The 57,671-nt window shown below is 66.8% G+C and carries 42 protein-coding genes, 1 tRNA gene and 1 riboswitch (1 of these 44 running past the window's edge); of the genes, 23 read left to right on the forward strand and 20 right to left on the reverse strand.

The genetic code is table 11. The features are described from left to right. The 3 genes in view from ABNK63_RS03240 to ABNK63_RS03250 are tightly spaced (at most 58 nt apart) and all read left to right on the forward strand, a layout consistent with a single transcriptional unit that may run on beyond the window. Window positions 1-676 carry the 3' portion of a hypothetical protein gene (locus tag ABNK63_RS03240; protein ID WP_350016676.1) on the forward strand. 656 nt of this gene lie to the left of the window's left edge, so the window shows 676 of its 1,332 coding nt (coding positions 657-1,332); its start codon lies off the left edge, out of view; its stop codon occupies window positions 674-676. Continuing rightward, the gene (locus ABNK63_RS03245) at window positions 673-1,206 is read left to right on the forward strand and encodes an acyltransferase (protein WP_350016677.1); all 534 of its coding nucleotides are present in this window, start codon (window positions 673-675) and stop codon (window positions 1,204-1,206) included. Before ABNK63_RS03240 ends, ABNK63_RS03245 begins: the two co-directional genes overlap by 4 nt. Before the next feature lie 58 nt (window positions 1,207-1,264). Beyond that, window positions 1,265-2,278, forward strand: coding sequence for a glycosyltransferase (locus tag ABNK63_RS03250; protein WP_350016678.1), 1,014 nt, complete (start codon window positions 1,265-1,267; stop codon window positions 2,276-2,278). Between the two features lie 20 nt (window positions 2,279-2,298). On the opposite strand, the gene ABNK63_RS03255 is transcribed toward ABNK63_RS03250, so the two are convergent. Further along, window positions 2,299-3,165 carry a YdcF family protein gene (locus ABNK63_RS03255; RefSeq protein ID WP_350016679.1) on the reverse strand — a complete coding sequence of 289 codons (867 nt, stop codon included), beginning with the start codon at window positions 3,163-3,165 and terminating at the stop codon, window positions 2,299-2,301. A gap of 97 nt (window positions 3,166-3,262) precedes the next feature. Between ABNK63_RS03255 and ABNK63_RS03260 the strand changes: the two genes are divergently transcribed. Continuing rightward, window positions 3,263-4,483: a hypothetical protein gene (locus tag ABNK63_RS03260; RefSeq protein WP_350016680.1), complete on the forward strand. Its 1,221-nt coding sequence runs from the start codon at window positions 3,263-3,265 to the stop codon at window positions 4,481-4,483. Between the two features lie 58 nt (window positions 4,484-4,541). Next, window positions 4,542-5,714 carry a glycosyltransferase family 4 protein gene (locus ABNK63_RS03265; protein ID WP_350016681.1) on the forward strand — a complete coding sequence of 391 codons (1,173 nt, stop codon included), beginning with the start codon at window positions 4,542-4,544 and terminating at the stop codon, window positions 5,712-5,714. Between the two features lie 206 nt (window positions 5,715-5,920). Here the strand turns inward: ABNK63_RS03265 and ABNK63_RS03270 are convergent, their stop codons facing one another. The 3 genes from ABNK63_RS03270 to ABNK63_RS03280 all read right to left on the reverse strand — a co-directional run bounded on the left by ABNK63_RS03270 (window position 5,921) and on the right by ABNK63_RS03280 (window position 10,521). Then, window positions 5,921-7,267, reverse strand: a complete 1,347-nt coding sequence (locus tag ABNK63_RS03270; protein WP_350016682.1) for a UDP-glucose/GDP-mannose dehydrogenase family protein — start codon at window positions 7,265-7,267, stop codon at window positions 5,921-5,923. Window positions 7,268-7,349: 82 nt separating this feature from the next. Continuing rightward, window positions 7,350-8,480: an undecaprenyl/decaprenyl-phosphate alpha-N-acetylglucosaminyl 1-phosphate transferase gene (locus ABNK63_RS03275; RefSeq protein WP_350016683.1), complete on the reverse strand. Its 1,131-nt coding sequence runs from the start codon at window positions 8,478-8,480 to the stop codon at window positions 7,350-7,352. A 688-nt stretch (window positions 8,481-9,168) separates the two neighbouring features. After that, window positions 9,169-10,521: a phosphomannomutase gene (locus tag ABNK63_RS03280; protein ID WP_350016684.1), complete on the reverse strand. Its 1,353-nt coding sequence runs from the start codon at window positions 10,519-10,521 to the stop codon at window positions 9,169-9,171. A 422-nt stretch (window positions 10,522-10,943) separates the two neighbouring features. On the opposite strand from ABNK63_RS03280, the gene cysD reads away from it, so the two are divergent. Both cysD and cysN read left to right on the forward strand, forming a co-directional pair. Continuing rightward, window positions 10,944-11,864, forward strand: coding sequence for a sulfate adenylyltransferase subunit CysD (gene cysD, locus ABNK63_RS03285; protein WP_007809323.1), 921 nt, complete (start codon window positions 10,944-10,946; stop codon window positions 11,862-11,864). Window positions 11,865-12,255: 391 nt separating this feature from the next. Beyond that, on the forward strand, window positions 12,256-14,136 hold the full coding sequence (cysN, locus tag ABNK63_RS03290; protein ID WP_350016685.1) for a sulfate adenylyltransferase subunit CysN: 1,881 nt from the start codon (window positions 12,256-12,258) through the stop codon (window positions 14,134-14,136). A 101-nt stretch (window positions 14,137-14,237) separates the two neighbouring features. On the opposite strand, the gene ABNK63_RS03295 is transcribed toward cysN, so the two are convergent. Further along, window positions 14,238-16,079 carry an SLC13 family permease gene (locus ABNK63_RS03295; RefSeq protein ID WP_350016686.1) on the reverse strand — a complete coding sequence of 614 codons (1,842 nt, stop codon included), beginning with the start codon at window positions 16,077-16,079 and terminating at the stop codon, window positions 14,238-14,240. A gap of 435 nt (window positions 16,080-16,514) precedes the next feature. On the opposite strand from ABNK63_RS03295, the gene ABNK63_RS03300 reads away from it, so the two are divergent. Further along, complete coding sequence (locus ABNK63_RS03300) at window positions 16,515-16,862, forward strand: DUF559 domain-containing protein (protein ID WP_350016687.1); 348 nt, start codon at window positions 16,515-16,517, stop codon at window positions 16,860-16,862. A 222-nt stretch (window positions 16,863-17,084) separates the two neighbouring features. Here ABNK63_RS03300 and trmB read toward each other — a convergent pair whose 3' ends face one another. Then, a complete protein-coding gene (gene trmB / locus ABNK63_RS03305; RefSeq protein WP_350016688.1) occupies window positions 17,085-17,789 on the reverse strand; it encodes a tRNA (guanosine(46)-N7)-methyltransferase TrmB in 705 nt (234 codons plus the stop codon). Window positions 17,790-17,964: 175 nt separating this feature from the next. Further along, window positions 17,965-20,160, reverse strand: coding sequence for a DUF6600 domain-containing protein (locus ABNK63_RS03310; protein ID WP_350016689.1), 2,196 nt, complete (start codon window positions 20,158-20,160; stop codon window positions 17,965-17,967). 239 nt (window positions 20,161-20,399) lie between these two features. Here ABNK63_RS03310 and ABNK63_RS03315 point away from each other — a divergent pair. From ABNK63_RS03315 to ABNK63_RS03335, 5 genes are all read left to right on the forward strand, one after another. Then, a tRNA-Gly gene (locus ABNK63_RS03315) sits at window positions 20,400-20,473 on the forward strand. Window positions 20,474-20,513: 40 nt separating this feature from the next. Beyond that, window positions 20,514-20,966: a RimK/LysX family protein gene (locus tag ABNK63_RS03320; protein ID WP_007809334.1), complete on the forward strand. Its 453-nt coding sequence runs from the start codon at window positions 20,514-20,516 to the stop codon at window positions 20,964-20,966. 10 nt (window positions 20,967-20,976) lie between these two features. Next, the gene (gene rimK, locus ABNK63_RS03325) at window positions 20,977-21,897 is read left to right on the forward strand and encodes a 30S ribosomal protein S6--L-glutamate ligase (RefSeq protein ID WP_350016690.1); all 921 of its coding nucleotides are present in this window, start codon (window positions 20,977-20,979) and stop codon (window positions 21,895-21,897) included. Window positions 21,898-22,217: 320 nt separating this feature from the next. Then, a complete protein-coding gene (locus ABNK63_RS03330; RefSeq protein WP_007809337.1) occupies window positions 22,218-22,904 on the forward strand; it encodes a response regulator transcription factor in 687 nt (228 codons plus the stop codon). Next, window positions 22,888-24,180, forward strand: coding sequence for a HAMP domain-containing sensor histidine kinase (locus ABNK63_RS03335; protein WP_007809339.1), 1,293 nt, complete (start codon window positions 22,888-22,890; stop codon window positions 24,178-24,180). Before ABNK63_RS03330 ends, ABNK63_RS03335 begins: the two co-directional genes overlap by 17 nt. Before the next feature lie 168 nt (window positions 24,181-24,348). Here ABNK63_RS03335 and ABNK63_RS03340 read toward each other — a convergent pair whose 3' ends face one another. The 4 genes from ABNK63_RS03340 to ahcY all read right to left on the reverse strand — a co-directional run bounded on the left by ABNK63_RS03340 (window position 24,349) and on the right by ahcY (window position 28,507). Further along, window positions 24,349-25,266, reverse strand: coding sequence for a branched-chain amino acid transaminase (locus ABNK63_RS03340; RefSeq protein WP_007809341.1), 918 nt, complete (start codon window positions 25,264-25,266; stop codon window positions 24,349-24,351). Window positions 25,267-25,332: 66 nt separating this feature from the next. After that, window positions 25,333-25,914: a DUF4124 domain-containing protein gene (locus ABNK63_RS03345; RefSeq protein WP_350016691.1), complete on the reverse strand. Its 582-nt coding sequence runs from the start codon at window positions 25,912-25,914 to the stop codon at window positions 25,333-25,335. 26 nt (window positions 25,915-25,940) lie between these two features. After that, window positions 25,941-26,765: a methylenetetrahydrofolate reductase [NAD(P)H] gene (gene metF, locus ABNK63_RS03350; protein ID WP_007809345.1), complete on the reverse strand. Its 825-nt coding sequence runs from the start codon at window positions 26,763-26,765 to the stop codon at window positions 25,941-25,943. A gap of 302 nt (window positions 26,766-27,067) precedes the next feature. Beyond that, a complete protein-coding gene (ahcY, locus tag ABNK63_RS03355) occupies window positions 27,068-28,507 on the reverse strand; it encodes an adenosylhomocysteinase (protein WP_350016692.1) in 1,440 nt (479 codons plus the stop codon). Between the two features lie 81 nt (window positions 28,508-28,588). Beyond that, window positions 28,589-28,718, reverse strand: a riboswitch (S-adenosyl-L-homocysteine riboswitch). Window positions 28,719-28,829: 111 nt separating this feature from the next. Between ahcY and ppc the strand changes: the two genes are divergently transcribed. From ppc to ABNK63_RS03400, 9 genes are all read left to right on the forward strand, one after another. Beyond that, on the forward strand, window positions 28,830-31,535 hold the full coding sequence (ppc, locus tag ABNK63_RS03360) for a phosphoenolpyruvate carboxylase (RefSeq protein WP_350016693.1): 2,706 nt from the start codon (window positions 28,830-28,832) through the stop codon (window positions 31,533-31,535). 100 nt (window positions 31,536-31,635) lie between these two features. Beyond that, window positions 31,636-33,267, forward strand: a complete 1,632-nt coding sequence (locus ABNK63_RS03365; RefSeq protein WP_350016694.1) for a HEAT repeat domain-containing protein — start codon at window positions 31,636-31,638, stop codon at window positions 33,265-33,267. Window positions 33,268-33,444: 177 nt separating this feature from the next. Continuing rightward, the gene (locus ABNK63_RS03370) at window positions 33,445-34,698 is read left to right on the forward strand and encodes an HlyD family efflux transporter periplasmic adaptor subunit (protein WP_350016695.1); all 1,254 of its coding nucleotides are present in this window, start codon (window positions 33,445-33,447) and stop codon (window positions 34,696-34,698) included. A 65-nt stretch (window positions 34,699-34,763) separates the two neighbouring features. Beyond that, a complete protein-coding gene (locus ABNK63_RS03375; RefSeq protein ID WP_350016696.1) occupies window positions 34,764-35,528 on the forward strand; it encodes an ABC transporter ATP-binding protein in 765 nt (254 codons plus the stop codon). Beyond that, entirely contained in the window at window positions 35,525-37,966 is a 2,442-nt protein-coding gene (locus ABNK63_RS03380) for an ADOP family duplicated permease (protein ID WP_350016697.1), read from the forward strand. The genes ABNK63_RS03375 and ABNK63_RS03380 overlap by 4 nt, the downstream gene beginning before the upstream one ends. 34 nt (window positions 37,967-38,000) lie before the next feature. Beyond that, on the forward strand, window positions 38,001-40,442 hold the full coding sequence (locus ABNK63_RS03385) for an ADOP family duplicated permease (RefSeq protein WP_350016698.1): 2,442 nt from the start codon (window positions 38,001-38,003) through the stop codon (window positions 40,440-40,442). After that, window positions 40,439-42,859 carry an ADOP family duplicated permease gene (locus ABNK63_RS03390; protein WP_350016699.1) on the forward strand — a complete coding sequence of 807 codons (2,421 nt, stop codon included), beginning with the start codon at window positions 40,439-40,441 and terminating at the stop codon, window positions 42,857-42,859. The genes ABNK63_RS03385 and ABNK63_RS03390 overlap by 4 nt, the downstream gene beginning before the upstream one ends. Before the next feature lie 55 nt (window positions 42,860-42,914). Continuing rightward, window positions 42,915-44,318, forward strand: a complete 1,404-nt coding sequence (locus ABNK63_RS03395; RefSeq protein ID WP_350016700.1) for a sigma-54 dependent transcriptional regulator — start codon at window positions 42,915-42,917, stop codon at window positions 44,316-44,318. A 37-nt stretch (window positions 44,319-44,355) separates the two neighbouring features. Next, window positions 44,356-45,672 (forward strand): ATP-binding protein, encoded by a 1,317-nt coding sequence (locus tag ABNK63_RS03400; RefSeq protein WP_007809364.1) that lies wholly within the window; start codon window positions 44,356-44,358, stop codon window positions 45,670-45,672. Here the strand turns inward: ABNK63_RS03400 and ABNK63_RS03405 are convergent. From ABNK63_RS03405 to ABNK63_RS03415, 3 genes are all read right to left on the reverse strand, one after another. Further along, the gene (locus ABNK63_RS03405; protein WP_007809365.1) at window positions 45,669-46,433 is read right to left on the reverse strand and encodes a TerC family protein; all 765 of its coding nucleotides are present in this window, start codon (window positions 46,431-46,433) and stop codon (window positions 45,669-45,671) included. The two genes, ABNK63_RS03400 and ABNK63_RS03405, sit on opposite strands and share 4 nt — an antisense overlap. 222 nt (window positions 46,434-46,655) lie before the next feature. Further along, on the reverse strand, window positions 46,656-46,931 hold the full coding sequence (locus ABNK63_RS03410) for a GIY-YIG nuclease family protein (protein WP_007809367.1): 276 nt from the start codon (window positions 46,929-46,931) through the stop codon (window positions 46,656-46,658). A gap of 4 nt (window positions 46,932-46,935) precedes the next feature. Next, the gene (locus ABNK63_RS03415) at window positions 46,936-47,565 is read right to left on the reverse strand and encodes a glutathione S-transferase (RefSeq protein WP_007809368.1); all 630 of its coding nucleotides are present in this window, start codon (window positions 47,563-47,565) and stop codon (window positions 46,936-46,938) included. Between the two features lie 279 nt (window positions 47,566-47,844). Between ABNK63_RS03415 and ABNK63_RS03420 the strand changes: the two genes are divergently transcribed. Then, window positions 47,845-49,779: a M20/M25/M40 family metallo-hydrolase gene (locus tag ABNK63_RS03420; RefSeq protein WP_350016701.1), complete on the forward strand. Its 1,935-nt coding sequence runs from the start codon at window positions 47,845-47,847 to the stop codon at window positions 49,777-49,779. A gap of 148 nt (window positions 49,780-49,927) precedes the next feature. Here ABNK63_RS03420 and ABNK63_RS03425 read toward each other — a convergent pair whose 3' ends face one another. From ABNK63_RS03425 to ABNK63_RS03450, 6 genes are all read right to left on the reverse strand, one after another. After that, complete coding sequence (locus ABNK63_RS03425) at window positions 49,928-51,784, reverse strand: ATP-binding cassette domain-containing protein (protein ID WP_007809373.1); 1,857 nt, start codon at window positions 51,782-51,784, stop codon at window positions 49,928-49,930. Window positions 51,785-51,886: 102 nt separating this feature from the next. Beyond that, window positions 51,887-53,086, reverse strand: coding sequence for a methionine adenosyltransferase (metK, locus tag ABNK63_RS03430; protein ID WP_007809375.1), 1,200 nt, complete (start codon window positions 53,084-53,086; stop codon window positions 51,887-51,889). A 140-nt stretch (window positions 53,087-53,226) separates the two neighbouring features. Beyond that, window positions 53,227-54,213: a tRNA dihydrouridine synthase DusB gene (gene dusB, locus ABNK63_RS03435; protein ID WP_350016702.1), complete on the reverse strand. Its 987-nt coding sequence runs from the start codon at window positions 54,211-54,213 to the stop codon at window positions 53,227-53,229. Between the two features lie 40 nt (window positions 54,214-54,253). After that, window positions 54,254-55,534 (reverse strand): nucleoside permease, encoded by a 1,281-nt coding sequence (locus tag ABNK63_RS03440; RefSeq protein ID WP_350016703.1) that lies wholly within the window; start codon window positions 55,532-55,534, stop codon window positions 54,254-54,256. Window positions 55,535-55,653: 119 nt separating this feature from the next. Further along, a complete protein-coding gene (locus tag ABNK63_RS03445; RefSeq protein WP_007809381.1) occupies window positions 55,654-56,283 on the reverse strand; it encodes a uracil-DNA glycosylase family protein in 630 nt (209 codons plus the stop codon). 16 nt (window positions 56,284-56,299) lie between these two features. Further along, window positions 56,300-57,670, reverse strand: coding sequence for an FAD-linked oxidase C-terminal domain-containing protein (locus tag ABNK63_RS03450; RefSeq protein ID WP_350016704.1), 1,371 nt, complete (start codon window positions 57,668-57,670; stop codon window positions 56,300-56,302). Window position 57,671 lies beyond the last annotated feature (1 nt).

Here is a 57,671-nt window from a genome sequence, read left to right on the forward strand (position 1 = left end):
GGCTCTTTTTATTCTTTATTTTGCCACGTTAGGGCCGAGGGCAAAATTCACACCCAAGCGAATGCTTATTATTATTGGCGCGATTTGCGTGGGATACTTTGTGCTCCTATATGGCAAGCAATTCTTTGCTTCGATGTCCGCTGATTCGGTGTCCCAGGCGTTCGAGCAGCGCGTGGCTAACGTTGGCGACGGCGACAACTTCAAGATATTGCAAAATTTTGAACATCATTACGCGTCAATCGGGGCGGCGGATGCTTACGTGTATGACCTCAGCGGTATGCGTTATTTCATCGACGTTGTTAATGCCCCCTTGTCTATCCTCCCAACGCGCTTGGTTGGTATGGAAAAGCCAGTCCCAATTAGTGTGTATAACACGTACATGATCACCGGCGTCTACGACAGCCGCATTCCACCGGGACTTGTCGCCTTTGGTGTGTATTCCTTAGGCTATCTGGGCGTGCTGTTGGTAATGGCCGTCTATGGCTATCTATTGGCGTTGCTGGACAGGGCACTTTTGCAACCAGGATTTAGGCGGATCATCGTGCCGTGGATCATCGTGACCCTGGTGGTCTCCGGTGGATCTGGCGATCCTCGCGTTCTGATGTATGCGTTGTTGCCGGCCTTCTTCGCCAGCGCGTTGGTACTGCCGTTAAGGAAGAGGTTCGTATTCCGATGAAAAAAATTATCTTGGTATTGCTCGCCAGGCTGCGCGGCGGGGTTTGGTTGGCGAGAAAGCTGGGTGTCAGCGTCGGTGAAGGTTGCCGGATCTATACGCGGCAGTTCGGCAGCGAGCCATTTCTAGTGACAATCGGAAAGCGAGTGACAGTGACGTCAGGTGTGCAATTCATCACCCACGATGGGTCGACTTGGCTGATTCGAGACGTCAAAGGTCGCCGTTTTCGTTTTGCCCCGATCTCGATCGGTGACGACGTATTCGTCGGCGTCAATTCAATCATCCTTCCTGGCGTCAGGATCGGGAGTCGTTGCATCATTGGTGCTGGCTCAGTTGTGACTCGATCGGTGCCCGAAGGTTCCGTGGCTGTCGGCGTACCTGCGAAGGTTATTGGAACTTTCGATCAGTTCGAAGCTAAGGCGCTCCGATTCTATGTTTCAGAGCGAGACGTGATACCACGTGACAGTGTCGATTATAGGACGTGGGTCCTATCCTGTCTGGAAGCGCAAAAAGAGTTTAACTATGCCGAGTGAGTTCGCTCTTCTACTTGTGCCTTCGGATCGCATGGGGGGCGCGGAACGTATTCTTCGAATGGTGGCTACCGAACTCCTTGAAAGGGGTTGGGCAGTAGACGTGGTTTGCCTTTCTCGCGGAACCGGCGCTCTGTTTTCGAACACTCTGAGCGCACATCCCAACTGCTGCGTGTACGTGCTGTCGGATACGCGTGAGATTTACGGTGTGATGCGTGCATTGCCTCTGTTCATGCGCCTACTGCGCCATAGGCGGTACACGCTAACCTTTTCCTCGTTGACGCATTGCAATGCGTTTACAGGTTTCTTGCGCAGAATCCGCCTTCTTCACACGCGCCGATTAGTGTGTCGCGAATCCACTATCATCTCACGTCGCTTTCGCGGCCTGCGGCGCGTCTATTACTGGGTGTGCTATCTTTTTTATGGTTCGGTAGATAAGGTTATCTGTCAGACCAACGAGATGGCGGCTGAGTTGCTAAAATTTACAGGGGCGGTGAAAGCACAAAGGGTCGCTGTGATGGCGAATCCTATTGCTCCTATTAACGATGCTCGTTGCATGCGCAGACTGGACGACGGTCCCCTCTATGTTTCGGTGGGACGGCTGATCCCTGAAAAGGGTTTCGACGTATTAGTCGAGGCCTTCGCAGTCTTATTGGAGCAACGGCCTGCAGCGCGACTGCACATATATGGCGAAGGACCAGAGCGACCAAAGCTGGAAGCGCTTATCGCGCGTTTAGAACTGGGCAGGAACGTCGCACTGAGCGGTGTCACCAATACGCCGCACGAAGTGATGCGTGCCGCGGACGTCTGCGTAGTTTCGTCAATTGCTGAGGGGTTCCCGAACGTGTTATTGGAGATGATGCGTGCGAATGATCGTGTAGTAGCAACTCATTGCGCGGATGGTGTGTCTGATATAGAAGGATTGATTACCTGTCCTGTTCGCGATGCCGGGGCGTTGGCAAGTGCATTACTCACAGCGCTCACTAAGCCGGTTGTAGGTGCTGGCGAGAAATTCGATGCCGAGTTGGCACGCCGCACGCCAGAAGCCTTCGTGGATCAGCTCTTGTCTTATTGAGTGTTGTCGCTCACGGCTCTTCATAGCCATCCACGCAAGCGGTAATAGAGCATGCCGCAGTATTCCTTCAAGCTCTGTCCGGTCAATAGAAGAACTGTGGCAGGGCGCCATCGTCGTTTGACGGAGCGATGCTCGCTGCGTCGATCTAATGCGGGTGCAGGGGTGACCTCCACGCCTTCCTTTTTAAAGCTGGCGACCGCACGTGGCATATGAATAGATGATGTCACTAGAAGAATGCGTCTTAGTTTCCGATCCTTCATAATTGCTGCGACGTATTTCGCGTTCTGATGGGTATTGAGGCTCCGAGTCTCAAGTATTAGGGCGGAGGGCTCAACTCCCCATGTTTCCAGTGCAGCTGCCATGGCGGCTGCGTCGCCGTTCCCACCAGAGAGCAGTACATACGGTGCCTTTGCGTGCTGGAAGAGCAGGAAACCGAAGCCCGTTCGCGATTCCGGAGATCGACTCTGGCCCTCGGGAGGCGTCGCCGAATCGTTGCTTACTCTGGCTCCACCCAAGATGACGATGGCATCGGCAACCGGGTAGGCGCTCGCTTCCCTTTGGGCATAGCGACTCTCCAAGCTGTTGCGCAGCCAGTCGGAGAATGTCGGCGTGCTGCACAGCGCCAACCATGCCATGCCAAACAGCATCAACGTGAGCGCGTATCTATATCGACGGCGCCAGACGCAAAGTATGCCGATGGCCCAGAAAACCGCGACTTGCGCAAGCGGTTGGCTGGGGTAGCTGAGCTGAGTGACGAGATCGAGGGGTTGGGTCATGGGCCGCGTATGTGTTCCGCCAAATAGCGAGTCATTGAATATTCTTCCACCACCGTAGTCGACCACCCGTACAGCATATAATTGCGCCTCCACAACGAAGGCCGCCAGCATCTTCATATTCTGTTGAAGTGGCTTGGTTGGCGCTACAGCATTTTCCGGGTGCCTAAGTGGTCGCGTACGGATTTCGCTCGAAGAGGTAACTTGTTCGATGAATCGACATATTGGAGTGCCGCAAATGGCTGGGTTGCTCCAGACATTCTGTAAGTACACTGTTCTAGGGGCCGCGGCGTTTGCTTTCTCGGTCTCCGCGACCACGCAGCCAAAGAAGTTGCTCGTCTTCGACTACAAGCTCGATGCCAGCTGGGTGGCGTCCCACGGCAGGGAATATGTATTTGTTTGGGGCGCGAGCACGGGTGCTACGCTGAAGACCTTCGCGGAACACGCACCCCAAACCGTGCTGAGCAAGTATTTCCCATACTCGCGCGATGCGAACGCAAAGCACGGCATTGGTTTCTGGAAGAAGTTCCATGCGGACTGGATTCAGTACGAGTGTGATGGCAGAACGCCAGCGACCATGTATGGGGGTGGCAACATCAGTCTGGACATCAATAATCCAAAAGTACGTCAGTGGCAATTGGGTAACTTCCTTAAGCTGCCGAATGACGTGCATGAGGTCGCGCTGGACAATTATCAGTTCAATACGCGCAGTCATGCGTGTGGCCACATGGAAGCACGTGGCTTCATTAAGCGCTATACGGGTGAACAGGACGATCGCATATTTGCCGAGGACGTAGTCAGTTGGCTCGAAGAGATTGCTAACGGGCTGCATGCAAAGAACATCCGTTTGATAGTCAATCATACTCCCGACTTGGCGCCGAACGGTGACGACCCTTCATCGCCATTGGTCCAGCGGATGGTTGCCTCTGTCGACGGCATACTTGATGAAGGTGCAGCAAAGGCCCTGAGTAGCGGGGAGTATGCAGCCACTTTAGCGCGGCTTGTCACCTATGCAACTGGTCATGGCAAGAGGTTCTATTTCGTCTATCGGCTGAGGCAATTCGATGATCACACTGTTGAGACGGCCATAGCTAACTATTTGACGATGGCCAGTCCGCTCACAGCGGTATACGTCAATTCTCTAAGCGACACCTACGGCAGCGAGCCGCCGAACTTCCTCGGCTATGACAGACCAATTGGTGAGCCATGCGGTCCGACCATTTTCCAGGGAGAAGTGGCGTTACGGAAGTACAGCCAAGGCATGGTGGCTTACATGCCAACTGGAGGGGTGGCGACAGAGGTCCCAATTTCTCGTGGATACCTGGATTTGCATGGTCTCAGCGCGGGAACCTCGCTAAGGTTGAGTGCCGGGCAGGGGCGGGTTCTTTATCGATCACAAAGTTTCGGATGCGGGCGCGGAGAAGTGCGGTGATTTACAACAAAACCTGTGGCGACGCCACGATTATAGTGCGCCGCGAGATTACGACACGATGAAAGTATTGCTATTCGCCAACACCGATTGGTACCTCTACAACTTTCGCCGCTCTCTCGCGCTTGCCATTCAGGCGAGCGGTTATGAAGTATTGTTGGTATCGCCCCCTGGCGAATATGGTCAGCGGTTGCGTGACCTCGGCCTGCGCTGGGAGCCTATACGGATGGACCGGCGAAGCCTAAATCCAATACGTGAGGCTGCGCTTTTGGTGCACTTGGCTTCACTTATGCGGAGGGAACGAATAGACCTTGTGCATGGGTTTACCATCAAGAGTGCTGTTTACGGCGCCCTCGCGGGACGTTTAGCTGGTACGCGGGCGCGCGTTAGCGCGGTTGCGGGCCTTGGGTATGTATTCACCAGTTTCAACTTGAAAGCGCGGCTCTTGCGACCGTTGGTCAAGGGGTTGCTTCGATTAACTTTGGGAGGCAATGGAGCACGTCTTATCCTCCAAAATCCCGATGACGTCGCTTTGTTCAAGCGTGCCGGTCTTATCGAGGCCTCGCGCATTCGCCTCATCCATGGGTCTGGCGTGGATTGTCGGCGCTTTACGCCTAGGGTTGCTCGGATCGATGCATCTGGTTCCGCCGCACCACGTGTGCTGCTCGCGGCGCGTTTGCTCTGGGATAAAGGGTTAGGGGAATACGCGCAGGCAGCGCGCATTTTGCGCGAGCAGGGGCGCGAGGTAATTTTCTTGCTCGCCGGGACGCCGGATATGGGCAATCCCGGTGCCGTGCCAGAGGGCACCGTGCGTGGTTGGATGGACGAAGGTTTGCTGCAGTGGCTGGGACACGTTGAAGATATGGGAGCGCTATTCGCCTCTGTCGATATCGTTACGCTCCCGAGCTATTACGGCGAGGGGCTACCTAAGTCTCTTATAGAGGCAGCTGCCTGTGCCCTGCCTTTGGTCACCACAGACATTCCGGGTTGCCGCGAAGTCGTGGCAAATGATGAAGTAGATGGCCTGCGCGTACCGCCCCGTGATGCCAATGCATTAGCCAAGGCAATTGGCCGACTGCTTGATGATCCAAACTTCGCCGCCAAGCTCGGCCAAGCTGCGCGTGCAAAGGCATTAGCGCAATTTGACGAGAGAATAGTGATTGAGCGGACGCTCGCAGTTTATGAAGAATTGTTGGGACCAAGTCCTGAGATTTCTCTGCGCTTTCATACTTAAGCATGAAGTTAATTTAGGAGCACCAAAGCTGGGTATCGCAACTGATCGATGAGTTCATTCAGCTGCCAGCACCGACAGAATCGCGGTGACCTTCATGAGTAATTACGGCATTTGGGTCGGATTTCACCCGCCAGTAGCGAACGGGCGGAAATCGGAAGGCTGTAATTTCAGGTCAGACTCACTGCGATCGCATGCGTTGGTCCGGCTCACGACGACTGCAGGCTGCGCCCGCGCCCGATGCCGTAATAGGCCAGACCGGCCTCCTCCACCACCGCCGGGTCGTACAGGTTGCGTCCGTCGAAGATCGCCGGTTCGGCCAGCGTCCCGCGGATGGCGGCGAAGTCCGGGCTGCGGAACGCCTTCCACTCGGTGACCACCGCCAGCACGTCGGCACCGCGAACGGCTTCCATGGCGTCGCCGCACAGCACCAGGTCCGCGCGATCGCCGTACAGGCGCTGCGTTTCCGCGCGCGCTTCCGGATCGAACGCACGCACGCTGGCGCCGGCTTCCCACAGCAACTCCATCAGTCGCCGGCTGGACGCCTCGCGCATGTCGTCGGTGTTGGGCTTGAACGCCAGCCCCCACAGCGCGATCGTGCGGCCCGCCAGCTGGCCGTCGAAGTGGCGCGAGATCAGCTCGAACAGCTTGCCCTTCTGCTGGCGATTGACCGCCTCGACCGCGCCCAGCAGACGGGCGTCATAACTGTACGCGTGCGCGGTGCGTTCCAGCGCCTGCACGTCCTTGGGAAAACACGAACCGCCGTAGCCGGCGCCCGGGTAGATGAAGCTGTAGCCGATGCGCGGGTCCGAACCGATGCCCTGGCGCACCAGTTCCACGTCGGCCCCCACCCGCTCGGCGATATTCGCGATCTCGTTCATGAAACTGATCTTGGTGGCCAGCATCGCGTTGGCCGCGTACTTGGTCAGCTCAGCCGAACGCTCGTCCATCACCACCATGCGATCGTGGTTGCGGTTGAACGGTGCGTACAGCTTGCGCAGCACAGCCACCGCACGCGCGCTGGAGGAACCGACCACGATGCGGTCCGGGCGCAGGCAGTCTTCCACCGCGGCGCCTTCCTTGAGGAACTCCGGATTGGAGACCACGTCGAATTCCACCGTCGCGTTGCGCGCCTTCAATTCGCCAGCCACCGCCTCGCGCACCCGATCGGCGGTGCCCACCGGCACGGTCGACTTGTTCACCACCACGGCGTAATGGTCGAGGTGGCGGCCGATGGTGCGGGCCACCGCCTGCACGTACTGCAGGTCGGCGCTGCCATCCTCGTCCGGTGGCGTGCCAACGGCGATGAAGATGATGTCGCTTTGGGAAATGGGGTTGGCTGGGTCGATCGAGAAAGCCAGTCGACCATTACCAGTATTACGCTTGACGATTGTTTCCAGGCCAGGTTCGAAGATTGGGATCTCACCATGATTGAGGCGGTCAACTTTCGACGCATCGATATCGACACAGACCACATGATTACCCATTTCTGCCAAGCACGCGCCGGTAACAAGGCCAACGTAGCCCGTACCGAAGATTGCGACTTTCGGATTCAAATTCTTACCTTTTGATTGGTCATACAAGCGCCTGCCGACAGGCGCTGATTGGATGTCAGTGGGGCGACTTGGAGTGGCCGCCCTACTCGGCCATGGTTTCGCGTGTCGAGTCGCGGTTATCCAATGCTCCACTGATTTTGCGAAGTGGTTTGCGGGCTATCCGTGTCACGTTGGAGTCGTTGGCCGCAACACGAAGAACGAATTTACGCTTTCTGCCTACTTGGCGAGCCCAAATTCTCGTGACCGTCACCGTATAGATCATGGAGAAAATGCAGAAGGTCGCCAGGTTGGTACCCGAGCCCAGGCCCAGCGATGTGGTGACGCTGCCGAGGAAGGCCATCGAGGCCGCCAGCGCCACCAGTGCGACCAGGCTGGCGCGCGGGCCGAGGCCCATGCCGAGCAGGATGTGGTGGATGTGGCCGCGATCGGGCTTGAACGGTGACATGCCCTGGCGCAGGCGGCGGTACATCACCGCCAGGGTGTCGAGCACCGGCAGGGCCACGCACCACAGCACGTCGACGGGCGAAAGTTGACTGTGAGGTTCCTGGCTGAGGCGGATCAGGGTCCAGGCCAGCAGGTAGCCAAGCACCATGCTGCCGGCGTCGCCCATGAAGATCTTGCGACCCATCAGGCCGAGGTTGGCGGCGAGGTACGGGAGGGCGGCGATCGCGAGCAGGGTGATCAGGGCCAGTGATCCGCGCAGCGCATTGGGGCCGGCGAACAGCACGATGGCGGCAATGCTGACCAGGCCAAGGCTGCCGGCCAGGCCGTCGATGCCATCCATCATGTTGAATGCATTGAGCAGGCCGATCACGGCGACCACGGTGACCGGGATGCCGACCCAGCCCAGCGTGAGTTCGTAACCGAAGATATGTCCCAGCGTGTGGATGTAGACACCGGTGCTGCCGATGACGGTCAGGATCAGGATGGTCTGCACCAGCAGTCGGGTGCGCACGCTGAGGTCGTGGCGATCATCCAGCGCGCCCAGCAGCACCAGCACGCACGAGGTGCCCAACAGCACCTGGCCGAAGAGCTGGAAACGACCCCAGACGCAGGCGCCCGCCAGCACGCCGAAGAAGATGGCCAGGCCACCGACCAGCGGCACGCTGCCGACGTGGTGCTTGCGTTCGTTGGGGTGGTCCACCAGGCCCAGGGTGCCCGCAAAGCGCCGCAGCACGATGACCGCGACGAGGGAGGTGATGGCCGTTGCCACGCAAGCAAGAATCATCCGTGTGTCCTGCATGAGTTGTGAGTCTCCAGTATCCCTGTGGACTATTTCAAAACAGCACGATCCGGGTGGGCGGAGAGTGTCGCCTTTTCATGAGTCCTCTACCTTGCCGGCAGTGGACATTTTGGTTAAGGCCGGTTCTCGCGGACACCAATCGGGCAACGTCGAAGCCTGGACCAGGCTGTCCGGAACTCTGTCGCCGCTCCGCCAACCTTGCTCGGGCCTACCGCAACCCGGCCCCCTGGTGTCAGAAAGAGCCGTGCTGATCCGTGACGAGGATCAAGGGTTTTGGATCTTATCAGGTATGGATGGGCTTGATCAGGGCCGGGAACGAGGGCATTCAGTCTGGGGTGTTGTAGGTGAACAAGGCGTGCGGGTCGATTCTGGACCGGTGGTTGGGTGCCCGTGCGTCGTTTCGTTGCAAGTTTTGCGGGGGTGAGCGTGTTTGCGCGGTGCTGCTTGCCCTTCTCGTCATGGAGGGGGCGTTGTTCGATCGCAGGAAGGTTTGGGGGTGAGGTGCAAAGTCAAAAGCGACCCCCTCCCCAGCCTCCCCCTGCTGCGCAGGGGGAGGAGCCAAGCCGAAACCAGCGCTTTGCTCCCTCCCCTGCGCAGCAGGGGAGGGCTGGGCGACCGCAGGGAGTGCTTTAGCTGGGGGTCGCTCTTCGCCCCGGCTCTACGCCCCCGCAATCAATGCCGAAATCTCCGCCGTGCGTGCCTGCATCAATGCCACGTCGCCACGCGACTCCACGTTGAGTCGCAGCAGCGGTTCGGTGTTGGAGCTGCGCAGGTTGAAGCGCCATGGGCCGAAGTCGGCGCTGATCCCGTCGGTGTGGTCGAGGGCGGGCGGCTGGCTGGTGTAGTGACTCATCACCCGTTCGGTGGCGGCGCGTGCGTCGGCGACCTTGAAGTTGATTTCGCCGCTGCAGGGGAACGCGCGCATGCGGTCTTCCACCAGTTCGGCCAGTGACAGGCCGCGGCTGCTGACCAGTTCGGCGATCAGCAGCCAGGGGATCATGCCGGAGTCGCAGTAGGCGAAGTCGCGGAAGTAGTGGTGGGCGCTCATCTCGCCGCCGTAGATGGCGTTCTCGGCGCGCATGCGCTCCTTGATGAAGGCGTGGCCGGTCTTGCTGAGCACGGGGACGCCGCCGGCTTGCTGCACCATCTCGATGGTGTTCCAGGTCAGTCGCGGGTCGTGGATGATCTTGCCGCCGGGGTGGCGCGTCAGCAGGGCGGTGGCCAGCAGGCCGACCAGGTAGTAGCCCTCGATGAAGCGGCCGTCGGCGTCGAAGAAGAAGCAGCGGTCGAAGTCGCCATCCCAGGCCACGCCGAAGTCGGCGCCGTGGGCGCGCACCGCGTCGGCGGTGGCGGCGCGGCATTCGGGCAGCAGCGGGTTGGGGATGCCGTTGGGGAAATGGCCGTCCGCTTCGTGCTGGATGCGGATGAACTCGAATGGCAGTTGCGGCGCGAGCTGGTCCACGACCAGGCCGGCGCCGCCGTTGCCGGCGTTGACCACGATCCTCAGCGGCTTCAGCCGTTCGCGCTGGATGTAGCCGAGCAGGTGTTGGATATAGGCGGATTTGTCGGTCATCGCCCGCGGCGTGGCGACGCCGGCCGGAATGGCTGCTTGGTGGCTGGCGGCGAAGTCGCGGATCGCGAACAGGCCGCTGTCGCCGCTGATCGGCCGCGAGCCTTCGCGCACCAGCTTCATGCCGTTGTAGTCCATCGGATTGTGGCTGGCGGTGACCATCACGCCGCCGGCGGCGCCCAGGTGCATGGTCTGGAAGTAGACCTCTTCGGTACCGCCCATGCCGATGTCGAGCACTTCGCGCCCGCCCGCGTGGAAACCGTCGGCCAGCGCCGCCTGCAATGCGGGGCTGCTCAAGCGCACGTCGCGCCCCAGCACCACCGGGCCCGGTCCCAACTGTGCGGCCATGGCCAGGCCGATACGGCGCGCCAGGTCTTCGTCCAGCTCGTCGGGCACGCGGCCGCGGATGTCGTAGGCCTTGAAGCAGGGGAGTGGGGTCACAAGCGGCTCGCTGAGGATGCTCAAACGCGCATTGTATCCATGGCGGTGCCTGTTCCCGGCGTCGAGGAAGAAGCGCGGGTCGGGTCAACATCGGTCATGGCCGGGCCGCCTGCCACAGTCGTGGGCTGCCGGTTTCGAACACGCGCGAGATGTGGATGCCGGCGTCGTCACCCGGGAGGAACGTGCGGAGCACGGCAGCCATGCGCTGTCGCAGCCCCGGAGCACCGGCCGGCCGCTCAGGCGGGGCCTGGCCATTTCGTTTGCGTCGATTCCAGGGTCCCGTGCGTCGAGGTGGGCGCCCGTCCCCGCAAGCGTGCTCCCCCTGCACGGCGTGGCAGCAACGGGCATATGTCCCGGTCAAACCGTCATAACCCGACAGCGGCGTTGCCATTAGTATTGTCGGGGAGATCACCGGAAACGACATGACGGACATCGAGACGCTTGCCCCGGCTTCGCATCTGAAGCGTCTGGAGGCGGAAAGCATTCACATCCTGCGCGAGGTGGCGGCGGAATTCGGCAATCCGGTGCTGTTGTATTCCATCGGCAAGGATTCTTCCGTGCTGCTGCATCTGCTGCAGAAGGCGTTCTACCCAGCCCCTCCGCCGATCCCCCTGTTGCACGTGGATACCACCTGGAAATTCCGCGAGATGATCGCCTTCCGCGACCGCCGGGCGGTGGAGACCGGTTGCCGGCTGCTGGTGCACATCAACCAGGAGGGCGTGGCTCAGGGCGTCGGGCCGTTCTCGCACGGCGCCACCGTGCACACCGACATCATGAAGACGCAGGCGCTGAAGCAGGCGCTGGACAAGTACAAGTTCGATGCCGCCATCGGCGGGGCGCGGCGCGACGAGGAGAAATCGCGTGCCAAGGAGCGGGTGTTCTCGTTCCGCAACGCGCAGCATCGCTGGGACCCGAAGAGCCAGCGTCCGGAACTCTGGAATCTGTACAACGCACGCATTCACAAGGGCGAGAGCGTGCGGGCCTTTCCGCTGTCCAACTGGACCGAGCTGGATATCTGGTTGTACATCTACCGCGAGAAGATCGAGGTGCCTTCGCTGTACCTGGCCGCCAGGCGGCCGGTGGTGGAGCGCGACGGCGCGTTGATCATGGTCGACGACGAACGCCTGCCACTGCTGCCGGGCGAGGTGCCGGAGATGCGCAAGGTGCGCTTCCGCACACTGGGCTGCTACCCGTTGACCGGCGCGATCGAATCCGATGCGGACACGCTGCCGGCGGTGATCCAGGAGATGCTGGTGGCGCGTACCTCCGAACGCCAGGGCCGGGTGATCGATCACGATCCGTCCGCATCGATGGAAAAGAAGAAGCGCGAGGGCTATTTCTGATGGGCGCGGTGGATTTGGTTTTCGGTCGTGGTGTTCGGGCTGTTTCGGGTTACGTGAAATCAAAAGCTTTACCCCCTCCCAACCTCCCCCTGCGAGCAGGGGGAGGAGCAAAGCGGGAAGCCGCCGCTTGTCTCCCTCCCCAGCGAGCAAGGGCAAGGCGCAGCGAGGCCGCTTGTCTCCCTCCCCAGCGAGCAAGCGCAAGGCGCAGCGTGGCCGCTTGTCTCCCTCTCCGGCGAGCAAGCGCAAGGCGCAGCGTGGCTGCTTGTCTCCCTCTCCGGCGAGCAAGCGCAAGGTGCAGCGTGGCTGCTTGTCTCCCTCCCCTGCTTGCAGGGGAGGGTTGGGGAGGGGTTGCTCTTCGCCCAAACACCCCCGCCCACCCGGAGGCCATCGCATGAATCGCCCGGATGCCGGCGCCAGCATCGACGCCTACCTGCAGCAGCACGAGAGCAAGAGCCTGCTGCGCCTGATCACCTGCGGCAGCGTGGACGATGGCAAGAGCACGCTGCTGGGGCGTCTGCTGTATGACACCAAACTGCTGTTCGACGACCAGCTGGCCACGCTGGAGGGCGACAGCCTGCGCCATGGCACGCAGAACGGCGAGCTGGATTTCGCCCTGCTGGTCGACGGGTTGTCGGCCGAGCGCGAGCAGGGCATCACCATCGATGTCGCCTACCGCTTCTTCAGTACCGATCGGCGCAAGTTCATCGTCGCCGACTGCCCCGGGCACGAGCAGTACACGCGCAACATGGCAACCGGTGCTTCCACGGCGGAATTGGCGGTGGTGCTGGTCGATGCGCGCAAGGGACTGCTGACGCAGACCCGCCGGCACACGTACATCTGCGGCCTGCTGGGCATTCGTCATGTGCTGCTGGCGGTGAACAAGATGGACCTGGTCGACTATGCCGAGGATGTGTTCCGGCCGATCGAGGCAGCCTACCGCGAGCTGGCCGGGCAGATGGGCATCGACCAGGTCACCGCGATACCGCTGTCGGCATTGCGCGGCGAGAACATCAGCAGCCGGTCAACGCTGATCGACTGGTACACCGGGCCGTGTCTGCTGGAGCAGCTCGAAACCGTGCAGATCGCCCACGCGGCCAGCGACCTCGGCTTCCGCATGCCGGTGCAGTGGGTGTGCCGCCCGGATCAGGGCTTCCGCGGTTACGCTGGCCAGGTGGCCGCGGGCACGTTGTCGCGTGGCGACGAGGTGGTGGTGCTGCCGGGTGGGGTGCGTTCGCATGTTGCGCGTATCGTGACTGCCGATGGCGATCTGGAGCGCGCGCGTACCGGCGATACGGTCACCTTGACGCTGGCCGACGAGCGCGACATCAGTCGTGGCGACATCATCGCCGCCGCGACGAAGCCGCCGCAGGTCGCCGACCAGTTCGCCGCCAACCTGCTCTGGATGGACGAGAGCCCGCTGCTGCCGGGGCGTCCGTACTGGCTGAAGATCGGCACGCGCACGGTCACCGCGCAGGTCACCGAGATCAAGCACAAGGTCGACGTCAACACGCAGGAACGGCAGGCGGCCAAACGACTGCTGCTCAACGAAGTGGCCTACTGCAACATCAGCATCGATCAGCCGATCGCCTTCGAGCCGTATGAGCGCTGCCACGAGCTGGGTGGCTTCATCCTGATCGATCGGCAGAGCAACGCCACCGTGGCGGCGGGCACGCTGGCGTTCGCGCTGCGTCGAGCCAGCAACATCCATTGGCAACACCTGGATGTTGACCGGGCCGCGCGTGCGTTGGTCAAGGGCCAGACGCCTGCCTGCCTGTGGTTTACCGGCCTTTCCGGCTCCGGCAAATCGACCATCGCCAACCTTGTCGAAAAGCGCCTGCATGCGATGGGTTACCACACCTACATGCTGGACGGCGACAACGTGCGCCATGGCCTCAATCGCGATCTCGGTTTCACCGACGAGGACCGCGTCGAGAACATCCGTCGCGTGGCCGAGGTCGCCCGCCTGATGACCGACGCGGGCTTGATCGTGCTGGTGTCCTTCATCAGCCCGTTCCGCAGCGAGCGGCGCATGGCGCGCGCATTGTTCGACGCGGGCGAATTCCGCGAGGTCTTCGTCGACACGCCGCTGGCAATCTGCGAACAGCGCGACGCCAAGGGCCTGTATGCCAAGGCCCGGGCCGGAAACATCAAGAACTTCACCGGCATCGACTCCCCGTATGAGCCGCCGGAAGCCCCGGAGCTGCACCTGCAAACCACCACCGCCAGCGCGGAAGCCCTGGCTCAACGTGTCGTCGACAGCCTGCTGGCCTGACCATTCGGGGTGTCGCCCGTCCCGCAAGGCAACGGCTTGCGCAGTGGCGAACACCGTGCTCCCTGTAGAACTTCAAGCCGGGTGCGCCGGCACCGCGTCGATCAGCGGAACAGCAGGTTGATCGCCACCAGCGTGACCACCAGCACCACCAGGGTCAGCGGCAAGCCGACGCGCAGGAAGTCCTTGCCCTTGTAGCCGCCGGGGCCGCTGACCATCATCAGGGCAGGGTGGCCGGAGCTGAGCAGGAAGGTGTTGGAGGAGGACACGGCGACGATCAGCGCATAGGCCGACGGGTTGCCGCCGGTGGCGACGGCGACGCTGATGGCGATGGGCACCATCATCACGGTGGCGCCCACGTTGGACATCACCTGGGAGAACAGCAAGGTGAGCACGGCCAGGCACAGTTGCAGCACCCAGGGCGCGGCGCCGCCCAGATGATCGAGCACCACCTGGGCGATCCACGAGGCGGTGCCGGTGGCGTCCATCGACCAGCCCAGCGGGATCAGGCAGGCGGTGACGAAGATGGTCTTCCAGTTGATCGCCTTGTAGCCCTCGTCCATGTTCAGCACGCCGGTGAGCAGCATGCCGATCGCGCCGGTCATCATCGCCACCGACAGGTCGAGGTTGGTGAACAGGGCCAGGCACTTGGCCAGCAGGAAGAAGCCCACCGCCTGCCAGATCTTGCCGGGACGCTGCTGTTCCTTGGGGATGTCGGTGACCACGACCAGGTCGCGGTCTTCGGCGGCCAGCGACAGGTCGCGCCAGTTGCTGTGCAGCACCACGGTGTCGCCGGCGCGCAGGCTGACGCCGCGCACGTCCTCGCGCAGCACCTTGTCGCCGCGGGTCACCGCCAGCACGGAAATGCCGAAGCGCTTGCGCAGGCGCAGCTCGCCCACGGTGTGCTTGATGAAGCGCGACACCGGCGGAATCACCACTTCGGAAATGCCGGCGCGGCTCGGATTGAACAGCTCGCCCAGCTGGCGCATGCGGGTGGACAGGCGGCACAGCTGGTTGTTGGCGAACTGGTTGAGTTGCTCGCGCGGGCCGAGCACGCCGAGCACCGAGCCGACCCAGATCACGTGGTCGGCCGGCGGCGCCATGCGCGCATCGTTGCCGCTCTTGATCGCCAGGATCAGCGGCGCCTCGTACAGCTGTTCCGCCTCGCCGATGCTCATGCCGACCAGTGGGCTCTCGGCGGTGACGGTGAGCTCGGCGGTCTCGCCCACGATGCCGTAGGTCTCGGCGAAGTAGCTCTCGGTGCGCCCGGGCGTCACCTTCAGCCGTTCGTCCTCGTGCCCCGGCAGCAGCTTGCGGCCGAAGAAATAGAAATAGGCGACGCCGACCACGGCCAGCGCCAGGCCCACCGGCGTCACGCTGAACAGGCCGAACTTCGGAATCGTGTGCGCGCCCGGCGGCAGGTTCACGTTGGCGCTGGCGATCAGGTCGTTCAGCACGATCAGCGGCGAGTTCGCGATCAGCGTGGTGTTGGTGGCGGTGAGGATGCAGAACGCCATCGGCAGCAGCAGCCGTGAAATCGGCACGCCGGTGCGCGCGGCGAGCCGGCTGCTGACCGGGATCATCAGGGCGGCCAGCGCCTGGCTGGGAATCACCGCGCTGAACAGGCTGGCCACCATGTTGATGACCAGGCCGAGCCGCGACTCCGCCCCGCGCGCCATGCGCATGACGAAGTTGGCGGTGAGGTTGAGTACGCCGGCGCGGTCGAGCCCTTCGCCCATGATCATGATCGCGATGATCGCGATCACCGCGTTGCCGGCGAAGCCGTTGAACACGCGGTCGGACGGAATCAGCCCGGTCAGGCCGATCACCACCACCACCAGCAGCGCCACCATGTCGGCGCGAATCCACTCGAGCACCAGCATCAGCATGGTGAAACCCACCAGCCCGAGCACCAGGATCATTTCGGGGGTGAGCGAGAGCGCCATCAGCTGACGTCCCTGCGGCGCAGCGGCTTGCGGTGGATACGGCGGGGCAGTGGAAACTTCACGCTGCTGTCGATTCGTCCCTGGGCGGATGTCCGTGAGTATAAGCGGGGTGGTGCGGTTGCTGGTGAACCGCGGGCGAAGAGTGCGATGGCGTGCGCGAAGAGCGACTACCTCAGAATCGATTCCTCCCGTGCTTGCCCCTCAAGGGACTTCCTTCGGTCGCAGGGGGAGGGCAGGAGGGGGTGCTTTTGATCTTGCTCGGGCGAAGAGCAACCCCACCCCGGCCCTCCCCTACTGCGCAGGGGAGGGAGAAGTGCGGCGGCGCTGAGTCAACTGATGCGGCGGGAGAGCACGCGCCTTTGCCCCTCCCCCTGCTGGCAGGGGGAGGCGGGGAGGGGGTAAAGCTCTTGCTCTCCTCAAGCGAAAGGACTCGCCGTGCACATCAAGTGGATCCGCGCCCGCCGCTTGCGCAATGAAGGCACCGACGCCGAACGTCGACTCTGGCACTACCTGCGCCAGCGCCAACTGGCCGGCCACAAGTTCCGTCGCCAATATCCACTGGCCGGCTACATCGTGGACTTCGTCTGCGTGCCGGCGCGGCTGGTGATCGAGCTGGATGGTGGGCAGCATCTGGATGCGATCGACTACGACCGGCGACGCACGGAAGTCCTGGGGCGCGAAGGCTACCGCGTGCTGCGCTTCTGGAATGACGACGTGCTGCTGCGCACGGCGGATGTGGTGGGGGAGATTTTTCGGGTGCTGGAGGAGAGGTCAAGAGCGTGACCCCACCCCAACCCTCCCCTACCTTGTAGGGGAGGGAGTAGTTCCGGCGAGCTCGCAGCTTTTCTCCCTCCCCTGCGAAGTAGGGGAGGGTTGGGGTGGGGTCGCTCTTGCCGCTTTGCTCCCTCCCCTGCAACGCAGGGGAGGGTTGGGGTGGGGTCGCTCTTGCCGCTTTGCTCCCTCCCCTGCAACGCAGGGGAGGGTTGGGGTGGGGTCCGCTCCTGCTCAGACTTTCCGGTAGAGCAGATCCCGAACCCCATGCCCCAGCTTCAGCCCGCGCCGCTCGAAGTGGGTCTCGATGCGCCACGCGGGCTTCTCGGCGTACTGGCCCGGGCCGAGCTGGTTGCGCCAGGCGGGGGCGGCCTCCATCACTTCGAGCATGTGTTCGGCGTAGGGCTGCCAGTCGGTGGCCAGGTGCAGCAGGCCGTCCGGGGCCATGCGCGAGGCGAGCAGGGCGACGAAGTCGGGCTGGATCAGGCGGCGCTTGTTGTGGCGCTTCTTGTGCCATGGATCGGGAAACCAGATGCGCGCCTCGGCCAGCGTGCCCGGCGCGATTTCGTGCTCCAGCACTTCCACCGCGTCGTGCTTGTAGATGCGCACGTTCTGCGCGTCGCGGGCGGCCAGCGCGTTCATCAGTCGACCCACGCCGGGGCCGTGGACTTCCACGCCGAGGAAGTCGCGCGCCTGGTCGTGCTCGCTGGCCCAGGCCAGCGCCTCGCCGTTGCCGAAGCCGATCTCCAGCACCAGCGGCGCGCTGCGGCCGAAGCTGGCGGCGAAGTCGTGCGGCGTGCCGCGGTAGTCGATGCCGAAGCGCGACCACAAGGTGTCGAAGGCGCGTTGCTGCGCGGGCGTCATGCGGCCTTCGCGCAGCACGAAGCTGCGGATGCGGCGCATGTAGTCGGGTGTGGTGGCGTCGGTGGGCTCGGACATCCGCCTATTGTAGGGCTTGTGCCGGCGTCGGCTGCTGCGCCGCCTCGGTGCAAAGTCAAAAGCGAACCCCACCCCAGCCCTCCCCTGCAAGCAGCGGAGGGAGTCAGGCGTGGCTGTGCGTTCCACTCCCTCCCCTGCGAAGTAGGGGAGGGCTGGGGTGGGGTCCGCTCTTGCCCTAGTGCCGCCGATCTTCCCGATCCAGTCGCTCGCCGCCCTTTCTCGGTGAGGGCCGCGACATGTTCTGCTGCGGCCTGGGGGCTTCGACCCGCGGTGCCGGGCGTTGCGGCGGCTCGTAGCGGGGCGGTGGTGGCGCGCTGGGGCGCGGTTGCGGCCGTGGCGCTTCGCGCATGGGCTCGCGCTGCACGGGCTCGGGGCGCTGGAAGCGTGGCTGCGGACGTTCGAAGCGGCGCTGCTCCGGCTCGCCCAGCGTGGGCGTGGCGACGGGTGTCTGCGTTGTCGCGTGCTGGAACCGCGCGCGGTCATACGGCACCACGCGTGCATCGTCGCGGCGGGTCGGCGGCATCGGGCGGGGCGCGCGCTGGTCGACCGATGGCGTGGACGGGCTCGGGGCGATGTAACTCACCCCGGGGCGCGGCATGTTTTCGCGCCGGTCGGCACCGTAAGGGCTGCGTGGATGCGCAAAGCGGGCCGAGCGCGGTTCGCCGTCGTCACCTGCGTTGGTCATGCGGTCTTCGCGGGTGGCCGGCGTGATGCGGGGCACCGTCGGCAACTGCGCGGTGACGGGTGCGGCGCGGTGCACGTTGCCGCCGTCGCGATCGGCCATCGGCGGGCGTCGCCCCGGGTCCTGGCTGCCCAGCACGCGCACCCGTCCGCTGGAGGCGTCGCCGGTCAGCTTGCCGTGGTTCGGCCTGCCGTAATCCGGCACGGGGGCGTCGTGGATATCCGGCGGCGCGCGCCGGGCGACCACTTCGCGGGTGAAGCCGCCGGCGGGCAGGTTGCGCACGTGGGTGGTGCGCGGCCCGTGCCCGCCGCGATCGGTGGGGCGCACGCCGGCGATGTCGCGCGGGCGCAGCGACGTGTCGGTGAGCTTGCGCGGATCGACATGCAGGCGATGGTTTGTCACGCGGTGACCGCCGGCGAAGTTGTCGCCGGACACCGCGGTGAAGCCGCGGGGCGCGCCGCGACGGTGGTCGCCCCGATCGAAGTCGCCGCGACGGTAGCGGGTGTAGTGGTCATCGATGTCGCGCCGCGGGTCGTGTCCGCCGCGCACGCGGATGTTGTGCACGTTGACCCGGGTGTAATAGCGGCGGCCGCAGCGATACCACGGGTTGTAGATCTCGCCCGGGCCCAGCGGGAACCAGCCCACCGGCGCACCGCCGATCCCCACCGACCAGCCACCGCCGCCGACGAAGGCGACCAGCGCCGGCGCGTAGATCGCACGCACGCCGCGCGGGCCGGGAATCCAGCCCCAGCCGCGCTGGGTGTAGGCCCAGCGACCGTAGTGGTACGGCGCGTAACCCCACGGCGCATCGTCGATCCAGGTCCAGCCCCACGGCGCGATGTACGCCCAGTGGCCGTTGCGGTAGGGCGCCCAGTCCGAACCGACGTTGTGCGGATACCACACCGCGCCGTACTCGCTGCTGTCCTGCCAGGCGCCGTACTGGTCGAGGTCCTGGTAGCCGACCACGTCGTCGGAGACGTACTGGCTGCTGTCGGACTGTGCGTAGCGACGATCGCGCTCGCTGGCCCAGTGGTCGAAGGCGTCGCCGCCGGCGAGGTCGCTGATCGTCACCATGCCCAGGCTGGCGTCGGTGAAGCGGTAGCTGCGGCCGGGGTTGATCGAGCGCTGGGCGTTGTTCTCGCCGAACACGGTGGCGGCGCCATCCAGCGCCGCGATGCGGGTGCTGCCGTCGCGCGGATCGACGTCGACGCGGAACGTGCCGGGCCGGTCCACCACCAGCGCCACCGCGGGGGTGTCGATCTCGTAGCTTTCGCCGTCGCCGAGCTGGCGCACGGTGAGGCTCAGGCTGCCCTGGGTCAGTTCGATCTGCGCCAGCTGGTCGTCGAGGTCGAGCAGGCCGAGGTCGGACTGGCCGTCGATGCGCAGCGTGCCGCCGTCGAACTCCAGCTCGGCGCGCGTGCCCGCTGCGCTGGAGAGCTTGTCGCCGGTGGTCAGCGGGCGGTTGATGTTGGCGTCGCTCCAGTCCTTCGCGCCGGAAGGCAGGAAACCCAGGTCGCCGCCGACATACGACAGGCGCGCCACCCGGGTCGGCGGATCGGCGCTGTCATCGGTGTCGGATCGGGTGTCGGTTTGGGCCTGCGCCAATCCGGCGACCAGGCACAGCAGCCATACCGCCAGCACGCGCCGGTAGCGGCGCCATGAAACAGGGGACTCGGCAAACCTGGACATGCGGCTCTCCTTGGCAAGTGCGGATGAGGCGGAAGCAGGGCGGGGAAGTGTCATGTGCTCGTGAACGCGCAGTGTCGAGCAAACGATGACCCCACGCCGAGTATGCGCAGGCGATTGTTCAGCACCCGTTGGGCGCGCCGCCTTGCTCCCTCCCCTGCGTGCAGGGGAGGGCCGGGGTGGGGTCGCTCCTGACGCCGCCTTCCAACCACGCGAATCCCGGGTTACCATCCGCCGGCCAAGCGGGTGTAGCTCAATGGTAGAGCTGTAGCTTCCCAAGCTACTGACGAGGGTTCGATTCCCTTCACCCGCTCCACTCCCCCGCTGCATCGATCCCCGAGCTTCCCACAATCCACATGGCGGATCTGATTACCTTGGGCTGGCGGGAGCGGCTGGCGTTGCCGCAATTGGGCATTGCCCTGCTCAAGGCCAAGCTCGACACCGGGGCGCGCAGCAGTTCGCTGCACGTGGACACCCTCGAAACATTCCAGCGCGACGGCGATACCTGGCTGCGCTTCAGCCTGCACGTGGGGCGACGCTCGCCGCTGGCGATCCGTTGCGAAGCGCCCGCGCTGGATCGGCGCACGGTCACCGATACCGGCGGCCGCCGCACTGAGCGCTGGTTCATTCGCACTGCGGTAGAACTGGCCGGGCAGCAGTTCGAGATCGACGTCAATCTGACCGATCGCCGGCATATGCTGTTTCCGATGTTGCTGGGTCGCAGTGCGCTGAGCGGGCGCGTTGCGGTGGACCCGGCGCTTTCCTATACCCAGCCGCGGCCGTCGACCACGACCGTGCCATCCCGATGACGGCCTGCCCATGAAGATTGCGATCCTTTCGCGCAACACCCGACTGTATTCGACCAAGCGCCTGGTCGAGGCCGCGCGCGTGCGCGGGCACGTGGTAAGGGTGTTCGATCCGCTGCGCTGCTACGTGCGCATCGCGCCGGGCGCGTCGTCGATCCGCTTCAAGGGCAAGGAGGTGCGCGACATCGATGCGGTGATCCCGCGCATCGGCACCTCCAGCACGTTCTACGGCACCGCGGTGCTGCGCCAGCTGGAAATGATGGGCGTGTACACGCCGAACCCGTCCGACGCGGTGCTGCGGGCGCGCGACAAGCTGCGCTGCCTGCAGATCCTGGCCGCCCAGGGCATCGACATGCCGGTGACCGTGTTCGGCGACAACCCCGACGACACCGACGACGTGCTGGCCCTGCTCGGCGATCCGCCGCACGTGATCAAGTTGAACGAGGGCAGCCAGGGCACCGGCGTGGTGCTGGCCGAGAAGCGCGCGGCTTCGCAGAGCGTGATCGAGGCGTTCCGCGGCCTGTATGCCAACTTTCTGGTGCAGGAGTTCGTGGCCGAGGCCAAGGGCAGCGACCTGCGCTGCTTCGTGGTCGGCAACCAGGTGGTCGCGGCGATGCAGCGCGATTCCAGCCCGGGCGAGTTCCGCGCCAACCTGCACCGCGGCGGCAGCGCGAAGGCGGCCACGCTGAGCGCCGACGAGGAGCGCATCGCGGTGGCGGCGGCCGGCGCGCTGGGCCTGGGCGTGGCCGGCGTCGACCTGCTGCGTTCGAACCGCGGCCCGCTGCTGCTGGAGGTCAACGCATCGCCTGGCCTGGAGGGCATCGAGGCCGCGACCGGCGTGGATGTGGCGGCGGCGATCATGGCCTTGCTGGAAACGCAGGCCGCCGGAAAGCAGGGCGAAAGCCGCGTCCGCCGGCGCCCCGCGAAGGCCTGAGGGCCGCCGTCGGTGCCCCGCCAGGATGTGAATTGACGCGGTGTTAACTCGCTCATAACCCGTCGCCCCCTATAAAGCTCCCACTGTTTTTTGCGACACCGCGACCCACACGGCGCGGCGCCGGCAGACGATGGTATCGGGGCAGTAACTTGGGCCCAGGTGGGCGACGGCGAGTCGCGCATCTGGGCTTTTTCTTGCCCGCACGAGTGCCACACGAACGCGCGTTCAGGTTTCTTTCGCTGCCGCCGCGCTGCGTTCATCCAAGATTGTTAAGCTGGCACCCCCAGCCGGCCCGTGAGCCGGCTGCGCAGGAGTGACACATGCGCGTACTGGTGATCGAAGACAACAGCGATATCGCGACCAACATCGGCGATTATCTGGAAGACCGGGGCAACGTGGTCGATTTCGCGGGTGACGGCGTGACCGGCCTGCACCTGGCCGTGGTGCACGATTTCGACGTGATCGTGCTGGATCTCACGCTGCCCGGCATGGACGGCCTGGAGGTCGCCCGCAAGTTGCGCCACGAGGCGCACAAGCAGACGCCGATCCTGATGCTGACCGCGCGCGACGCGCTGGAGCAGAAGCTGACCGGTTTCGAATCGGGCGCCGACGACTACATGACCAAGCCGTTCGCGCTGCAGGAGCTGGCCGCGCGACTGGAAGTGCTGGCACGCCGCGGCAAGGGCCCGCAGAGCCGCGTGCTGAAAGTGGCCGACCTCACCTTCAACCTCGACACGCTGACGGTGAACCGCGAGGGCAAGTCGATCCAGCTGAACCCGATCGGCCTGAAGCTGCTGCAGGCGCTGATGGAAGCGAGCCCGTCGGTGGTCACCCGGCAGGACCTGGAACAGAAGGTGTGGGGCGAGGAACTGCCCGACAGCGATTCGCTGCGCGTGCATATCCACGGCCTGCGCGCCGCGATCGACAAACCCTTCGAGAAGCCGCTGATCCACACGCGGCACGGCATTGGCTATCGGATGGTCGAGCCGGATGCAGTCCAGGCGTAAGCTTCGTTTTCGGCTGGTCGTCTCCTTCACGCTGTTCGGCTTCGGCCTCAGCGCGTTGTTTGCGTTCGCCGCGTTGAACATCCGTTCGCGGGTGGAAGACCAGCTGGTCAACGCCAGCCTGCTGGACGACGCCAAGTACGCGAACCATTACGCGCAGGAACACCCGGAGGCGCCGGGCCCGGGCTCGCAGCTGATCACGGGCATGACCAAGAGCGATCGCACCTTGTACAAGGCGCCGCTGGCCTGGCAGAACCTGGCCGACACCAATGGCGTGCACGACATCATCGAGCAGAGCGAGGATGGCGACCAGCGGCACTACAAGCTGGCGGTGTATCGCGAGAACCACATCATCAGTTTCGTCCGCTACGACGTCACGCGCGAGGAGCTGGGCAAGCAGCAATTGCTCATCAGTGTCATCGCCGCGGTGTTCCTGTTCGGCCTGCTGTCGCTGGTGCTGGGCCTGTGGCTCTCGCGCAAGGTGCTGAAGCCGGTCAGCGAGCTGGCCAATCGTCTGCGCGATTTCCGCAAGGCCGGCAAGGCCGAGCCGCTGGCGCCGCATTTCGCCGACGACGAGGTGGGCGAGCTGGCGCATGCGCTGGACGAGTATTCGGCGCGGCTCACGGCGATGGTCGAGCGCGACCGCGAATTCAATTCCGACGTGAGCCATGAATTGCGCACGCCGCTGGCGGTGATCGCCAGCACCACCGAATTGCTGCAGGGCTCGCCCGATCTCACCGAAAAGCTGAGCGAGCGGCTGAAGCGGATCGAGCGCGCCTCGCGCCAGGCCACCGAGCTGATCGAGGCCTTGCTGCTGCTGTCGCGCGCCGAGCGGCGCGGCCCGACCCGCGGCGAAACCACCGAGGTCGGCAAGGTTGCCGCCGACGTGATCGAGAGCCAGCGTCCCCAGGTGCGCGGCAAGCCGCTCACCGTCGAACTGCGCACCGAGCAGCAGGTCAGCGTGAATGCGCCGGCCTCCGTGCTGTCGGTGGCGTTGACCAACCTGATCGGCAACGCGATCAAGTACACGCTCGAAGGCAGCGTGCAGGTGGTGGTGGGCAACGGCAGCATCGAAGTGATCGACACCGGCCCCGGCATCAAGCCGGAAGATGCCGAGCGCCTGTTCCAGCGCGGCGTGCGCGGCGAAGGCGCCGGCGGCAGCGGTGCCGGGCTGGGCCTGGCGATCGTGCGCCGGCTGTGCGAACTGTACGGCTGGGACGTCTCGATGCGACCCCGCAGCGACGCCAACGGCGCGATCGCCAGCATCCGGTTCAGCTGAATTCCTGTTTCCCGAGAGTCAAGAGCGACCCCACCCCAACCCTCCCCTGCGTTGCAGGAGAGGGAGTCAGGCGGCGTTGCTCCTCCCCCTGCGTGCAGGGGAGGGAGCTGGGCGGCGTTGCTCCTCCCCCTGCGGGCAGGGGGAGGCCGGGAGGGGGTTGCTCTTGACTCAGACCTGCTCCAGCCAGCCCCACTTGTCGTGGGTGCGACCGTCGAACAGGCCGAAGAACAGTTCCTGCAGGCGGCGGGTGACGCGGCCCGCGGTGCCGTTGCCGATCTGCTTGCCGTCGACCGAGCGGATCGGGGTGACTTCGGCGGCGGTGCCGCACATCAGGATCTCGTCGGCGAGGTAGAGGTACTCGCGCGGCAGGTCGCGTTCGACCACTTCGATGCCGTCTTCGCGGGCCAGCGTCTTCAGCGTGTCGCGGGTGATGCCGGTGAGGATCGAGGCGCTGGCCGGGGTGGTGTGCAGCACCCCGTCGAAGACCAGGAACAGGTTCTCGCCGGCACCTTCGCTGAGCAGGCCGCTGGAGGCCAGCGCGATGCCCTCACCGAAGCCGAGGCGACGCGCTTCGCGTGCGATCAGCTGGCCGGAAAGGTAGTTGCCGCCGGCCTTGGCGCCGGCCGGGATGGTGTTCGGCGCGAAGCGCTGCCAGCTGGACACGCAGGCGGTGATGCCGTTCTCCAGGGCCTCTGGCCCCAGGTACGGGCCCATCGGCCATGCCGCCACGGCGACGTCGATCGGGGTTTCCGCGGACAGGCCGAAGCCGCCCAGGCCCCGGTAGGCCACCGGGCGCAGGTAGGACGCGCCCAGGCCGTTCTTCTTGATCACCGCGCGGCAGGCCGCAGCCAGTTCGTCGGCCGTGTACGGCAGCGCCATGTCGTAGATCTTGGCCGACTGGTACAGCCGGTTGATGTGGTCGGTCAGGCGGAAGATCGCGGCGCCGTCGGGGGTGGCGTAGCTGCGGATGCCTTCGAATACCGACGAACCGTAGTGCAGGGCGTGGGACATCACGTGGGTGGTCGCCTGGGCCCACGGCTTGATCTCACCGTTCTGCCAGATCCACTCGGGGTACTGCTGGGCCATGTCGATTCTCCAGTGGGGACCGCCCATGATAGCTGCTGTCGGCCGAGCCGGCGTCAATGGGCGCCTTCAGTCAGCGTTGCGCAACCACAGGCAGCCGGCCTGGTGGACGATGTCGAAGCGCAGTTCGCGCGGGTTGCCGTTGCCGTCGCTGTCGGCGGTGTGCACCACCAGCTGATTGCGCGCCGGCGTTGCCGGGGCGGGATCGACGTTCATGGCGAATGGATCGGCGAGGCTGCTTGCCGGGGCGGGCGTCGGCGCGGATTCGTCGGGCGCCGTCACGTCCAGCAACGGCTGTTTGATCAGCCGGGTCAGCGACTGGATGTCGGCGATGGCCGCGCCGCGACCGTAGCCATCCCACAGCATCATGCCGGCCAGCCGGTTGGCGTCATGGTTGGCGAAGGCATCGATCACGCCCTGGCGCAACGCACCCAGAGTGGCGGCGCACAGGGTTGGCGTGGTGGTGGCGGTCACCGCGGGTGCCGACGCGGCGACACGACTGGCCGGGGTGGCCTGCAGCGCGGCGCAGGGCTGGTCGGTGAACACCGCACTGCCATTGGCGCCGATGCAGCGATGGATCGGCGTCTGCGCCGCGGCGGGCGCGGCGCAGGCGGGCGCGATCAGGCAGAGCAGGGTGGCCAGGCGATACATCGCGCCAGCATACCCGCCACCGCGTCTCAGGAAAGCTGCTGCAGTACCGCCTGCGTGGCGCGGGCCCGGTTCAGCGTGTAGAAGTGCAGGCCGGGCGCGCCGCCGTCGAGCAGGCGCCGGCATAGCTGTGCCACCACTTCGGCACCCAGCGCGCGCACCGCATCGGCATCGTCGCCGTGGGCCTGCATGCGCTTGGAGATCCAGCGCGGGATCTCCGCGCCGCACATCTCGGAGAAACGCCGCAGCTGGCTGAAGTTGGTGATCGGCATGATGCCCGGCACGATCGGCACGTCGACGCCGAGCTTGCGCACGTCGTCGACGAAACGGAAGTACGCGTCGGGGTTGAAGAAATACTGGGTGATCGCGCCGTTCGCGCCGGCGTCGATCTTGGCCTTGAAATGCTGCAGGTCGCGCAGCGCGTCATCGGCCTGTGGATGGGTTTCGGGATACGCCGCGACCTCGATGTGGAAGTGGTCGCCGCAGTGCGCGCGGATGAAGGCCACCAGCTCGGCCGCGTAACGGAAGTCGCCCGCCGTGGCCATGCCCGAGGGCATGTCGCCGCGCAGCGCCACCAGCCGCCGGTAGCCGGCCGCGCGGTAACCGTCCAGCAGTTCGGTGATCTCGGCCTTGGTGCCGCCCATGCAGGACAGGTGCGGCGCCACCGGCAGGCCATGCTGCGCGTGCAGCCGCGCCACGGTGTCCCCGGTATAGCTGAGCGTGGACCCGCCCGCGCCGAACGTGACGGAGGCGTATTCCGGCTGGTGCGCCTTCAGCACCTGCGCGGCGCGATCCAGCTGCGCGCGTTGTTCATCGGTCTTGGGCGGGAAGAACTCGAAGCTGATCGACGGCATCGCTGGGCATCCGGTGGGCGGTGCCGGCGAGTATATATCTTTGTTTCGCGATGAAGCGATAGATCAAGAGCGACCCCACCCCGGCCCTCCCCTGCAAGCAGGGGAGGGAGCAGAGGCGCCGGGTTGATTCCTCGCGCTGCGCAGCAGGGGAGGGAGCAGAGGCGCCGGGTTGATTCCTCCCCCTGCGCAGCAGGGGGAGGGCAGGAGGGGGTGCTCTTGATCTTCTCCACAAAAAAAACGGGGCGCATCGCTGCGCCCCGTTTCACATCAGACCAGGGAGGTTGCCTCCCCGCCCACCGCTGTCAGTAGCGGTAGTGATCCGGCTTGTACGGACCTTCCACCGGCACGCCGAGGTACTTCGCCTGCTCGTCGCTGAGCGTGGTCAGCTTCACGCCGATCTTCTCCAGGTGCAGGCGGGCGACTTCCTCGTCCAGCTTCTTGGGCAGGATGTAGACCTTGTTCTCGTAGCTGTCCCGGTGCTCCCACAGGTCGATCTGGGCCAGCGTCTGGTTGGCGAACGAGTTGGACATCACGAAGCTGGGGTGGCCGGTGGCACAGCCCAGATTGACCAGCCGGCCCTCGGCCAGCAGGAAGATCGCGCGGCCGTCGGAGAAGGTGTACTTGTCCACCTGCGGCTTGATGTTGAGCTTGGTCACGCCGGCCATCGCGTTCAGCGCGTCGACCTGGATCTCGTTGTCGAAGTGGCCGATGTTGCAGACGATCGCCTGGTCCTTCATCGCCTTCAGGTGATCGAGCCGCAGCACGTCCTTGTTGCCGGTGGTGGTGACGTAGATGTCGCCGCGGCCCAGGGTGGATTCAACCGTGTTGACCTCGAAGCCTTCCATCGCCGCCTGCAGCGCGTTGATCGGATCGATCTCGGTAACCACCACGCGGGCGCCGTAGGCACGCAGGCTGTGCGCGCAACCCTTGCCCACGTCGCCGTAACCGCAGACCACGGCGACCTTGCCGGCCAGCATCACGTCCATCGCGCGCTTGAGGCCGTCGGCCAGCGACTCGCGGCAGCCGTACAGGTTGTCGAACTTGCTCTTGGTGACCGAGTCGTTGACGTTGATCGCGGGGATCAGCAGCGACTTCGCCTCGGCCAGCTGGTACAGGCGATGCACGCCGGTGGTGGTTTCCTCGGAGACGCCCTTCCAGTCCCTGACCACGGTGTGCCAGTAGCCCGGGCGCTCGCTGTGCACGCGCTTGAGCAGGTTCTTGATCACCTGCTCCTCGTGCGAGGAGGCCTTTTCATCGACCCACGTCGAACCGTTCTCCAGTTCGTAGCCCTTGTGGATCAGCAGCGTCACGTCGCCGCCGTCATCGACGACGAGTTGCGGACCGAGGTAGCCGCCCTTGCCGTCGGGGAAGGACAGCGCGTCCAGCGTGCAGTCCCAGTATTCCTCCAGCGTCTCGCCCTTCCAGGCGAACACCGGCGTGCCGGTGGCGGCGATCGCCGCGGCGGCGTGGTCCTGCGTCGAGAAGATGTTGCACGAGGCCCAGCGCACGTCGGCGCCGATGTCCTTCAGCGTCTCGATCAGCACCGCCGTCTGGATCGTCATGTGCAGCGAGCCGGTCACGCGCACGCCCTTCAGCGGCTGGGCGGTGGCGTGCTTGCGGCGGATCGACATCAGGCCCGGCATCTCGTGCTCGGCGATGTCCAGTTCCTTGCGGCCGAAATCGGCGAGCGTGATGTCGCGGATCTTGTAGTCGTGGGTGGTTTCTTTCAGTGCGGCGTTCATGGATATCTCCGGTTAGTGCGAGGCTTCCGTGAAGAGTCCGGCATGGATGGCCGGTCTTTCTTCGCGAAGGGACTCGCGTAGAGCAACCGGGCGCCGTTGTGGAACGTGCCGCGCCGAGCCTGGCCGTTGTCGTGAAGAGTCCGCACGGGATGTGCGGGGCATTGCGGACGTATCCGCATTCACGACGACGGTCGCAGCGCCCCTCGGCGGGCAGTGCAAAGGAGACATTGTAGCGGCAGACATGAGCTTATGCCGCATCGTCGGGTGTCTCCCGGACCAGGATTGGTTAGGCTGGGGGCTTGACCAGCCAGGGAGCCACCGCGTGGAACAGAGTCGCGAACCCGAATTCCTGCCGCCGGACGGCCCGCTGCGCGAGGACGTGAGCCGGCTCGGCGCGATGGTCGGCCGCATGCTGGCCGAACAGCGCGGTGACGCGTTCTTCCGGCGCGTGGAGCAGGTGCGCACCGCGGCCATCCATCGTCGCCGCGAAGGTGCTTCGGTGGACGAGCTGGCCGACTCGCTGGCCGGCCAGGACGCCGCCCAGGCCGAGGCGCTGGCCCGCGCGTTTGCCACTTACTTCCAGGCCGTCAACACGGCCGAGCGGGTGCACCGCATCCGTCGCCGCCGCGACTACCAGCGCGAGGGCAGCGCGCCGCAGCCCGAATCGCTGCTGGCCGTGCTGGGTCGGCTCAAGGCCGAAGGCGTCGGCGCCGACGAACTGGTCGGCTGGCTCGACCGCCTGTGGATCGAGCCGGTGTTCACTGCGCATCCCACCGAAGCCGTGCGCCGCTCGCTGCTGGAGAAGGAGCAGGCGATCGTGGCCTCGCTGATCGATGGTTTCGATCCCCAGCGCACGCCGCAGGAATGTCGCGAGGACGACCAGCGCATCTACATGGCGCTGTCCGCCGGCTGGCAGACCGCCGAGGCCTCGCCGGTGCGGCCCAGCGTGCAGGACGAGCGCGAGCACGTGGACTTCTACCTGACCCATCCGCTGTACCGGATCGTGCCGGCGCTGTACGAATCGCTGGCCCAGGCGCTGCAGGACACCTACGGCCTGGCGATCCGCCTGCCGCGGCTGCTGCGCTTCGCCAGCTGGGTCGGCGGCGACATGGACGGCAACCCCAACGTGGGCGCCGACACCATCGCCGACTGCCTCGACTCGCAGCGGGCCATGGTCATCGAGCGCTATCGCGAAGACGTGGCCGCGCTGGCGCGGGCGCTCAGCCAGACCGAGGGCCGCGTCGAGGTCACCGGGGCCTTGCTGGCACGCCTGGCCGATTACCGGGCGCGCTTTCCCGCGGCCGCGGCGCAGATCCGCCCGCGCCACGCCGACATGCCGTACCGCTGCCTGCTGCAGCTGATCGGCGCGCGACTGGCGCTGACCCAGGAGCTGCAAACGGACGGCTATGCGTCCAGCCAGGAATTGCTCGACGACCTGCAGCTGATCGCCGACAGCCTGCTGCAGCATCATGGCGTCCATGCCGGCGCCTATTCGGTCGAACGCCTGCTGTGCCGCGTGCGCACTTTCGGCTTCCACCTGGCCCGGCTCGACGTGCGGCAGGATTCGCGTGTGCACGACGACGCCCTGGCGGCGCTGCTCGGTGATGCGGAGTGGGCCAGCCGCGAGGGTGCCGAACGCGCCGATCGCCTGCGTCCGTACGCCAGCGGCGAGGCGAGGTTTCCCGACAGCGACGACGACAGCGCCACGTCCCTGCAGGCCGTGTTCGCCACCTTGCGCGACAGCCGGCAAAGCCACGGCGTCGAGGCCACCGGCCTGTACATCATCAGCATGGCGCGCAGCGCCGCCGACGTGCTGGCAGTGCTGGCACTGGCGCGGCGGGGCGGGCTGGTCGACGAGACGAAGGACGTGCCGCTCAACATTGCTCCGCTGTTCGAGACCGTCGACGACCTGAAGAACGCGCCGGCCACGCTGCGCGCACTGCTCGACGATCCGGTCTACCGTCGCCACCTCGCCGCGCGGGGCGACCAGCAGTGGGTGATGCTGGGTTACTCCGACAGCGGCAAGGACGGCGGCACGCTGGCCTCGCGCTGGGGCTTGCAGCGCGCCCAGGTGGAGTTGCTGGAGGTGGCTAACGAAGCGCGCATCCAGCTGGCCTTCTTCCACGGTCGCGGCGGCTCGGCCAGCCGCGGCGGCGCGCGCATCACGCCTGCGCTGATGTCCTCGCCGCGGGGCGCCGTGGCCGGCGTGTTGCGGGTGACCGAGCAGGGCGAGGTGATCCATCGCAAGTACGGCATCCGTGCGCTGGCGCTGCGCAATCTGGAACAGACGGTCGGCGCGGTGCTGCGCGCCAGCCTGCGGCCACGCGAAAGCGAGCCGCGCGAACGGCGCTGGCGCGAGCAGATGGACGCCTTGTCCGCGGCCAGCCGCAAGACCTACCGGGCCTTCGTCGAGCGCGCGGGCTTCGTCGACTATTTCCGCAGCGCCACCCCGGTGGACGTGATCGAGCAGATGACCCTGGGCTCGCGCCCGGCCAGTCGCCGCAGCATGCGCGGCGTGCAGGACCTGCGCGCGATCCCGTGGGTGTTCGCCTGGACCCAGTGCCGCTCGATCCTGCCCGGCTGGTACGGCCTGGGCAGCGCGCTGGAGCAGGGCGCGGGGGAGTTCGGTGAGGACGCGCTGGCCGGGATGGCGCGCGACTGGCCGTTCTTCGCCAACCTGCTCGACGACGTGGAGATGGTGCTGGCCAAGTGCGACCTCGACATCGCCGAGGCGTTCTCGAAACTGTCCGGCCCGTTGCACGACGAATTCTTCGGCCTGATCCGCGACGAGTTCGCCCGCACCCGTCACTGGCTGCTGCAACTGAAGCGCAGCGACGCCCTGCTGCAGGACGCCCCGCGCCTGGCCGCCTCGATCCGCCTGCGCAATCCCTACGTCGATCCGATGAGCCTGCTGCAGGTCGACCTGCTGCAACGCTGGCGCGACGGCGGCCGCACCGACGACGCCGTGCTGCAGGCCCTGGTCGCCTGCGTCAACGGCGTGTCGCAGGGCCTGCAGAACACCGGCTGATACATTCCATGGGGGCACCATGCAAGGATGGCTTTTTTGGCTGGGACTTCTGCAGGCGGCACCGGTGGTCGCAACGCCGTGCGCCAGCCTGGACCGCTGCATGCAAGAGTTTCACGTCGCCGCGTCAACGTTGACGCCTGGCACGTGGTACCCGTCGTGCGATGCCTTGCGCGAACGGTTCGAAGTCTACGGTGAAGAAGCCAAGCAACGATTGCTGGCCACGGCCAATGCCTCGAACCCGGCCGAGCGCGACATCGCGGGTTGCCTGCTGGCGGGCTGGCCGGCGTGGTCGCCATCCGACCTTCCAGCGTTGAAGCAGGCGATCTCGCGTGAACGCGGTGGCGGCTGGATTGTGCGCGCGCTGGCGAAGTTTCCGGTCGAACAGGCCGCGGCCTTGGTCATCCCGATCGTCGAGCGCGAAGGCGGGATGAACCAGGCCGGTTTCGTGCTGGGCGAAATGCTGCCCCGGGCCTTGCCGCAGGTGTTGCGCAGGATGGCCCACGCACCCGGGGCCGAACGCGACAACCTCGCTGCCGCGCTGTCATTTGACTCCTCGCTCCCCGAAGCAGCTCCCTCCCGGACCCCCATGCTGCGGGCTCTGGTCGACGCAGCGACGAATCGTTCGCTTCCCGCCGACGAGCGGGAGCAGGCGCTGCGGCTCGTTGCCGCCTTCGGCGAGCGGGCACGCTCGCACGGCGCTGCGATCCGGCCCCTGGCCAGTGACCGTGACCCGCGGTTGCGCAAGGCTGCGCATTCCGCCTTGCGCTCCATGCTTGATCCTTCAGTGCTGGGGGAGATCCTGGCCAGCTGTCCGCCGCCAGGAACCGAGGCTGCGTTCAAGCCGGATCCCGGCGCGCCACCGCCGCTGGTGGATGCGCCCGGCGAAAGCGAGGCAGCCGATTGCTTCGGCGCCTTGGCCGGCATGGGGCAGGATGTCGGACAGGTGGCGCCGCAACTGCTGCCTTATCTGGAATCCACGTCCTGGCGATGGCGGATGCAGACTGCGGAGGCGCTCGGCCAGTTGGGCAACCGTTCGGTGAGTTCGGCCCTGCATCCCCTGCTTCAGGACCGCGACTGGCAAGTCGTGGCCGCCACGATTCTTGCCGAGGTCCGGCTGGGCGACGAGACAGCCGTTCCGGCGCTGCGGCAGGTCGCGCAGACACACTGGTTTGCCGCAGTCCGGCGCGCCGCCGACGAGGCCGTCGCGGCCCTGCAGGCGGGCAAGCCCAAGGCGCTGGAATCGCTGTACAGGACGGATAACCGGTTCGCCAACCTGCTCTGGAACAATCCGCTCGCCAAGGAGGCGGCCAGCTGTGCATTGCCTGCGGCGACGCGAGCGCCAATGAGCTTGGATCTTCACGGCGGCACGCTCGGCGGAAGCGATCGCGGGGAGTTTGGCGGCAACCTGACATGGATGCGCGCGGGCGCTCCGCCGAAGTTGCTGCTCGAAAGAAACGTCAGCGGCATGCTGAAGTTGTCCGATCGCACGGCGTGGGTGATCACCGGCCTGTCGCACATGGGCATGGAATACGCAGCGGTCTACCGGGTCCAGATAGCAGGCGACGGCAAGGTCGCGATCTCCCGCCTGCTGAACCTGCCCGCGGCCAGTCGCGATCTTTCGATCGACGGAGATGGACTGCGCAGCAGCGGCTGGGTCGGCTCGTACCTGCTGGTCCCCGCGGATGCCGGAGGTAGATCGGTGCGGATCAGCCGGGTCGATTGCACGCACTGAAGACACTGGATGCGGCGCAGCGGTCGCGATCTTGCGCGCCATCATGATGGCGCGCCGCGATGTACGACTCCGGACGCCACTGTCCGTCTTCGAACGGGCGTGATGGTCGACAGGCAGGACGTTTCCTTGTGGGACGGGCATCTGGCGGCGTGGCACGGCCCTTGCTCTGATCGGCGCATGGATATCGCCAAACCGCTCGCCGCCCAGCGCAAACGTCGTCGCCGCCAACTCGCCATCGCCGGCGGCGTGTTGCTGCTGGCGGGTCTCGTCATCGGTGCCGTCAATCTCGGGCCGGCGCTGCCCACGGTGGAGCGATCGGCGGCCTGGATCGATACCGTGCAGCGTGGCGACATGCTGCGCGAGGTGCGCGCGCCGGGCACCCTGGTGCCGCGCGACATCCACTGGCTGGCGGCGCAGACCAGCGCCCAGGTGAGCAAGATCGAGGTGTGGCCGGGTACCCGCGTGGAGGCCGACACGGTGCTGCTGCGACTGTCCAGCCCGCAGGTGGACAGTGACCTGCGCAACGCCCAGGCGCAGGTCGCCGCGGCCGAGGCGCAGGTGGCCGCGAAGCAGGCCGCCCTGCAGTCGCAGTTGCTGGACGAGCGTTCCTCGCTGGCCCAGGCCCAGGCCGACTATGCCTCGGCGAAGGTGCGCAGCGAAGCCGATGCGAAGGCGATGGAGAAGAACCTGATTCCGCGGGTGCAGTACGAGCAGGAGCTGATCGCGGTGAAGCAGCTGCAGCATCGCACCGACGTGGAGCAGCAGCGCGTGCAGGCGTTCGGTGCCGGCATCGCGGCGCAGATGGCGGCGGTGCGGGCGGAGCTGCAGCTGCAGCAGAGCAACCTGCTGCTGCGCCAGCGCCAGTCCGATGCGTTGCAGGTGCGCGCCGGCATCGCCGGCACCTTGCAGCAGGTCGCGGTGCAGGAAGGTCAGCAGGTGGCTGCCGGCGCCGACCTGGCGCGGGTGGCGCGCGGCGACGTGCTGATCGCCCGGCTGCGCGTGCCCGAGGTGCAGGCCAAGGACGTGGCGCTGGGCATGGCCGCCCAGGTGAATACCTACAACGGCCTGATCGACGGCACCGTCACCCGCATCGATCCGGCGGTGGTGGACGGCAGCGTGCAGGTGGACGTGACGCCGTCCGGCGCACTGCCTGCGGGGGCGCGTCCCGATCTTTCGGTGGACGGCCGCATCCGCATCGCCGAACTCAAGCAGGTGCTGTCGATGGGACGCCCGGCCCAGGTCGAGCCGAACAGCGAGGCCAGCCTGTTCCGTCTCGACGCCTCCGGCAACACCGCCAGCCGCATCAAGGTACGGGTGGGCGCCACCTCGGTCGACCGGGTGCAGATAATGCAGGGCCTGCAGCCGGGCGACCGCGTGATTCTTTCCGACACCAGCCAGTGGGACAAGTATGAGCAGCTGCGCCTGCGCTGATTCGAGCAGCGGCACGGCAGCCTGATCGACATCTTTCCGGACTCTTCTTTCAACAGGACGACCGCATGAACGACACCACCAACGTCATCACCCTCGGCGGCATCCGCAAGGTGTTCCAGGCCGATGAGGTGGAAACGCACGCGTTGAGCGACGTGCACCTGGACGTACGCCTGGGCGAGTACGTCTCCATCTCCGGCCCGTCCGGCTGCGGCAAGAGCACGCTGCTGTCGATCCTCGGCCTGCTCGACACCGCCGACGCGGGCAGCTACGTATTGAGCGGGCATGACGTCGCGGGGATGAACGCTGCCGAACGCGCACGCATCCGCAACGCGGAGATCGGCTTCATCTTCCAGGCGTTCAACCTGATCGGCGACCTCAGCGTGCAGGAAAACGTGGAGCTGCCGCTGACCTACCGCAGCGGCATCGGCGCGGCCGAACGGCGCGAGCGGGTGCAGGAGGCGCTGGAGCGGGTCGGCATGGCGCACCGCATGCGGCATTACCCGGCGCAACTCTCCGGCGGTCAGCAGCAGCGCGTCGCGGTGGCCCGCGCCCTGGTCGGCAAGCCGGCGATCCTGCTGGCCGACGAACCCACCGGCAACCTCGACTCGCGCAACGGCGAGGCGGTGATGGCCCTGCTCGACGAGCTGCACAAGGGCGGCGCCACCATCTGCATGGTCACCCACGACAGCCGCTACGCCGAACTGGCCCAGCGCAAGATCCGCATGTTCGACGGCCGCGTGGTGGACGAGGAAACCTTCGACCGGCTGCGCCGCGAGGACGAGCAGCGCATCGACGCCTTGATCGGCCAGCGCGTGGAAGTCGACGCGTGAACATCTGGGTCACCGAAATCTGGCGCGCGTGGCGTGCGAGTGTGCGCCGCCCGGGATTCCTGCTGCTGGCCACCGGCGTGCTGGCACTGGGCATCGGCGCTACCGTTGCGGTGACCACGCTGATCGGGAACACCTTGTGGCGGCCGTTGCCGGTACCGCACCCGGAGCAGCTCATGGTGCTGGGCCAGTTGAGCGACAGCGGCCATCCCGGCGGCATCTCGCCACATGAATACCAGTATCTGGACAAGCTCGACGGCGTCACCTCGCTGGGCCTGGAACGTCCCGGCTCGACGGTGAACATCGCTGGTGCGGGTACGCCGGCGCAGGTGCCGGTGATCTACATCGACCGGGGCATGCTGCCTGCGTTGGGCCTGCAGCCCGTGCTGGGGCGCAATTTCGATGTGCGGGAGGATCGTCCGCACGGACCGCCTGCCGTGATCCTCGGTCACGGCTTCTGGCAGCGCAGCTACGGTGGCGATACGCGCGTGATCGGGCGCAGCCTGCGTGTGGAAGGCTTGCCGCGCACCATCGTCGGCGTGCTGCCGGCCGGCTTCAACACGGTGCTGGGACCGGGCGACGTGATATTGCCGACGGCGCTGCCGCCGGCGAGTCGCGAGTACAGCCACAACGGCACCGTGGCGATCGCAAGGTTGGCCAGTGGTGCCGACATCGCCGCAGTGTCGGCCCGGGTCGATGCACGCGAGCGCGCGATGTATCGCGACATGGCGATGGGTGGCAACTGGCAGAAGCCGCGCTTCGGTGCCGGCGACCTGGTCTCGACCGTGCAGCGGGATGCGCGGCCAATGCTGCTGCTGTTCCTGGCCAGCGCGTTGCTGGTGCTGCTGATCGCGCTGGTCAACCTGACCAACCTGATGCTGCTGCGTGCGCTGTCACGCAATCACGATGCGGCGGTACGCAGCGCGCTGGGCGCGTCGTTGCCGCGGCTGATGTTGCCGGCGCTGGGCGAAGGCTTGCTGGTGGGCGGCGTCGGCGCCTTGCTGGGCATGGCGTTTGCCGTGATTGGCCTGACCCTGCTGCAGGGATTCATTCCCGCCGAATGGTTGTGGGGCGGGCGGTTGCGCATCGGCGCCGCGGCCTGGGTGCTGGCGTTCGGCGTGGGCCTGCTGGGCGCGCTGCTGGCGGCGGTGCTGGCGCTGTGGCGCAGCCGCAGCGCGACCACGGTGGACGAACTGCGCGAAGGCGGGCGCAGCGGCATCGGCCTGCGCAGTGGCCGGCTCGGCCGCGTGCTGGTGGTGGCGCAGGTGGCGCTGGCGGCGGTGTTGCTGTGCGCGGCCGGCGTGTTCATGCACGGGCTCTACGACGCGTCGCAACTGCGGCTGGGCTTTGCCGATGACCACGTGCTCACGTTCGATCTGGCGCCGGTGCAGGCCAGGTATCCGGACGTGGCCGCCGTACACGATCTGTCGCAGCGACTGGTGCAGCAACTGCAATCGATACCGGGCGTGACCGATGCGACGGCAACCACCAACCTGCCTGCCAGCAACGGCATGGTCGGCCAACTCCAGACCTCCCCGCACACACCGGACGGCAGGGAATTCGTGTCGCAGTACCACGGCATTGGAGAAGGCTTCTTCGGCCTGTTTGCCATCCCGCTGCTCGAGGGCCGCGGCTTCACCAGCGGCGACGTGCGCGGAAGCGAGCCGGTGGCCATCGTCAGCAAGGACCTGGCCGACAAGTACTACGACGGCCGAGCGGTCGGCAAGATGGTCGAGGTGCCGAGCACAGGCGACGAGTTCCGGCCGGTGCGCATCGTCGGCGTGGTGGGCGAGACCTACCAGCGCGGTCCGCTGCAGCCCATGCAACCCGTGCTGTACGTACCGCTGGCGCAGATGCCCGATCCGGTGATGACGATCATCCGCAACATGGAGCCCTTGCGCTTTGCATTGCGCGGCCACGGCAACCCGATGGACTGGCAGGCCGGCGTGCGCAGGGTTCTGGCGGAAGTCGCTCCCGAACAGCCCATCGCGAACTTGCGCGACATGCGCGGCATCGTGCGCCAGACCACGCAGAACGCCCGGCTCAGCCTGTGGCTGATCGGCCTGTTCGCCACGCTGGCGCTGATGCTGGCGGCGGCGGGCCTGTATGCGGTGATGGCCGTGGCGGTGGCCGCGCGCGAGCGCGAGTTCGGCGTGCGCATGGCGCTGGGCGCCGCGCCGCGGCGTCTGCTTGGCCTGGTGTTGCGCGGCGGTCTGATCCAGATCGCCGCAGGGCTGGCCATCGGGGTGGCGATCGCGTTGGGTGCATCGCATGCGTTGGCGGTGTTGCTGATGACCCTGCTCGGCCGCAGCAACGCGTTCGATCCGGCAGTGGTGCTGGGGGTCTGCGCGACGCTGGCGGCGACGGGTCTGCTGGCCTGCCTGTGGCCGGCCGTGCGCGCGGCACGCGTGCAGCCGATGCGCGCTCTGCGGGGGGAGTGATGGCGATGAATGGCACGATGCAGGAGGTCACGCGATGAACATCTGGCTGGCGGAAATCTGGCGCGCCTGGCGCGCGAGTCTGCAGCGCCCGGGTTTCCTGCTGCTGGCCGCCGGCGTGCTGGCGCTGGGGGTCGGCAGCACCGCGGCGGTGTTCACCCTGATCGAGCAGGTGCTGCTGCAGCCGCTGCCGGTGCCGCAGGCCTCGCGGCTGCTGGTGGCTGGCCCCCGCAATGGCGACCATGTCAGCTCGGTGTCGCCGCAGCAGTACCAGCACATGCAGTCGCTGGGCGGCGTGCAATCGATCGGCCTGATCCAGGATGGCCCGAAGTTGAACATCGCCGGTGACGGCCAGCCCGAGCTGGTGCCGGCGAGCTACGCCGATCGTGGCCTGCTGCCGACGGTCGGCCTGCCCCTGCGGCTTGGCCGCAACTTCAGCGCCGAGGAGGACCGGCCGCACGGGCCGCAGGTGGTGATCCTGGGCCACGGTTTCTGGCAGCGCCGTTATGGCGGCGACGCCGGCGTGATCGGGCGCAGCATCTCGATCGAAGGCGCACCGCACACCATCGTCGGCGTGCTGCCGCAAGGTTTCGCCGCGCTGGGCTTCGCGGGCGACGTGGTGCTGCCCGCCGCGCTGCCGCCGGACAGCGTCAACGACGGCACCAACTACATGGCGCTGCTGCGCCCGAACGCCGGTGTGGGGCCCGCCACGGTGGCGGCCGAGGTGGACACGCGCCTGCACGCGATGTACGTCGCGCTGGGCGACGACTACTGGAAGCGCGCCCACTTCGGCACGCAGCCGTTCGGCGCCTGGCAGCATGCCGATGCCGGCCACGTGCTGACGCTGTTCCTCGCCAGTGCGCTGTTCGTGTTGCTGATCGCGCTGGTCAACCTGACCAACCTGATGTTGTTGCGTGCGCTGTCGCGCAGCCACGATGCCGCGGTGCGCGGTGCGCTGGGGGCGCCGATGTCGCGACTGGCGTTGCCGGCGCTGGCCGAAGCCCTGCTGGTCGGCGTCGTCGGCGCACTGCTCGGCGTGCTGCTGGCGATGGTCGGCCTCGGCGCCTTGCAAGGCCACATGCCGGCGGAGTGGTTGCCGAACGGTCGGCTGCATTTCGATGCCGCGACGTGGCTGCTGGCCCTGCTGCTCGGCCTGGGCGGCGCGCTGCTGGCCGCGGCGCTCGGTCTGTGGCGCGGCCGCCGCGCCGCCGGGATCGACGAATTGCGCGAGGGCGGACGCAGCGGGCTGGGCCTGCACAGCGGCCGCCTGGGCCGCGTGCTGGTGGTGGCCCAGGTGGCGCTGGCGACCGCGCTGCTCAGCGCCGCGGGCCTGTTCCTGCACACGCTGTACGACGCCGCGCGCACGCCGCTGGGTTTCGACAGCGACGGCATCCTCACTTTCGAACTGGCGCCGGTGCTGGCCGACTATCCCGATGCCGCCGCGGTGGATCGGCTGTCGGCGCGCGTGCTTGAACGCCTGCGCGCGATACCCGGCGTGACCACGGCGACCTCCACCACCAACCTTCCGGCGGACCTGTGGAGCGGCCAGTTCAACCTCGGCGGCCTGCATTTGCCCGGCAGCGGAGAGATGTACAACACGCAGTACCGCGGCGTCGGCCCCGATTTCTTCGCGCTGTTCGGCATCGCCACACGCGAGGGGCGCACGTTCGACCGCAACGATGTCCGCGGCGGCGAGCCGGTGGCGATCGTCAACCGGGCGATGGCCGAGAAGCACTATGGCGGCCAGGCCCTCGGCAAGCTGATCCAGCGTGGTGAACGCGGCGACCATGCCGGACTGTGGTCGGCGCGCATCGTGGGCGTGGTCGGCGACACCAACCAGTTCGGTCCGCTGGAGGAACAGCCGGAAGTGCTGTACGTGCCGCTGGCGCAGATGACCGACAACGCCATGGCGATCTTCCGCAGCTTCGAACCGATGCGCTTCGCGCTGCGCGGTCATGGCGACCCGAACGCGTGGCGCGACGCGCTGGCCGCGGCGGTGGGCGCCGTCGCGCCGAACCAGCCGATCGCCAACGTGCGCAGCATGCAGGGCATCGTGCGCAGCACCACCGCCGACATGCGCCTCAACCTGTTGCTGGTCGGCATCTTCGCCGCGCTGGCGCTGCTGCTTGCGGCGGCCGGCATGTACGCGGTGATGGCGGTGGCGGTGGCCGCCCGCGAACGCGAGTTCGGCGTGCGCAGCGCGCTGGGCGCCTCGCCGTGGCGCCTGATCCGGCTGGTGCTGCGCGGTGGCCTGTGGCAGATCGGGCTCGGCCTGGTGCTGGGCGTCGGCCTCGCGCTGGGACTGTCCGGCGTGCTGCGCGCGGTGCTGCAGGACATCGGCCGCCGCGCGGTCGACCCGGTCGCCCTCGGCGGCGTCTGCGCGGTGCTGGCCGTGGCCGGTGTGCTGGCCTGCCTGGTGCCGGCGCTGCGTGCCGGCCGGGTCCATCCGATGCGCGCATTGCGCGGGAGCAGGGAATGATCGTCCGTGAATTTCGCAATGCATGGCGGCGCCTGGCGCGTCGCCCCGGGTATGCGCTGCTGTCGGCAATGGTGCTCGGCGTGGGCCTTGGCGTGACGCTGTTCCTGTTCAGCCTGGTCAACACGCTGATCCTCGATCCGCTGCCGCTGCCGCACCCCGAACGCATCCTGGCCGTGGGCGAGCCCTCGCGCAGTGGCCATGGCATCGATACGCTCGACAGCGACCAGTACCTGGCGCTGCGTGGCCGGCTGGGCGGCGTCGACCTGCTCGGCGCCTACGTGGCCACCGGCGCCGGCGTGGAGCAGGGCCGCGGCGCGAACTACTACCAAGGCAGCCGCGTGACTGCCTCGATGATGACGCTGCTGGGCATCCGGCCGCTGCTGGGGCGCGGCCTGCAGCCGGCGGACGAGGCAGCCGGCGCGCCAGCCGTGGTGCTGCTGGGCGAGAACCTGTGGCGGCGCGGTTTCAACGCCGATCCGCAGATCGTGGGGCGCGCGGTGCGGGTCAACGGCGAGTGGGCCACGGTGGTGGGCGTGCTGCCGGCCGATGCGACGAGCATGCCGGTCACCAACAGCCAGGTCTGGATGCCGTTGAAACTGCTGCCGGGCGAGCACCGCGACGTGTGGGGCGTGGTCCGGCTGGCCCCCGGACAGCAGCTGGCGCAGGCGCGCGCGCAACTGGATGCATGGGCTGCCCGCCTGCAGGCGGCGCTGCCGACGGGGCGGCATACGCGGGGCGTCATCATCAAGCCGTGGAAGTTCAGCTTCGTGCCCGAGGACATGCGCCAGTGGGTGTGGCTGATGTTCGGCGCCGCGGTGCTGGTGTTGCTGCTGGCCTGCGTCAACGTGGCCAACCTGCAACTGGTGCAGACCCTGCAGCGGCGCCACGAACTGGCGTTGCGCAGCGCGCTGGGCGGCAGTCGCGCACGACTGGTATCCGGCGCGCTGCTGGAAAGCCTGCTGTTGAGCCTGGCCGCCCTGGCGCTGGCATTGCCGATCGTGCACTGGGGCAATCGCTGGATCGTCTCGGTGTACTTCAAGGATGCAGCGGGTGCGGTGCCGTTGCATCATTTCGGCCTCGACGGTCGCGTGCTCGCGGCAGCATTGGCGGCGGCGCTGCTCAGCACGGCTTTGGCGGGCGTGATTCCAGCCTGGCGCGCCTCGCGCGCCGACCTGCAGGATCTGCTGCGCGATGGCGGCAAGGGTTCGGGCGCCGGTTTCGCCCGGGCGGCGAGGATCATGGTGATGGCGGAAGTCGCCTTGACCGTGGTGCTGCTGGTGGGGGCGGGCACCTTCGTGCGCGCGGTGGGCACCGTGCTGTCGCAGCCGATGGCCGGCGCGGCGCATGCCGCGCACGTGCTCACCGCCGAGGTGATGCTGCCTGCGGCCGACTACGGCGACGACGCGCAGCGCATCCGCTTCTTCGACGCGGTCGGCGAGCGCCTGCGCCAGGGCGCCGGCGTGGTCGACGCCACGGCGTCGGACACCGTGCCAGGCGCCGTGCTGGGCAGCCATGAAGACGTATCGCTGCCGGGCCAGCCGCAACCTGCGGACGGCTGGCCGCGGGCGCAGATGGCCATCGTCGATGCGCATTTCCCCGGCACCTATGGCGTGCGTTTGCGGGAGGGCCGCTTCTTCGACGCGCGCGACCGTGCGCACAGCGTGCCGGTGGCGGTGGTCGACGCGAAGATGGCCGCGGCGACATGGCCGCACGGCGATGCGCTGGGCAGCACGCTGGTGCTGTGGCCGGGCCGTCCGTCCGCCCGCACGCTGACCGTGGTCGGGGTGATCGAGCCGCTGCAGCTGGACGGCGTACTGGAAAAGCCGCGGCCGGGCCTGCTGTTGCCGCTGGACCAGTCGGTCGGGCAAGGCCCGTTGCACGCGGTAGGGCTGGCGGTGCGCACGCATGCCGTCGCCGACAGCGCCGCGCAACAGCTGATCGATGCCGTGCACGCGATCGAGCCGCAGGCGGCGGTGTACGGCATGCGCAGCCAGGCCGCCGCGATGGCCGAGGCGCGCGTGGGCCTGACCGTGCTCAGCAGCGTGTTCGGCGCGCTGGGGCTGGTGGCGCTGCTGCTGGCCGGCGCGGGCCTGTACGGCGTGCTGGCGTTCGCGGTGGCCCAACGCACGCGCGAGATCGGCATCCGTCGCGCGATCGGCGCCGGCAACGCTGCGATCGCGCGCGAGGTGGGGCGACAGTTGCTGTGGCAGCTCGGGCTGGGACTGGGTGTCGGCCTGCTGCTGGCCTGGCCGTGGTCGGCGCTGCTGGCCGACCCGGGCTTGCACACCCGGGCGCACGACATGCGCGTATTCGCGCCGGTCCTGCTGACCGTGTTGCTGGTGGCGCTGATCGCCTCGCTGGTGCCGATGATTCGCGCGTTGCGAGTGGCTCCCGCCGTCGCCCTGCGCTACGAATGATGCGCGTGTGCGCGGCGGAGTCGATATGCTGCGCTGAACCCGCGAACGGAACGACATGACCCGCGAATCGAATCCCACCGTCCTGCTGGTCGACGACCAGGCCGACGTGCGCGAGGCGCTGCGCCTGCTGCTGAAGTCGGAGGGCTTCGCCAGCATCGGCGTGGACGGTCCCTCGGCCGCACTGGAGGCGGTGCGCCAGCGTGATTTCGGCTGCGCGCTGATCGACCTCAACTACACCCGCGACACCACCTCGGGCGAGGAGGGCCTGGCCCTGCTCGATGCGCTGCGCCAGCATGTGCCGGAGCTGCCGGTGGTGGTGATGACGGCGTGGGGCAACGTGCCGCTGGTGGTCGATGCGCTGCGCCGCGGCGCCGGCGATTTCATCGAGAAGCCGTGGGACAACGCGCGCGTGCTGAGCATCGTGCGCACCCAGATCGCGCTGGGCGAGGGCGCGCGCCGACAGCGCCGGCTGGAGGCGGAGAACGCGCTGCTGCGCGGCGGCGGCGAAGCCCTGATCGCGGAATCGCCGGCGATGCGCCGGGTGATGGAACTGGTGGCGCGGGTCGCGCCCAGCGACGCGAACGTGCTGGTGCTGGGCGAGAACGGCACCGGCAAGGGCGTGATCGCGCAGGCGCTGCACGCGCAGTCGCGACGCGCGGCGAAGGCGCTGGTCAAGGTCAACATGGGCGGCATCGCCGAGAACGTGTTCGAGTCGGAGATGTTCGGCCACGTGCGCGGCGCGTACACCGACGCCAGGAGCGAACGCATCGGCCGTTACGAGCTGGCCGATGGCGGCACGCTGTTCCTCGACGAAGTGGGCAACGTGCCGATCTCGCAGCAGCCGAAACTGCTGCGCGTGCTGGAGGATGGCGAGTTCGAGCGACTGGGTTCCTCGCGCACGCAGAGCGCCGACGTGCGGCTGGTCTCGGCCACCAATGCCGACCTGGCCGTCGAGGTGGAAGCGGGGCGCTTCCGCAAGGACCTGCTGTATCGGCTCAACACGCTGGAAATCCGCCTGCCGCCGCTGCGCGAACGCCGCGACGACATCCTGCCGCTGGCGCGCAGTTTTCTCGAACGCAGCGCCGCGCGTTATGGCCGCCACGATCTGCGCCTGGCGCCGTCGGCCGAGCGCGCGTTGCTGGCCTGGCGCTGGCCGGGCAACGTGCGCGAGCTGGGCCACCTGATGGAACGCGCCGCCCTGCTGGCCGAGCAGGACCTGGTCAGCGATTCGGCGCTGGCCTTCGGTCCCGGCCCGGGTGGCGGCACGGCGGCGGCGTCGACGGAACTCGACGACATGACCATCGACCAGGCCGAGGCGCATCTGGTGCGGCGCGCGCTGGAGCGTCACGACGGCAACCTGCAGCATGCCGCCGATGCGCTGGGGATCACCCGCCAGACGCTCTACCGCCGCATGGAAAAGCACGCGCTGCGCGATCCCGCCAGTGACGACGATGGCTGAACCCGCGGCCAGGACGTCATCGCGGCGCCGGGCGCGCATGCCCGCGTTCGAGCGACGGGTGCTGCTCGGCGGCTGGCTGGTGGCACTGCCCGCGCTGGCGGCGCTGGCGATCGTGCTGCTGACGGGCCGGCCCGGGGTCGAGCTGCGCTGGGTGCTCGCCGGCGCCGCGCTGGTGCTCACCGCGATGATCGCCCGCTGGCAACACCGGCGCGTGGTGTATCCGCTGTACACCCTGGTCGGCCTGCTCGAAGCCTTGCGAGAAGGCGACTACAGCCTGCGCGGCGTGAGCGGGGGCGTGCTGGGCGAGGCGATCTACGACATCAACGCATTGGCGGACCGGCTGCAGCGCGAGCGCCTGCAATCGGAGGATTCGGCGCGCCTGCTGGGCAAGACGCTGGCCTCGCTCGATGCCGCCGTGTTCGTGTTCGACGGCGACCTGCGCCTGCGCCTGCTCAATCCCGCCGCGCAACGCCTGCTCACCGGCGAGCGTCACGCGCTGATGGGCCGCCGCGCGGACGAGCTGGGGCTCGATGCGCTGCTCGCCGCGCCATCGGCGCAGGTCGTGCGGCACGTCTTTCCCGGTCGCAGCGGCCGCTTCGAGATTCGCCACGCGCCGCTGCGCAACGAAGGCCGCAACGGCCAGCTGCTGGTCGTCAACGACGTCGGCCGCGCGTTGCGCGAGGAAGAGCGCCAGGCCTGGCAGCGCCTGCTGCGCGTGCTCGGCCACGAGGTCAACAACTCGCTGGCATCGATCCATTCGCTGGCTGGCACGCTGGCCAGCCTGGTCGCGCGCGATCCACTGCCCGACGACTGGCGCGACGATACCCGCGGCGGCCTGCAAGTGATCGGCAACCGGGCCGAATCGCTGGCCCGTTTCCTGGCCGGCTACAGCAAGCTGGCCGCGTTGCCGCCGCCGCAGCAGCGGAGCGTCGACCTGGCCGAACGCATCGCGGCGGTGGCGCGACTGGAGCAGCGCCTTGCGGTGCGCGTCGAAGACGGCCCGGCGCTGTCGCTGCAGGCCGACCCCGACCAGCTCGAACAGGCGCTGATCAACCTGCTGCGCAACGCGGTCGAGGCGAGCCTCGACGGCGGCAAGGGCGAGGTGGTGATGCGCTGGCGCAGCGAGGGCGAGCGTGTGCTGATCGAGATTCTCGACGACGGCCCCGGCCTGCCCGGCAGCGACAACCTGTTCGTGCCGTTCTTCACCACCAAGCCCGGCGGCTCCGGCATCGGCCTGGCCCTGGTGCGGCAGATCGCCGAGGCACACGAAGGCGGCGTCAGCCTGGGCGCCCGCGAAGGCGCGCCCGGAGCCGCCGCCCAGCTGTGGTTGCCGCTGGAGCTGGCGCGCGACTAGCCGGCGTCGCCGCCGGTGTACTTCCCGTGCAGCGCCACCGGCGCCACCTGCCGCTTCGCGCGCCGCCGAATCCACAGGTTGATCAGCTCCACGAACACCGAGAAGGCCATCGCGGCGTAGATGTAGCCCTTGGGAATGTGCTGGCCGAAACCGTCGGCGAACAGCACCAGGCCGATCATGATCAGGAAGCTCAGCGCCAGCACCTTGACCGTGGGATGGCGCTCGACGAACTCGCCGATCGGCCGGGCAAACGCCAGCATGAAGCCGATCGAGGCGAGGATCGCGGTGACCATCACCCAGCGCTCGTCGACCATGCCCACCGCGGTGATGATGGAGTCCAGCGAGAACACGATGTCGAGCAGCATGATCTGCGCGATCACGCCGCCGAACGTCGCGGTGGCCGCGCCCACGGTCACCTGTTCGCTGGCGCCTTCCAGCTTCTGGTGGATTTCGTGGGTGGCCTTGCCGATCAGGAACAGGCCGCCGCCGAGCAGGATCAGGTCACGCCACGAGAAGGCGTGGCCGAACAGCGAGAACAGCGGCGCGGTCAGCCCGACGATCCAGGCGATCGCCATCAGCAGGCCCAGCCGGGTGATCGCGGCCAGCACGATGCCGAGCCGGCGCGCCTTGTCCCGCTGCTCCGGCGGCAGCTTGCCCGCCAGGATCGAGATGAAAATGATGTTGTCGATGCCGAGCACCAGTTCCAGGGCGGTCAGCGTCGCGAGGGCGATCCAGATTTCGGGACTGGCCAGTGATTCCATGGGGATCTCTTTGAGGTGGGTGGCTGCAGGACACGTGGGTCGCGCGGTGGGGCCACGGCGTCAAAGGCGTTCGTGATGGACGCAGCTTCGCCGTGGGACGGCGAAGGTCTTGCTCGCAAACCTGGCGGTTTGCCGCTGCACCGGGGTCAAGCCCGTATTGGCGGTGACAGCGAGCGGGAGCTACTCCCCTTCACGGGTGATGCTAGCACGCGTTCGTGCGTGTCACGCCGACATGCCTTCCCGCAGCGCCGCGATGCGTTGCGCCCGCGGCAGGCGTTTCCAGGCCATCTCCAGCCGCAGCGCGTCGCCATGGCTGGCGACCCACACCCAGCCCAGCAACTGCCGCGGCGGGTTGGAGCGGGTGAAGCGCGCGCCCTTGCCGGCAAGGTGTTTTGCGTAGCGCTGTTCGGGGTCGCGGGCGATGCCGGTGTAGACGCGGCCGTCGGCGCATTCAAGCAGATAGACCGCCCAGGTATCGGCGCCGGGCGCGTCGCTCATGCGTTCAAACCCATTCCGTCAGCCCTTCGGCGGCGCAAACCTGCTTCCACGACGCTCGCGCCTTCAATCGCGTGGCCAGCGCCGCCAGTTGCGGCCACTCGGTGGCCGGGCGCGGCATGTTGCGCGACCAGCGCATCAGCATCAGCACATACAGGTCGACCACGCTGAGCTGTTCGCCCAGCATGTACGGACCGTGTGCGGCGAGCCGGGCGTCGACATGCGACCAGCATTTTTCAATGCCGATGCGGGCCGCTTCCTGCACGGTGTCGGCCGCCGCCGGCAGCTGGTCGCCGGGGTAGAACCATTGGCGAAACAGCGGCTGCAGCGAGTTGGCGAGATAGAACATCCATTGCAGATAGTCACCGCGCTGCGCACTTCCCGCTGCCGGTGCCAGGGCGGCTTCGGCATGCCGCTCGGCCAGCAGCATCGCCAGCGCAGCCGCTTCGCCATGCGGCGCGCCGTCAACCATCAGCGTCGGCACCACGCCGTTCGGATTGATCGCCAGGTACGCAGCGCTGCGCTGCTCGCCCTTGTCGAGGTCGACGCGCTTGAGTTCGTGCGGCGCGCCGATTTCAAGCAAGGCCAGGTGCACCAGCAGATTGGCCGAACCGGGGGCGTAGTAGAGCGTGTACATGGCGATGATCCGTGGTGGCAAGCCTTCGGATGATACGCCGGAACTTGCGCTTCGCCGGGTGCGGAACAGGCCGCCCGGCGGGCGTCGGGGCCCGATCCGCGTGAGGTTCCGCAAGAAAATCACAACACAGTTCGCGTCTGCGAGCATTCGCGCGCGGAGGCCCTTGTTTACTTTTTTGACCGTGTTTAGGTTTACCGGTCGCGTCCGTGGGGGACGAGCCGCGATATCCGGTACGCGGCAGGGGGTGCGTACGTCTGTATTTCCTTCATGGAGAAGATCATGAAACTCAGGCAAGCCATTGCATGTGGACTGTTGTCGCTGGCGTCGTTGGGGGGCGCTGCCAGCGCCGCAACACCAAAGAAGGTCTGGCTTACGCTCGATCAGAACAGCTACACCGCGCTGCAACAGGTCGATCCGGCCGCACGCAGCCTGGAGAGTCGCTACGTCGCCACCGGCACCACCAACAAGGGTCTGGTCACGGTGGACAGGATCCACATCGTGCCGGTCGATGACAGCGTGCTCGGCGCGCTCAGCGCACAGGTTCACCGTCAATTGCATCATTGCGCGGGTTACATCACTTACGACTCGCTCGACGCCGCCCGGGTGGCGTTGCAGCCCCGTCAGGCTCTGGCCGGCCTGACCGTGCCGGACTACACGATCGACCAGCAGGCGCTGGTGACGCCGTGGATCGCGCAGCAAACCGCGGGCCATATCGCCGACACCATCCAGAGCCTGGCCGGATTCAACAATCGCTACTACAACGGCAGCACCGGCGCGGAAGCGTCCGACTGGTTGAAGAGCACGTGGCAGACGATGGCCGCAGGCCGCTCCGACATTGCGGTGAAGCAGGTCGTGCGGGGCAGCGACAAGCAGGCCTCAGTGGTGTTGACCATCACCGGTACCCAGCATCCCGAGCAGATCGTGGTGATGGGTGCGCACCTGGACACGGTCAACTGGAACGACGCCGGTGGTCAGTCGCATGACACCTCGCGTGCGCCGGGCGCCGATGACGATGCCTCCGGTGTGGCGGGCCTTACCGAAACCCTGCGCGTGCTGCTGGCCAACGGCTACAAGCCGGCGCGCACGATCCAGTTGATGGCCTATGCGGGTGAGGAGTTCGGCCTGTACGGCTCCAACTACATCGCCACCGACTACGCCAACCGCAATGTCGACGTGGTCGGCATGCTGCAGCTGGACATGACCAACTACAAGGGCTCGGCCGGCGACATCTATCTGGAGGACGACTACACCGACGCGGCGCAGAACCAGTTCGTCGAGTCCCTGGTGAATACGTACCTGCCGCAGCTCAGCGTGGTGCATGACCAGTGTGGTTACGGTTGTTCGGATCACGCGTCATGGCACAACCAGGGCTACGCCACCTCGATGCCGTTCGAGTCGCGCCTGGGTGACGACAATCCGTATATCCACTCCAGCAAGGACACCTACGCCAACTCGGGCAACCAGGCGCAGCACGCGCTGAAGTTCACCCGGCTGGCGCTGGCCTTCGCCGTCGAGCTCGGCGGCAACGGCGACGGTGACACGCCGATCCCGCCCACCGGTGGCGACGTGCTCGCCAACGGGGTGCCGAAGAGTGGACTCTCCGGCGCCAGCGGCAGCACCGTGCTGTACAAGGTCACCGTGCCGGCGGGTGCCAGCAACCTGGTCATCTCGACCAGTGGCGGCAGTGGCGACGTGGATCTCTACACGCGTTACGGCGCTGCACCCACCACCAGCAGCTACGACTGCCGTCCGTATCGTTCGGGCAACAACGAGAGCTGCACGGTGGCGACGCCGCAGGCGGGCACGTACTACGTGCAATTGCGTGCGTACCAGGCCTATGGCGGCGTTACCGTCAAGGCGAGCTGGACGACGGGCGGTGACCCGCAACCACCGGCCGATGATGAGCTGGCCAATGGCGTGGCGAAGACCGGCTTGAGTGGAGCCACCGGCGGTACCGCGCTCTACAGGGTGATCGTGCCAGCCGGGTCGACCAACCTGACGATCGGCAGCAGCGGTGGCACGGGTGACGTGGACATGTACGTCCGTTTTGGCTCGGCGCCCACGACCAGCAGCTACGACTGCCGCCCGTACCGCAATGGCAACAGCGAGAGCTGCACGTTCACGCAAGTCCAGGCGGGAACGTACTACGTCATGCTGAAAGGCTATCAGGCGTACAGCGGAGTCTCGTTGAAGGCCAGCTGGAACGGCGGCTAGCGCGGGACCGGTCAAGGGACACCATGAAGCATTGACGGCTTCATGGTGTCCCGACGCAAGAACGGAAAAGGCCCGATCAGGATGATCGGGCCTTTTCCGTTCATTGCCATCTTCGATGCGAAAGAAGTGGTCAGACCATCCGGCAGATTCAGCCGTCCAGTTCGGACCAGCGCGCATAGGCCGCATCCAGCTCGGCCTGCAGCGCGGCGACCGTCTCGTTGGCCTTCACGATGGCGGCGCTGTCCTGCTGGAAGAACGCCGGCTCGTTCATCGCGGCGGTGCGCGTGGCGATGTCGGTTTCCAGTTGCTCGATGCGCTTGGGCAACTGTTCCAGCTCGTGCTGTTCCTTGAAGCTGCGCTTGCGCTTCGCCACTGGCGGTGCGGCTGGGGCGGGGGCAGGGGACTTGCCGGTCGCGGTGGTGCCGCGCGGAGCCGGCCGCTGGCGCAACCAGTCGCTGTAGCCGCCCACGTATTCGCCGATCCGGCCCTCGCCCTCCAGCACCAGGGTGCTGGACACCACGTTGTCGAGGAAGGCGCGGTCATGCGAGACCAGCAGCAGGGTGCCCTGGTAGTCGGTCAGCAACTCTTCCAGCAGTTCGAGTGTTTCCACGTCGAGGTCGTTGGTCGGTTCGTCCATCACCAGCAGGTTGGACGGCTGGGCGAACAGCTTGGCCAGCAGCAGGCGGTTGCGTTCGCCGCCGGACAGCCGGGTGATCGGCGCGCGGGCGCGTTCGGGCGAGAACAGGAAATCCTGCAGGTAGCCGATGATGTGCTTGCGCTGGCCATTGAGTTCGATGAACTCGCGGCCCTCGGCCACGTTGTCCAGCGCGTTGAGCGAGTCGTTGAGCTGCAGCCGGTGCTGGTCGAAGTAGGCGATCTGGATCGACGTGCCCAGCTCGGCGGTGCCGCGCAGTGGTGTCAGTTCGCCCAGCATGATCTTCAGCAGGGTGCTCTTGCCGGCGCCGTTGGGGCCGATGATGCCGATGCGGTCGCCGCGCAGGATGGTGGTCGAGAGGTCGTCGATCAGCACGCGGCCGTCGTAGGCCTGGTGCACGTGCTTGAGGTCGATCACCTTCTTGCCGGAAGACTGCGCGTTGGCCGCGGTCATCTTCACGTTGCCGCCCAGGTTGCGCCGTTCGGCGCGCTCGTTGCGCAGCGCCTTCAGCGCCCGCACGCGGCCCTCGTTGCGGGTGCGCCGGGCCTTGATGCCCTGGCGAATCCACACTTCCTCCTGCGCCAGCTTCTTGTCGAACAGCGCGTTGGCCTGCGCTTCGGCGTGCAGGCGTTCCTCGCGGCGGCGCAGGTAGTTGTCGTAGTCGCCCGGCCAGTCGGTGAGCTGGCCGCGATCGATCTCGACGATGCGGGTGGCCAGCGCGCGCAGGAAGCTGCGGTCATGGGTGACGAAGATGATGCTGCCGGCGAACTGCTTGAGGAAGCTCTCCAGCCAGCCGATCGCCTCGATGTCGAGGTGGTTGGTCGGCTCGTCCAGCAGCAACACGTCGGGCTTGCGCACCAGCGCCTGGGCCAGCAGCACGCGGCGCTTCATGCCGCCGGACAGCGCCGCGAAGTCGGTCTCGCCGGGCAGTTCCAGCTGGGTGATCACGTCGCTGACGCGGCGGTCCAGGTCCCAGCCGTGCTGCGCCTCGATCTCGTGCTGCACGTCGCCCAGCGCGTCGAAGTCGCCGGTGTCCAGCAGGTGGTGATAACGCGCCAGCAGCCGGCCCAGGTCACCCAGGCCCTCGGCGACCACGTCGAACACGCTGCCCTCGGTGCCGTGCGGCACCTCCTGCGCCATACGCGCCACCACGATGCCGTTCTGCACGCGCACTTCGCCGTCGTCGGCATGCAGCTCGCCGGCGATCAGCTTCATCAGGGTGGATTTGCCTTCGCCGTTGCGACCGACGATGCAGACACGCTCGTTCGCCTCGATCGACAGATCGACGTGTTCGAGCAGGAGTGGGCCGCCGATGCTGAAGTCGACGCGTTGCAATTGGATAAGAGACATCCGCCCATTGTAGCGGTAGCCGCGTCCTTGCTCGCGTTTGCATGGCCCCAAAAGAAACGGGCCGCACCGGGCGGCCCGTTTCATGTCGCTGGAGGATGTCGCTTACTTCAGCTTCGCATCCTTGCGCAGGGCCTCGGCGCGGTCGGTCTTTTCCCACGAGAACGAGGTGAACTTGTTGCCGTTGGCGTCGACCAGGTCGCGCGGGGTGCGGCCGAAGTGGCCGTAGCTGGCGGTCTGCTGGTACATCGGGTGGATCAGGTCGAGCATCTGCAGGATGCCGTACGGGCGCAGGTCGAAGTGCTTGCGGATCAGCTTCTCGATCTTCTCGTCGCTGATCTTGCCGGTGCCGAAGGTGGTGACCGAGATCGAGGTGGGATGCGCCACGCCGATCGCGTAGCTCACCTGCACTTCGCAGCGGTCGGCGATGCCGGCGGCCACGATGTTCTTGGCCACGTAGCGCGCGGCGTAGGCGGCCGAGCGGTCGACCTTGGACGGGTCCTTGCCCGAGAACGCACCGCCGCCGTGACGGGCCCAGCCGCCGTAGGTGTCCACGATGATCTTGCGGCCGGTCAGGCCGCAGTCGCCCACCGGCCCGCCGATCACGAACTTGCCGGTCGGGTTGATGTGGAACTTGGTGCCCTTGTGCAGCAGCTTGGCCGGCAGCACCGGCTTGAGGATTTCCTCGCGCACGGCCTCGATCAGGTCCTTCTGCTTCACGCTCGGGTCATGCTGGGTCGACAGCACCACGGCGTCGATCGCGGTGGCGATGCCGTTCTCGTAGCGCAGGGTGACCTGGCTCTTGGCATCCGGGCGCAGCCACGGCAGCGGCGAGTTCTTCTTCTTGCGCACCTTGGCCTGCTGCTCGACCAGGCGGTGCGAGTAGTAGATCGCGGCGGGCATGAAGTCCTTCGTTTCGTTGGTCGCGTAGCCGAACATCAGGCCCTGGTCGCCCGCGCCCTGTTCTTCCGGCTTCTTGCGGTCCACGCCCTGGTTGATGTCGGGCGACTGCTTGCCGATCAGGTTGATCACGCCGCAGGTGGCGCCGTCGAAGCCGACGTCGCTGGAGTCGTAGCCGATGTCCAGGATCACCTTGCGGGTGATCGCTTCCAGGTCGATCCACGCATCGGTGGTGATCTCGCCGGCGACGATCGCCACGCCGGTCTTGACCATGGTTTCGCAGGCCACGCGGGCGCGCGGGTCCTGCGCGACGATCGCATCGAGGACGGCGTCGGAGATCTGGTCGGCGACCTTGTCCGGATGGCCTTCGGAGACCGATTCGGAGGTGAACAGGTAGTTGGACATCGCGGTTTATATCCCTTTGTTCGGATAGAAAGATAAATGAAGTCGGGCATGATACATCCCCGCTCCGGGTTTTGCAGCTTGCGCCGATTCCCGTCCCTGCGGGGTTAGGCGCGTGTTCAGCCGTCTGGACGGCTGCGCGTTCAGGCGGCCAGCCGGTCGCCGGCGGCAAGCGCCGCGAAATAATCGCGGGTCAGCCGCAACTGCTCGTGGACTGTTTCCGCCCGGTTGACCACCTGCCGGAACGCGGCGTTCTCCGGACGGTCCTTCGCGTACCAGCCCAGGTGCTTGCGCGCGATGCGCACGCCGGCCTGTTCGCCATAGAACGCGTACAACTGCTCGAGGTGGCCGAGCAGGATGGTGCCGACTTCGGCCGGCTCCGGCTCGGCCAGCAATTCGCCGGTGGCGAGGTAGTGGGCGACCTCGCGGAAGATCCATGGCCGTCCCTGGGCACCGCGGCCGATCATCAGCGCGTCGGCGCCGGTGACGTCCAGCACGTGCCTGGCCTGCTGCGGAGTGTTGACGTCGCCGTTGGCCAGCACCGGAATGCGCACGGCGGCCTTCACCGCGGCAATGGTGGCGTACTCGGCCTCGCCCTCGTACTTGTCCGCGCGGGTGCGCCCGTGCACGGCCAGCGCGGCGATGCCGTTGTCCTGGGCGATGCGGGCGATGTTCAGCGCGTTGCGGTTCTGCCGATCCCAGCCGGTGCGGATCTTCAGCGTCACCGGCACCTCGACGGCGTCGACCACTGCCTTGACGATGCGCGCCACCAGCGGCTCGTCCTGCAGCAGGGCGGAGCCCGACCACACGTTGCACACCTTCTTGGCCGGGCAGCCCATGTTGATGTCGATGATCTGCGCGCCGTTGGCCACGTTGAAGCGCGCCGCCTCGGCCAGCATCGCCGGGTCGTAGCCGGCGATCTGCACGCTGACCGGCTCGGGTTCGCCCTCGTGGTCCATCCGCCGCAGCGACTTGCGCGTATGCCACAGCCGCGGGTCGGCGTTGGTCATCTCAGACACGGCCAAGCCTGCGCCCAGCCGCTTGCACAGCAGCCGGAACGGCTTGTCGGTGACGCCGGCCATCGGGGCCAGCACCACGGGCGGGTCGATCAGGTAGGGGCCGATGCGCATCGGCGCATTGTAGCGGCCCGCGGCTGCCGCGACGCGGCGATCAATGCGTGGGCACCGCCCGCTGCGCGGCCCCGCGGTCGTGCCGGTGCTTGAACAGCGGCACGAACAGCAGCGCCATCACCAGCGAGTAGCCGGCGAAGGCCAGCCAGATGCCGGGCCAGTCCTTGCAGATCGCCACGGTGTCGTCGCACTGGTGGCTGGTGAAGAAGTGGTCGATCACGAAGCCGGCGATCAGGCTGCCCAGCACCGCGCCGATGCCGTTGGTCATCAGCATGAACAGGCCCTGGGCGCTGGCGCGGATCTTCGGGTCGGCCTGGCTTTCCACGAACAGGGAGCCCGAGATGTTGAAGAAGTCGAAGGCCATGCCGTAGATGATGCACGAGAGCACGATCATCCACAGTCCGCCGGCCGGGTCGCCGAACGCGAACAGGCCGAAGCGCAGCACCCAGGCCAGCATGCTCATCGTCATCACCGCCTTGATGCCGAAGCGCTTCAGGAAGAACGGGATGGTCAGGATGAACGCGGTTTCGGAGAACTGCGAAATCGAGATGATGATGGTGGAGTACTTCACCGCCAGCAGGTTGGCGTACTCAGGCACCTTGACGAAGTCGCTGAGGAAGGCGTCGCCATAGGCGTTGGTCAGCTGCAGCGCCGCGCCCAGCAGCATGGCGAAGATGAAGAACACCGCCATGTTGCGGTTCTTGAACAGGGTGAACGAGGTCAGCCCCAGCCGGTCGGCGAGGCCGCGGCCTTCCTCGGCGCGCAGCCGCGGCGGGCACTTGGGCAGGGTGAACGCATACAGGCCGAGCAGCAGCGAGGCGGCCGCGGCCACGTGGAACTGCGCGGGCGAGGCCTTGAAGCCGAGCAGGCTGGTGGTCCAGGTGGCGGCGATGAAGCCGATCGTGCCCCACACGCGAATCGGCGGGTAGGTGTTCACCACATCCAGGCCATCCTGCTTCAGCGCGTTGTAGGTCACCGTGATCGCCAGCGAGATGGTCGGCATGTAGAAACACATGTTCAACAGCATCACCCAGAACATCTGCTCCGGGTCCTGCACATGCGGGATCGAGAACAGCACCGCGGCGCCGCAGATCTGCAGGATGCCGTACAGGCGTTCGGCGTTGATCCACTTGTCCGCCACGATGCCGACCAGCGAGGGCATGAACAGGGAGGCGATGCCCATGGTCGAGAAGATCGCGCCGAAGCTGGTGCCCGACCAGTGCTGGGTCTGGAACCACCACGTGCCGATGGTCAGCAGCCACGCGCCCCAGATGTAGTACTGGAAGAAATTGAGTACGGTGAGACGGAGCTTGAGGCTCATGAACGAGGATTCCCCTGCAAGGCCGGGGTCGGCCCCGTGGCCACGATATCGTAGCGGCGCAGGTTAGACGACGCTGCCGCCAAGCGGCAAGGTGCAATGCGGCAGCTCGTTCCGGCCGCTCACCCCGGCACGGCCAGCACATCGGCCACACGCTGGCGCAGCACCGGCAGCAGCTCGGCCTCGAACCACGGGTTGTGCATCACCCACGGCCGGTTGCGCGGGCTCGGGTGGGGCAGCGGCAGCACGCCGCGGGCCAGGTGGGTGCGCCAGTTGCGCACGGTGTCGGTGAGCGTGGCATCGCGCGTGTCGCCGAGCATGCCCACCTGGGCGTACTGCCCGATGGCCAGGGTCAGCTGCACCCCGGTGAGCAGCGGAAACAGGCGGGGATGCCAGATCGCGGCGCACGCCGGTCGCGGCGGCAGGTCGCCGCTCCTGCCCTTGCCGGGGAAGCAGAAATCCATCGGCACGATCGCCACGCGCTCGGCATCGTAGAAGGTGGCGCGACCGATCTGCAGCCAGTCGCGCAGGCGCTCGCCGCTGACGTCGTCGAACGGGATGCCGCTCTCCTCCACCTTGCGCCCCGGCGCCTGGCTGACGATCAGCAGGCGCGAGCGCGTCGACGCCTGCAGCACCGGTCGCCGCCCCGGCGGCTGCTGCATCGCGCAGGTATGCCCGCAGCGGATCTCCGCCAGCAGGGCATCCATGGCGCGTTGTTGCTGCATCGGGTCCAGCTTTCCTTTCTTCTCCATTCCCTGCTCCCGGCCGTCAAACCACCTTGCCCGGGTTGAGGACGCCGTCCGGGTCGAACGCGGCCTTGACCGAGCGCATCAGCGCGAGGGTCGACTCGCCCAGCGCCAGCGGCAGGTACTCGCGTTTCACCACGCCGATGCCGTGTTCGCCCGACAGCGTGCCGCCCAGCGCGATCACCAGGGCGAACAGCTCGGGCAGCGCGGCGTAGCCGCGTTCGATCTCATCCACGTCGCGCGGCAGCAGGTTCACGTGCAGGTTGCCGTTGCCGGCGTGGCCGAAGCACACCAGCGGCACCGCGTGCTTCGCCGCCAGCGCCTGCGCGCCGGCGACCAGTTCGGGCAGGCGGCTCACCGGCACCACCACGTCCTCGTTGATCTTGTGCTCGGTCACCGCACGCTGGGCGAACGAGAGCGCCTTGCGCGCGGCCCACAGCGCGGTGTTTTCGCTGGCGTCGTCCGCGACGTCAAGGGCGAGCAGGCCGTCGCCGCGCGCGGCGCGTGCCACCGCGTCCTGGGCAAAGCGCACGGTCTCGGGCGTTCCGTCGACCTCGATCAGCAGCAGCGCTCCCGCTGCGGGCACGTCGGCATCCGGTGCGTGGTCGCGGGCGAGTTTGAGTGCCAGCGCATCCATGAATTCCAGTGCCGCGGGCGTCACCGGCTGCGCCATGATGCGCGCCACCGCCTGCGCCGCGCTGGCCGTGTCGCGATAGGTGGCGCGCAGCGAGCGCACGGCGGCGGGTCGCGGGGTGAGTTTCAGCGTCGCCCCGGTGATCAGTGCCAGCGTGCCTTCCGAGCCGATGAGCAGGCGGGTCAGGTCGTAGCCGGTGGAATCCTTGGTGGTTTGCGTACCGGCGATGAAACCTTCACCGGTGCCGGCCACTGCGCGCAGGCCCAGCACGTTGTCGCGCGTGGCGCCGTACTTCAGCGCGCGCGGTCCACCGGCGTTGCAGGCAAGGTTGCCGCCCACGGTGCACCAAGGTGCCGAGCCCGGATCGGGCGCCCAGAAGAATCCGTACGGCGCCAGCGCCTGCTGCAGGGCCTCGTTGGTGACGCCCGGCTCGACCACCGCGAGGCGATCGTCCGGCGCGATGCGCACGATGCGATCCATGCGCTGGAAATTCGCCACCACGCCACCGGCCAGCGGCACCGACGCGCCGGTGGAACTGGTGCCGCCGCCGCGCGCGGTGAGCGGCACGCGATGTTCGCGGCAGGCGCGCACCAGCGATTCGACCTGGGCGTGCGTGGCGGGATGGACGACGACGTCGGGTCGATGCGCGTGACGCGAGTGGTCGTGTGCCGCGAGGCGCAGCGCGTCGTGGCCGCTGTCCAGTGCGTCGCCGGGAAAGATCGTGCGCAGGCTGTCGAGCAGGGAAGCGGGCAGGGTCATG

The organism is Rhodanobacter sp. IGA1.0 (genome assembly GCF_040208325.1).
GTDB lineage: Bacteria > Pseudomonadota > Gammaproteobacteria > Xanthomonadales > Rhodanobacteraceae > Rhodanobacter > Rhodanobacter spathiphylli.

Coding starts and splice junctions, on each gene's coding strand:
- ahcY (WP_350016692.1), bottom strand. CDS start 28,507: ATGAACGCCGCACTGAAAGAAACCACCCACGACTACAAGATCCGCGAC.
- ABNK63_RS03420 (WP_350016701.1), top strand. CDS start 47,845: ATGAAACTCAGGCAAGCCATTGCATGTGGACTGTTGTCGCTGGCGTCG.
- rimK (WP_350016690.1), top strand. CDS start 20,977: ATGAAGATTGCGATCCTTTCGCGCAACACCCGACTGTATTCGACCAAG.
- ABNK63_RS03405 (WP_007809365.1), bottom strand. CDS start 46,433: ATGGAATCACTGGCCAGTCCCGAAATCTGGATCGCCCTCGCGACGCTG.
- ABNK63_RS03345 (WP_350016691.1), bottom strand. CDS start 25,914: ATGTATCGCCTGGCCACCCTGCTCTGCCTGATCGCGCCCGCCTGCGCC.
- ABNK63_RS03425 (WP_007809373.1), bottom strand. CDS start 51,784: ATGTCTCTTATCCAATTGCAACGCGTCGACTTCAGCATCGGCGGCCCA.
- ABNK63_RS03265 (WP_350016681.1), top strand. CDS start 4,542: ATGAAAGTATTGCTATTCGCCAACACCGATTGGTACCTCTACAACTTT.
- ABNK63_RS03320 (WP_007809334.1), top strand. CDS start 20,514: ATGGCGGATCTGATTACCTTGGGCTGGCGGGAGCGGCTGGCGTTGCCG.
- ABNK63_RS03445 (WP_007809381.1), bottom strand. CDS start 56,283: ATGGAGAAGAAAGGAAAGCTGGACCCGATGCAGCAACAACGCGCCATG.
- ABNK63_RS03340 (WP_007809341.1), bottom strand. CDS start 25,266: ATGGCCCAGCAGTACCCCGAGTGGATCTGGCAGAACGGTGAGATCAAG.
- ABNK63_RS03410 (WP_007809367.1), bottom strand. CDS start 46,931: ATGAGCGACGCGCCCGGCGCCGATACCTGGGCGGTCTATCTGCTTGAA.
- ABNK63_RS03395 (WP_350016700.1), top strand. CDS start 42,915: ATGACCCGCGAATCGAATCCCACCGTCCTGCTGGTCGACGACCAGGCC.
- ABNK63_RS03365 (WP_350016694.1), top strand. CDS start 31,636: ATGCAAGAGTTTCACGTCGCCGCGTCAACGTTGACGCCTGGCACGTGG.
- ABNK63_RS03255 (WP_350016679.1), bottom strand. CDS start 3,165: ATGCTGGCGGCCTTCGTTGTGGAGGCGCAATTATATGCTGTACGGGTG.
- cysD (WP_007809323.1), top strand. CDS start 10,944: ATGACGGACATCGAGACGCTTGCCCCGGCTTCGCATCTGAAGCGTCTG.
- ABNK63_RS03250 (WP_350016678.1), top strand. CDS start 1,265: ATGGTGGCTACCGAACTCCTTGAAAGGGGTTGGGCAGTAGACGTGGTT.
- dusB (WP_350016702.1), bottom strand. CDS start 54,213: ATGCGCATCGGCCCCTACCTGATCGACCCGCCCGTGGTGCTGGCCCCG.
- ABNK63_RS03245 (WP_350016677.1), top strand. CDS start 673: ATGAAAAAAATTATCTTGGTATTGCTCGCCAGGCTGCGCGGCGGGGTT.
- ABNK63_RS03335 (WP_007809339.1), top strand. CDS start 22,888: ATGCAGTCCAGGCGTAAGCTTCGTTTTCGGCTGGTCGTCTCCTTCACG.
- ABNK63_RS03400 (WP_007809364.1), top strand. CDS start 44,356: ATGCCCGCGTTCGAGCGACGGGTGCTGCTCGGCGGCTGGCTGGTGGCA.
- cysN (WP_350016685.1), top strand. CDS start 12,256: ATGAATCGCCCGGATGCCGGCGCCAGCATCGACGCCTACCTGCAGCAG.
- trmB (WP_350016688.1), bottom strand. CDS start 17,789: ATGTCCGAGCCCACCGACGCCACCACACCCGACTACATGCGCCGCATC.
- ABNK63_RS03390 (WP_350016699.1), top strand. CDS start 40,439: ATGATCGTCCGTGAATTTCGCAATGCATGGCGGCGCCTGGCGCGTCGC.
- ABNK63_RS03440 (WP_350016703.1), bottom strand. CDS start 55,534: ATGAGCCTCAAGCTCCGTCTCACCGTACTCAATTTCTTCCAGTACTAC.
- ABNK63_RS03330 (WP_007809337.1), top strand. CDS start 22,218: ATGCGCGTACTGGTGATCGAAGACAACAGCGATATCGCGACCAACATC.
- ABNK63_RS03450 (WP_350016704.1), bottom strand. CDS start 57,670: ATGACCCTGCCCGCTTCCCTGCTCGACAGCCTGCGCACGATCTTTCCC.
- ABNK63_RS03385 (WP_350016698.1), top strand. CDS start 38,001: ATGAACATCTGGCTGGCGGAAATCTGGCGCGCCTGGCGCGCGAGTCTG.
- metK (WP_007809375.1), bottom strand. CDS start 53,086: ATGTCCAACTACCTGTTCACCTCCGAATCGGTCTCCGAAGGCCATCCG.
- ABNK63_RS03370 (WP_350016695.1), top strand. CDS start 33,445: ATGGATATCGCCAAACCGCTCGCCGCCCAGCGCAAACGTCGTCGCCGC.
- ABNK63_RS03375 (WP_350016696.1), top strand. CDS start 34,764: ATGAACGACACCACCAACGTCATCACCCTCGGCGGCATCCGCAAGGTG.
- ABNK63_RS03310 (WP_350016689.1), bottom strand. CDS start 20,160: ATGTCCAGGTTTGCCGAGTCCCCTGTTTCATGGCGCCGCTACCGGCGC.
- metF (WP_007809345.1), bottom strand. CDS start 26,765: ATGCCGTCGATCAGCTTCGAGTTCTTCCCGCCCAAGACCGATGAACAA.
- ABNK63_RS03260 (WP_350016680.1), top strand. CDS start 3,263: ATGAATCGACATATTGGAGTGCCGCAAATGGCTGGGTTGCTCCAGACA.
- ABNK63_RS03415 (WP_007809368.1), bottom strand. CDS start 47,565: ATGTACACGCTCTACTACGCCCCCGGTTCGGCCAATCTGCTGGTGCAC.
- ABNK63_RS03295 (WP_350016686.1), bottom strand. CDS start 16,079: ATGGCGCTCTCGCTCACCCCCGAAATGATCCTGGTGCTCGGGCTGGTG.